At 47.7% G+C, this 57,671-nt stretch carries 38 protein-coding genes and 1 tRNA gene (1 of these 39 running past the window's edge); 17 read left to right on the plus strand and 22 right to left on the minus strand.

Translation table 11 applies throughout. The annotated features are described in order from the left end of the window. On the plus strand, positions 1 to 854 hold an 854-nt coding region (locus tag JT717_RS24630), incomplete at its 5' end, for an ISAon1 family transposase (protein ID WP_205513710.1). 133 nt (positions 855 to 987) lie between these two features. Here the strand turns inward: JT717_RS24630 and JT717_RS24635 are convergent. Beyond that, positions 988 to 1,072: transfer RNA gene (locus JT717_RS24635), tRNA-Ser, on the minus strand. Between the two features lie 291 nt (positions 1,073 to 1,363). Between JT717_RS24635 and JT717_RS24640 the strand changes: the two genes are divergently transcribed. Then, the gene (locus JT717_RS24640; RefSeq protein ID WP_205513711.1) at positions 1,364 to 1,936 is read left to right on the plus strand and encodes an AAA family ATPase; all 573 of its coding nucleotides are present in this window, start codon (positions 1,364 to 1,366) and stop codon (positions 1,934 to 1,936) included. A 12-nt stretch (positions 1,937 to 1,948) separates the two neighbouring features. Here JT717_RS24640 and JT717_RS24645 read toward each other — a convergent pair whose 3' ends face one another. Continuing rightward, positions 1,949 to 3,379 (minus strand): alpha/beta fold hydrolase, encoded by a 1,431-nt coding sequence (locus JT717_RS24645; protein WP_205513712.1) that lies wholly within the window; start codon positions 3,377 to 3,379, stop codon positions 1,949 to 1,951. A 310-nt stretch (positions 3,380 to 3,689) separates the two neighbouring features. On the opposite strand from JT717_RS24645, the gene JT717_RS24650 reads away from it, so the two are divergent. Continuing rightward, positions 3,690 to 6,329, plus strand: coding sequence for a S8 family serine peptidase (locus JT717_RS24650; protein ID WP_205513713.1), 2,640 nt, complete (start codon positions 3,690 to 3,692; stop codon positions 6,327 to 6,329). 10 nt (positions 6,330 to 6,339) lie between these two features. Beyond that, positions 6,340 to 7,350: a hypothetical protein gene (locus JT717_RS24655; RefSeq protein WP_205513714.1), complete on the plus strand. Its 1,011-nt coding sequence runs from the start codon at positions 6,340 to 6,342 to the stop codon at positions 7,348 to 7,350. A gap of 6 nt (positions 7,351 to 7,356) precedes the next feature. Here the strand turns inward: JT717_RS24655 and JT717_RS24660 are convergent, their stop codons facing one another. Next, positions 7,357 to 8,307: a nitrilase family protein gene (locus JT717_RS24660; protein ID WP_205513715.1), complete on the minus strand. Its 951-nt coding sequence runs from the start codon at positions 8,305 to 8,307 to the stop codon at positions 7,357 to 7,359. Positions 8,308 to 8,563: 256 nt separating this feature from the next. Between JT717_RS24660 and JT717_RS24665 the strand changes: the two genes are divergently transcribed. The 6 genes from JT717_RS24665 to JT717_RS24690 all read left to right on the plus strand — a co-directional run bounded on the left by JT717_RS24665 (position 8,564) and on the right by JT717_RS24690 (position 12,855). After that, complete coding sequence (locus JT717_RS24665) at positions 8,564 to 9,043, plus strand: GNAT family N-acetyltransferase (protein WP_205513716.1); 480 nt, start codon at positions 8,564 to 8,566, stop codon at positions 9,041 to 9,043. A gap of 74 nt (positions 9,044 to 9,117) precedes the next feature. Next, entirely contained in the window at positions 9,118 to 9,333 is a 216-nt protein-coding gene (locus JT717_RS24670; protein WP_205513717.1) for a hypothetical protein, read from the plus strand. Positions 9,334 to 9,520: 187 nt separating this feature from the next. Then, complete coding sequence (locus JT717_RS24675; RefSeq protein WP_205513718.1) at positions 9,521 to 9,997, plus strand: carboxymuconolactone decarboxylase family protein; 477 nt, start codon at positions 9,521 to 9,523, stop codon at positions 9,995 to 9,997. Between the two features lie 100 nt (positions 9,998 to 10,097). Beyond that, the gene (locus JT717_RS24680; RefSeq protein ID WP_205513719.1) at positions 10,098 to 10,436 is read left to right on the plus strand and encodes a YciI family protein; all 339 of its coding nucleotides are present in this window, start codon (positions 10,098 to 10,100) and stop codon (positions 10,434 to 10,436) included. Positions 10,437 to 10,497: 61 nt separating this feature from the next. Then, the gene (locus JT717_RS24685) at positions 10,498 to 11,745 is read left to right on the plus strand and encodes an RNA polymerase sigma factor (RefSeq protein ID WP_205513720.1); all 1,248 of its coding nucleotides are present in this window, start codon (positions 10,498 to 10,500) and stop codon (positions 11,743 to 11,745) included. Between the two features lie 195 nt (positions 11,746 to 11,940). Continuing rightward, entirely contained in the window at positions 11,941 to 12,855 is a 915-nt protein-coding gene (locus tag JT717_RS24690; RefSeq protein ID WP_205513721.1) for a hypothetical protein, read from the plus strand. A gap of 95 nt (positions 12,856 to 12,950) precedes the next feature. Here JT717_RS24690 and JT717_RS24695 read toward each other — a convergent pair whose 3' ends face one another. Continuing rightward, positions 12,951 to 13,295: a DUF488 domain-containing protein gene (locus JT717_RS24695; protein ID WP_205513722.1), complete on the minus strand. Its 345-nt coding sequence runs from the start codon at positions 13,293 to 13,295 to the stop codon at positions 12,951 to 12,953. Positions 13,296 to 13,378: 83 nt separating this feature from the next. Beyond that, entirely contained in the window at positions 13,379 to 14,383 is a 1,005-nt protein-coding gene (locus JT717_RS24700; protein ID WP_205513723.1) for a helix-turn-helix transcriptional regulator, read from the minus strand. Positions 14,384 to 14,492: 109 nt separating this feature from the next. Here JT717_RS24700 and JT717_RS24705 point away from each other — a divergent pair, with 109 nt between their 5' ends. The 3 genes from JT717_RS24705 (at position 14,493) to JT717_RS24715 (ending at position 16,082) form a co-directional block, all read left to right on the plus strand. After that, entirely contained in the window at positions 14,493 to 14,966 is a 474-nt protein-coding gene (locus JT717_RS24705; protein ID WP_205513724.1) for a hypothetical protein, read from the plus strand. Positions 14,967 to 15,201: 235 nt separating this feature from the next. Continuing rightward, positions 15,202 to 15,501 carry a T9SS type A sorting domain-containing protein gene (locus tag JT717_RS24710; RefSeq protein ID WP_205513726.1) on the plus strand — a complete coding sequence of 100 codons (300 nt, stop codon included), beginning with the start codon at positions 15,202 to 15,204 and terminating at the stop codon, positions 15,499 to 15,501. Between the two features lie 137 nt (positions 15,502 to 15,638). Beyond that, positions 15,639 to 16,082, plus strand: a complete 444-nt coding sequence (locus JT717_RS24715) for a response regulator (RefSeq protein WP_205513727.1) — start codon at positions 15,639 to 15,641, stop codon at positions 16,080 to 16,082. A 201-nt stretch (positions 16,083 to 16,283) separates the two neighbouring features. On the opposite strand, the gene JT717_RS24720 is transcribed toward JT717_RS24715, so the two are convergent. The 15 genes from JT717_RS24720 to JT717_RS24790 all read right to left on the minus strand — a co-directional run bounded on the left by JT717_RS24720 (position 16,284) and on the right by JT717_RS24790 (position 50,537). Further along, positions 16,284 to 16,961 carry a hypothetical protein gene (locus JT717_RS24720; RefSeq protein WP_205513728.1) on the minus strand — a complete coding sequence of 226 codons (678 nt, stop codon included), beginning with the start codon at positions 16,959 to 16,961 and terminating at the stop codon, positions 16,284 to 16,286. A 5-nt stretch (positions 16,962 to 16,966) separates the two neighbouring features. Then, complete coding sequence (locus tag JT717_RS24725; RefSeq protein WP_205513729.1) at positions 16,967 to 17,539, minus strand: hypothetical protein; 573 nt, start codon at positions 17,537 to 17,539, stop codon at positions 16,967 to 16,969. Between the two features lie 376 nt (positions 17,540 to 17,915). After that, the gene (locus JT717_RS24730; protein ID WP_205513730.1) at positions 17,916 to 18,494 is read right to left on the minus strand and encodes a collagen-like triple helix repeat-containing protein; all 579 of its coding nucleotides are present in this window, start codon (positions 18,492 to 18,494) and stop codon (positions 17,916 to 17,918) included. Positions 18,495 to 18,552: 58 nt separating this feature from the next. Beyond that, positions 18,553 to 19,569: a PorP/SprF family type IX secretion system membrane protein gene (locus JT717_RS24735; protein WP_205513731.1), complete on the minus strand. Its 1,017-nt coding sequence runs from the start codon at positions 19,567 to 19,569 to the stop codon at positions 18,553 to 18,555. A gap of 28 nt (positions 19,570 to 19,597) precedes the next feature. Continuing rightward, positions 19,598 to 21,613 carry an OmpA family protein gene (locus tag JT717_RS24740; protein WP_205513732.1) on the minus strand — a complete coding sequence of 672 codons (2,016 nt, stop codon included), beginning with the start codon at positions 21,611 to 21,613 and terminating at the stop codon, positions 19,598 to 19,600. 155 nt (positions 21,614 to 21,768) lie between these two features. Beyond that, entirely contained in the window at positions 21,769 to 22,767 is a 999-nt protein-coding gene (locus JT717_RS24745; RefSeq protein WP_205513733.1) for a PorP/SprF family type IX secretion system membrane protein, read from the minus strand. A 63-nt stretch (positions 22,768 to 22,830) separates the two neighbouring features. Next, positions 22,831 to 27,081, minus strand: a complete 4,251-nt coding sequence (locus tag JT717_RS24750) for a PKD domain-containing protein (RefSeq protein ID WP_205513734.1) — start codon at positions 27,079 to 27,081, stop codon at positions 22,831 to 22,833. Between the two features lie 60 nt (positions 27,082 to 27,141). Next, positions 27,142 to 39,411 carry a DUF8696 domain-containing protein gene (locus tag JT717_RS24755; protein WP_205513735.1) on the minus strand — a complete coding sequence of 4,090 codons (12,270 nt, stop codon included), beginning with the start codon at positions 39,409 to 39,411 and terminating at the stop codon, positions 27,142 to 27,144. A 285-nt stretch (positions 39,412 to 39,696) separates the two neighbouring features. Then, positions 39,697 to 41,019, minus strand: a complete 1,323-nt coding sequence (locus JT717_RS24760; protein WP_205513736.1) for a DUF4302 domain-containing protein — start codon at positions 41,017 to 41,019, stop codon at positions 39,697 to 39,699. A gap of 108 nt (positions 41,020 to 41,127) precedes the next feature. Beyond that, on the minus strand, positions 41,128 to 42,027 hold the full coding sequence (locus tag JT717_RS24765; RefSeq protein ID WP_205513737.1) for a zinc-binding metallopeptidase: 900 nt from the start codon (positions 42,025 to 42,027) through the stop codon (positions 41,128 to 41,130). Between the two features lie 136 nt (positions 42,028 to 42,163). Beyond that, the gene (locus JT717_RS24770) at positions 42,164 to 43,618 is read right to left on the minus strand and encodes a RagB/SusD family nutrient uptake outer membrane protein (RefSeq protein WP_205513742.1); all 1,455 of its coding nucleotides are present in this window, start codon (positions 43,616 to 43,618) and stop codon (positions 42,164 to 42,166) included. Between the two features lie 95 nt (positions 43,619 to 43,713). Next, a complete protein-coding gene (locus tag JT717_RS24775) occupies positions 43,714 to 47,391 on the minus strand; it encodes a SusC/RagA family TonB-linked outer membrane protein (RefSeq protein ID WP_205513743.1) in 3,678 nt (1,225 codons plus the stop codon). 295 nt (positions 47,392 to 47,686) lie between these two features. Further along, the gene (locus JT717_RS24780; RefSeq protein WP_205513745.1) at positions 47,687 to 48,811 is read right to left on the minus strand and encodes a FecR family protein; all 1,125 of its coding nucleotides are present in this window, start codon (positions 48,809 to 48,811) and stop codon (positions 47,687 to 47,689) included. Positions 48,812 to 48,865: 54 nt separating this feature from the next. Then, positions 48,866 to 49,447 carry an RNA polymerase sigma factor gene (locus JT717_RS24785; RefSeq protein WP_205513746.1) on the minus strand — a complete coding sequence of 194 codons (582 nt, stop codon included), beginning with the start codon at positions 49,445 to 49,447 and terminating at the stop codon, positions 48,866 to 48,868. Positions 49,448 to 49,904: 457 nt separating this feature from the next. Continuing rightward, positions 49,905 to 50,537 carry an RNA polymerase sigma factor gene (locus JT717_RS24790; RefSeq protein WP_205513748.1) on the minus strand — a complete coding sequence of 211 codons (633 nt, stop codon included), beginning with the start codon at positions 50,535 to 50,537 and terminating at the stop codon, positions 49,905 to 49,907. Positions 50,538 to 50,905: 368 nt separating this feature from the next. On the opposite strand from JT717_RS24790, the gene JT717_RS24795 reads away from it, so the two are divergent. Further along, positions 50,906 to 51,331, plus strand: coding sequence for a tellurite resistance TerB family protein (locus JT717_RS24795; RefSeq protein WP_205513750.1), 426 nt, complete (start codon positions 50,906 to 50,908; stop codon positions 51,329 to 51,331). Positions 51,332 to 51,606: 275 nt separating this feature from the next. On the opposite strand, the gene JT717_RS24800 is transcribed toward JT717_RS24795, so the two are convergent. Continuing rightward, a complete protein-coding gene (locus JT717_RS24800) occupies positions 51,607 to 53,445 on the minus strand; it encodes a gamma-glutamyltransferase family protein (protein ID WP_205513752.1) in 1,839 nt (612 codons plus the stop codon). A 203-nt stretch (positions 53,446 to 53,648) separates the two neighbouring features. Between JT717_RS24800 and JT717_RS24805 the strand changes: the two genes are divergently transcribed. The 3 genes from JT717_RS24805 (at position 53,649) to JT717_RS24815 (ending at position 56,386) form a co-directional block, all read left to right on the plus strand. Next, positions 53,649 to 55,289, plus strand: a complete 1,641-nt coding sequence (locus tag JT717_RS24805; protein ID WP_205513754.1) for a L,D-transpeptidase family protein — start codon at positions 53,649 to 53,651, stop codon at positions 55,287 to 55,289. A 252-nt stretch (positions 55,290 to 55,541) separates the two neighbouring features. Beyond that, the gene (locus JT717_RS24810; RefSeq protein ID WP_205513755.1) at positions 55,542 to 55,811 is read left to right on the plus strand and encodes a hypothetical protein; all 270 of its coding nucleotides are present in this window, start codon (positions 55,542 to 55,544) and stop codon (positions 55,809 to 55,811) included. Between the two features lie 428 nt (positions 55,812 to 56,239). Next, complete coding sequence (locus tag JT717_RS24815) at positions 56,240 to 56,386, plus strand: hypothetical protein (protein WP_205513757.1); 147 nt, start codon at positions 56,240 to 56,242, stop codon at positions 56,384 to 56,386. 615 nt (positions 56,387 to 57,001) lie between these two features. Here JT717_RS24815 and JT717_RS24820 read toward each other — a convergent pair. Beyond that, positions 57,002 to 57,671, minus strand: partial view of a flavin monoamine oxidase family protein gene (locus tag JT717_RS24820; RefSeq protein ID WP_205513759.1) — the 3' portion only. It continues 599 nt past the right edge of the window; the window shows 670 of its 1,269 coding nt (coding positions 600-1,269); its start codon lies off the right edge, out of view — the gene reads right to left on this strand; the stop codon is at positions 57,002 to 57,004.

Here is a 57,671-nt window from a genome sequence, read left to right on the forward strand (position 1 = left end):
AATGGATGCTTTTTGAGAAGAATATGGGCACTCATTTAAGTATTGATGAGACTGCATTGTCCAATGATGAACTCTACACCGTGGTCACCAATAAAGAAGCCAAAGGTCGTAAAGGCGCCATTGTTGCCATGATCAAAAGCACCCAGGCAGACAAGGTGATCGAAGTATTACAACGCATAAACAAGCGATTGAGACAACGGGTGCAAGAGGTGACTTTGGATATGGCAGCTGGTATGCATCTGATTGTAAAACGTTGTTTCCCTTATACACACCGGGTCGTAGACCGTTTCCATGTACAACAACTGGCTACAGAGGCTGTTCAGGAAATCCGTATCAAACACCGCTGGCAGGCTATAGATGAAGAAAATGAGCAAATTGCCCGGGCCAAAAAACAAGGCATTCCTTACATACCTCACTTATTGCCCAATGGCGATTCTCCCAAACAATTACTGGCACGCAGCCGCTACCTGTTATTCAAGCATAAAGATTGTTGGACGCCTTCTCAGAAGCAGCGGGCAACCCTGATGTTTGATCGTTATCCAGCAATAAAGAATGCCTATGATATGTATATGAAGCTCGCCGACATCTTCCGTTACTGCACCTGTAAAGAGCAGGCGTTTAAACGATTGGCCTTATGGTTCAATGAGGTTGAAGATGCAGGAATTGAATCTTTTAGAACCGTGTACCGCTCCATTGAAACTCACTACGAAAGTATATTGAATTACTTTAATAACAGAAGTACCAACGCTTCTGCCGAATCCTTCAATGCAAAAATTAAAGCCTTTAGATCTTCTGCACGGGGAGTTCGGGACATTAATTTCTTCCTATTCAGACTCCAGAAAATCTATGCTTAACTACCTCATCCCCCAAAAATTTGACTTGATCCCCGTTTGATTCGATTTGAATCGATTTGTGGTGAAAAATTGAAAAGGGTCCACAAAACCAGCGTTTTATGAACCCTTTAATACGATTTGATATGGTATCCAGCGGAGAGAGAGGGATTCGAACCCCCGGACCTGTTACAGTCAACGGTTTTCAAGACCGCCGCATTCGACCGCTCTGCCATCTCTCCGGGGCAAAAATAGGGGTAGCAATTAAACTGACAAAAAAATCAGAAAAATTTAGTTCGAATATTTTTTCTACATAACCATTTTTAATTCAATATTTTGAAGTAATATCCGCGCGGGAGATCGTGCGTTCTTTCTGGTGTTTTTTCATACCTTTGATCCTACCCATCACTCCCCCTCCTGCCTGCACTTCTCCCATTCTTTCTACCTAAAAACAGCTCCTCCTTCGTTTAGCTTTTATCCAGAAACTATAGTCCAGAACCTGCCGGCTGCCAACAGCCGCCAAAAACTTTTATATGCCTGATAATCATAACTTGTATATCGTCTCCGGTGGCCCCGGCTCCGGTAAAACATCCCTTTTGGCTGCACTTGCCAAACAAGGCATCGCCTGCATGCCGGAAGCCGGCCGCTCCATCATCCAGGATCAACTGGCCATCGGCGGTTCTGCCCTGCCCTGGAGCAATCCTGCCGCCTTTGCGGACCTCATGTTATGCTGGGATCTGCGTTCTTACCGTGAAGCGCAGCTACTGCAGCATCCCGTTCTCTTCGACCGCGGCATTCCCGACGTCATGGGCTTCCTGCTCCTGAATAAATTACCGGTACCGCCCCATATCGAAAATGCGGCTCATACATTCCGTTATAACCACCGGGTCTTCCTGGCGCCGCCTTGGCCCGACATCTATACCCAGGACGCGGAAAGAAAACAATCGCCTGAGGAAGCGATGGCTACTTTCAATACCATGCAGGCATTGTATACTAAACTTAATTATGAGACCATTCTGCTTCCCCTGGCGCCCGTTGCCGACCGGGTTCAATTTCTGCTGCATAGTATTCGAACAGGTGACGACAAATGCGCAAAAACAACCTGATCAACCCGCCGTTCATTCAATTGTTACACCTTTCGAGGCAACCATTTTCTTAAAGGGGTCGCGCATAAACTGCTGCAGGTAATCTACTCCATTTACATAAAACGAAGGCAGATGCCCCTGATCATGCACGATCAGGATCTGGCTATTGGGCATGTAGCGTTTAATTAACCGGTTATAGAAGGGCCTGCACCAGGGATCTACATCACCTGCTGCAATAATTGCGGGAATGTTTGAATAAACAGGTGTTTTCGCGATCGCAGGTTCGGGCTTCACCTTCCAGCAATCACAGATCGCATGATCTACATTGTTAAAGGCAGCCCCTGCAAGCCAGGGCAGGATCGCTTCCTGGCGTTTTACCAGCTCCTTACGCGCATAAGCGATCTGCTCCGTACAATAAATGGAATACCGCATCCCATGCGACAATGCCTGATCGCCTTTAAACACGCCATCCAGGATCTCTTTTACATACACTTCATGCCGGCCATTGATCATTTCATTCATTACAAAAGGTACCGTGCTTAGCTGCCACCGGTTCAACCGGTTCCGAATAGCATCCAATAGCTCTTTCTTGGTATAATTGATTGTCAGGTCCTGTAAACTGTCCTTTTCTCTGTACCTGATCGTAAAGGTTTTGCCGGTAATTCCGCTAAAGTAGCGGAGAAACCGCTCGCGCAGCTTACCGTATACATTTTTATCTGTTGAATCGGCTTCGCAATTTTCAAAGACCTTGTCAAGGGCTTCATTGGTATTGAACAATGCCTCTTCTTCATAATTGGTATAACCCGGTAAAGGAGAATTCAGAATAAGCGTTTTCACAGTCTCCGGATGGTTTCGGGCAACGGTAAGCATCAGCCCGCCACTGTACGACATGCCGAATAAATGTAGTGCGGGTAGTTGTAAAGCCCGGCGCAGGTCATTGATATCTGCTGCACTCTCGATCGTATTATAGGCGGAAAGATCGATCCCCTTTGCTGCCAGCCTTTCCCTGCATTGCCGAACAGCCGCTAATTGCACACTGTCTTTCCGCAGGTTTTGTTTATAGGCCCTGATATTGGCAGCGATGACTTCCGGACAGTCGAGGCAGGGAATTGATTTCTTTGAACCTCGCTGATCAAAGATGATGAAACCGCCAAATTGAAAGAAGTCTGATCTTGCCGTGATCTCCGTAAAATTAGCAATGGTGCTATACCCGGGTCCGCCCGTAGTATAGAGTATTATATTTGAGTCGGAAACATTCTTTCGCAAATAAACAAATGGCAGCTTTACGGTTCTGCCCGCCGGTTGCTGCCGGTTCTCAGGAACTACTAAATAACCGCATTGGGAGATCAGTGCTGTATCCACTTTTATAAAACACTGGCAGGGTTCTATTTTCGGCAGATATCCCTGGGCCATTAACATCTCGAAGCGCAGGAGTAATAAAAAAAAAATTAAGCTATACTTCATATGAGCAATTTGAGCAACTGAATGCTACAATATCGCTTAATTCAGCATCTACGCCATACCGCTTATCATTGTTCCTGAAAACCCTGTACATTTTCGTGGATATTCTTTTTATCGTGAACCGTCGATTAAACATTCTCAATCCCGAACCAGCCCGTGGTATCCTGTTAGGTACAAACAACGAAAAATACGTGAAAAACACCTGTTTTTATCCCCTGAAATCTTTGTAATCTCGATAGTTAAAATCCCGCTGTTCGCAAGCAAGCCTACCCTGATTTTCAATCATTGATTTACCCATTTAATACAATACCATATGCCTAACGCCTGCTCCCTTCATATTGGCCTCAACAAAGTAGATCCCAATCACTATTCAGGCTGGAACGGCCAACTCTACTGCTGCGAAAATGATGCGCTTTTTTATAGTGAAATGGCAGAAAAAGCCGGCATCACCGATCGTAAACTATTATTATCCTCCGGTAGTCCCAATTCAGAAATGCCCAGCTCGGCCAACCTCAAAAAATACCTTGTACACTACCAGGAAACTTTAAAAAGCGGCGATTTCCTGCTGATCACCTATTCCGGGCATGGCGGACAGATCAGGGATCTGAACCTGGACGAACCGGATGAGGTAGATGAAACCTGGTGCCTCTATGACCGGCAGTTCGTTGATGATGAATTATGGGAACATTTCAGCCAATTTGCAAAAGGGGTTCGCATCCTGGTAATTGCGGATAGCTGCCATAGCGAATCTGCCGTGAAGGTCATCGACTCACAAAAAGACGCCGAAGTGGAAGGGTTAATGGCTGAGATCTATAATAAAATGAAACTGGTTCAGCGTTTCGCGCCTAAAGAGATCACTTTTCCCACTGCACAAAAACATAAAGAAGAATATTATGCAGCCACCCACCGGCCGCGGGTCGTAAAAGAAGATATACCTGCCAGTATCCTCTTAATGGCTGCCTGCCGCGACGAAGAAAAAGCCTGCGAATGGGATGGCTTTGGTTTGTTCACGAGCACCCTGAGAAAGGTACTTATGACGAATAAAGAGATCGCCAGTTATGAAGACTGGCATGAAAAGATCCTGCAACTCATCCCGAAAATACAACACCCCACCATCAAAGCCTACGGTTCGGGCGCCAACCTCTTCCTCAAAGAAAGGATATTACAGACCGGCAAAACGAATAGCCAGTTCAGCTTTTTTGACCCCGCGCACCATACGGCTGAGCCCATCGCCGCAGAAAATATCATCGTTGACTTCGGCAATAGCCAGGCCACCGTTAAAGCAGGTTACGAACCTGCCTCGAACATCAAACGCGATGAAGCGGCGGCAGCTCCCATCTATCTGACAAAAGCCCGCGATGGATCATCGCCTGCCTGGGATAGTGCCTATAAAGAATATTTTGAACTGAAAGCAGCGCACCCGGCAGTCTTTGTAGAGCCGGATATAAAAAGCAAATACCTCAAAGAAACACCGCTGTCAAAATCTTTTGGGGAAAATAGTTATATGCCGGGCTGGCCCAAACCGCCTAATAACCTGGGCATCGATGAATTTATCTGGCACCTCGATGATCAGCACTCGCAACTTCGCCAGGCAGCAGAGCGGGTAAAGAAGGAACTCAAATTATCACACGATCTCGACAATGTACCTGACAACATGATCCGGATAGCCCATATTGATACAGGTTATATTCCCTCCCACCCCGCTACGCCAAAATTCATTTTGGCCGATGCAGGAACGAGCTTTGTGAACGGAGAAGCGGGTAATAAAGGAACGGATCTTCTGCGCAACCGGATAAAACCATTGGAACAGGATGGACATGGTTCAGCCACACTGGCCATACTGGCAGGTAATTATATCCGGAAAACAGATTCCTATGCCGGGTATGAAGGATTTTTCGGCGGCATCCCTTTTGCCAAAATAGTTCCCATTCGCATATGCGATACAGTGTACAATGCCTTCAATGCAAATGATGTGGCACGAGGCATTGAATACGCCGTGGAAATGGGCTGTGAAGTGATCACCATGTCCATGGCTGGTTACCCTACCCGGCGCGTAGCCCAGGCAGTGAACAAAGCCTATGAAGCAGGGGTAGTGATGGTTACCGCGGCTGGTAATAACTGGACAAGAGGCATCAGCAAGCTAACGCCCAAAGCCGTCATGTATCCTGCGCGGTTCGACCGGGTCATTGCTGCCTGCGGTGTATGTTACAATGAAAAGCCCTACGATTTTGCCGCCAATGAAGAAGAAATGAAACTGCGTTCTGAAGGCGGTGATACCATGCAGGGCAACTGGGGACCGGAACGGGCGATGCAAACAGCGCTGGCCGCTTATACGCCCAACCTGGCATGGGCTAATAACAATCCTGATCATAAATACCGTTTCTCGCGAACCGGCGGCGGCACTTCATCAGCAACCCCGCAAATTGCAGCGGCAGCAGCCTTGTGGATCTTATATAACCGTCAGCAACTGATCGATAAAAAATACAGGGGCACCTGGAAGCAGGCTGAAGCGGTACGACAGGCATTGTTCCGCAGCGGCGGCATCGAGTATCCGGGTTATAAAAAGTATTACGGCAATGGTTCCCTGAAAGCCAGTGCGGCCCTCGACATCTCCGACGAGATCTTTGCGCTTGCGCTGGAACCCGCCGAAGAAGCATCGGTAAGTTTCCTGGGCATCGGCAAATTTGTTTCGCAATGGTTCCGCACAATGCCTACCAAAGATGGTATGGCTTCGGAAGTGCAGGCTGATGACGAACGACTGCAGGAAATGATGTCGGTAGAGATCATGCAGGTGATGTATAAAGACCCGGCCTTGTTTGATTATCTCGACACGCTCGACCTCGATGGCGCCGACCAGGATTATTTCGGCAGGCCGGCGGCCATGGCTAAATTCAAAAATGCGATCAAAGTTTCGCCCTATGCTTCCGCTACCCTCAAAGCATTACTTCAATAAATTAACCACCATGGCAAAGCCAACTTTTTATACCGCTTTTTGCAATAGCATGGAGAATACAATTCCAAATTTGTCTGAAGAAGCCATGAAGATCTCTGATCTTTTGCAGGAGCTGGTATTCAGCGACAAACTTTATTACATCAAGGATGAGATCTTCGATATACAGCGCCTTGTTCTGAATTTTCAAAAGTATGGCCGGCGCATCGACATCTTTTATTTTTCCGGACATGGGAAGAATGGATGCCTGCAGCTTACAGACAATCACAAGCTGGAGTCAAAGCAAATGGCTGACCTGGTAAATATTAATCTCAAAAACGCCAAACTGGTCTTCTTCAATGCCTGCGAAACCTTTACGCTCGCCCGCGAGATCATTGCAGGAAGGCAAAACACAGCAGCGCCTATTGTCCTGATCTCCTGCAAAAAAGAGATAAACTGTTTTGTGGCCGAACGGTTTGCTACTTTGTTATTCAGCCAGATCGGTCAACCCGGCACCTACCGGGATGCTTATGACAATGCAAAAGTCTTAGTGCAGGCTATCAACCAAGAACTAATTTTTAAAGAGTTCGACACCCTTGAATCTATAAAGGAAGCAGATGATCAAAATTTCGACATTGCCTATATAGAAATAGAAGCGCCGGCCGACAAAAAGAAAAAATCGTCCATCATCGGCCAGCATCCGCTTACCCGCGATGCGTTAACCTCTAACTACGTGCATGAAGTGGTAGAATATATAGCCAGGAATGCCGATAAAATCGAGCACGATAAATTGCAATTATTGAAGACGGCCCTGCTTACGGCGGAACAAATTGCCAATGGCGGGAAAAAGGATAAAGAGGCCGCCCAATTGTTTGACCAGGCGGCTGAAGCCCTGCCCGGATTTAGTTCAGGCAGTGTATTCGATGCGCTGATCAATACCGAAAAGAATTTAAACGACAATGCAGTAAAGAGCCTGATCAAAAGCAGGGAATCGGGCATTACCATCGGCGAGATGTTACAGCAGGTGAATAACATCACCGCCTGAAAAAGATCACTGCTCCTTCAGCCAGGCTACTTTTTGAACAGAACTATGTGCTGCAGCGATAATATCGCCGTATAATTCCGGACGCCGCGCATTTTTATACCGGTATGCACCGGCCTGTTTCAATTTCTCCGGGGTGAGCGTAGCGATACCAAGATCGTTGCCCAAAGCCCGGCATTCAGCGATCACATCGCCAAAAGGATCCAGGATCATGGAACAGCCATTTTTCAATTGATCGTCATCCATCCCGATCGGATTTGAAAAAACGACATATACGCCATTGTCGTAAGCACGCGCGGGCAACCATTTCATCAACCAGCTCCGGCCTTTCAGTCCATCGAATTCAGCGCGCAGCGAAGTAGGATCTTCTTCCCTTTTAAACCACAGCGCCGGGTCAACAAAACCTGCGCCCGGCCGGGGCGAAGGCGTGCACATGGTAACATGGGGCATGAATATGATATCGGCGCCCAATAAAGTGGTAGCCCTTACATTTTCAATAATATTATTATCGTAGCAGATCAGGATGCCGCACTTCCAGCCGAAGAGATCGAACACCACATAGGAATCACCAGGCGTAAGGTGGGGATTAATGAAAGGATGCAATTTCCGGTATTTAGCCACCAATCCGGATGCATCGACACATACATATGCCTTGTACAATTTGCCGTCAGCTGTTTTTTCAAACAGGCCGGCGAGGATCACCATATCGAGTTCGGCGGCTATCTGAGTAAGCGCCTGGATACTTTCTCCTTCAGGGATTAATTCCGCAACTGCCGTCAATTCCGCTTTGTTCAAATGCCGGGCAAAGGTATATCCCGTTATGGAACATTCATGAAAGGCGATCACCTTGGCGCCCTGTGATCTTGCCTGGGCGGCCAATTCACGGATTATACGAAGGTTATACGCTTTATCATTACTGTGGTGTTCGAACTGGGCGGTAGCGATCTTTATAGGTTGCATATCAGTTTATATTTAACGCACTAACTTGTCTTACGTCAAAGCAATATAATTAATTCTGTATTAACGGTTGTTGCAGCACTGCTGATTTGATATAATGGAAACATAAAATCAGATACCAGCTGTGACATTGTATTTATTCACTATGCATTCACCATTCAATGATGGGGTCCTTTCATCTGATCCACTCTATTCTTCGCAGTCTGCTCCTGTTCCTGCTTCCCTGTTCATTATATCTTTGCATTAGAAAACATAAACGATGACCAGGAGCCAGGAACTTATTCTGAAGAAAGCAGCTACCATCCGGGATTTTGAAAATGGAAAACAATTATTCCTGCAATATGTTCAGTCGCTCGATTTTGAACTCAACTTCCAGGACCTTGACCGGGAACTGGCAGAGATCGCCACAGAATACAATGACCCTAAGGGTGTGCTGTTGCTGGTGTATGATGGCGACAAAGCCATTGCCTGTGCCGGGGTGCGCAAAATTGATGCAACCGTCGCTGAACTGAAAAGAATGTTTGTGGATCCGCGTTACCGGGGACGCCAGCTCGGTCAGCAATTATTACAGCAGGCAGTAAGCGCTGCCAAAGCATTAGGCTATCGTTCCATTCGCCTCGATACGGTTCCTTCCATGCAGGCAGCTATTAAATTATATCGATCAGCCGGTTTTTATGAAATTGAAGCCTACCGGTTCAACCCCGTCCCCGGCGCTATTTTTATGGAGAAGACCTTGTAGGCCCTTACCGGTTACAGCTAAAAGAAATATAGCAGTACGGGCACGCGTGGCACTATATTTATGGTACATTAGATATGGACAATCAAAATAAACCAGGCGGCGATGAAAACCGGGAAGTAACCCTTACAATTAATGTGGACGTGCCCGGCTATGTTCCTGAGTGGTTGATCGTTCGCCACCAGATAACGGAATCAACTTTTACGGCGGCTGTAAAAAAGGCAGATTTTGCCCGGCTGGAAGCCGACCAAATGGTGGTCTCCTTTTCCATCAACGAGGAACTGGACAGATAAAGATCATTAAATACTACAATGACCGGCTGCACGGAAAACAGGCAGCCGGTCATTTGCATTCTACAAAAGGCTGAAAGATAAGGGCCAGGAAAAAATTTAAAAAAAACTGCAGGTACTTGTCCAATCCCGTTCGTCCCGGTCATTATTAAAGTATAAACAAACATTAATAATGATAAAATCGAACGAAATGAAACAGCCGATCAATGTAATGGAGAAAGGACAACGGGCATTGAAAGCATTGAACAGCCTTGGTGCTTACCTGGGCAAATCACCGGTAGAACAATCCTTATTACACCTGCTTTATTTCCGCGTATCACAGATCAATGGTTGCGCATTCTGTCTCGATATGCACTCGAAAGACCTGCTGGCCGAAGGAGAGAATCCCCAACGGCTTTTTGTACTCGATGCATGGCGGGAAGCGCCTTTTTACAGTGAACGGGAACGCGCCGCCCTGGCCTGGGCAGAAGCATTGACCCGTTTAAATGGCAGCCATATAGACGAAGCCATTTATGAGCAAACGCTTCAACAATTCTCGGAAGAAGAATTGATCGACCTCACCTTTGCGGTGATCGCCATCAACAGTTACAACCGGGTAAACATTGCCTTCCCCAACCCGGCCGCTGTAGGCATGTATACACCGGGCATGTTTGCGAATCACCAATGACCATTCACCATTGACCATTCACCATTCACCATTGACCATTCACCATTCACCATTTTACACTAACTTGTCGCGCTTACAGCGTGCTATAAAAACAAATGTTATGAAAGAATTCATGTTCATCTTTCGTCAGCCCAGTTACGATTACAGCAATGTTTCGCCCAAAGAAATGCAGGCGCTTACCAAAAAATGGCAGGACTGGGTAGGCGGTATTGCCGCACAGGGAAAATTAGGCGCTACCGGCTTACGGCTTGCAACCGAAGGGAAAGTGTTGAAACCAGGCGGTGTAATAACCGATGGTCCCTTCGTAGAGATCAGGGAACGCCTGGGCAGCTTCATGACCGTTAAGGCAGAGAATATGGAAGAAGCACTCACGCTGGCGCATGGTTGTCCGGCCCTCGATGCCGATGGCAGTGTTGAAGTGCGCCCAATATATCAATAAGACATTAGGCCGTAACCGTGCCCGGTGTTGAACCGTGGCACGGTTGAATTATTAATCTTCTATGGAAAAAGAACAGGAATCATTAAAGCATTTGTTCCAGCAGGAGTTTGCCAAAATGGTGGCGGTAATCAGTAAACAGTTTGGTCTGGAACATATCGAGCTGGCAGAAGATATCGTGAGTGAAACCTTCCTGGTGGCCTCGGAAACCTGGGGCATGAATGGCCTGCCTCCCAATCCCGCTGCCTGGTTATATGCCGTTGCCAAACAGAAAACTTTGTATCATTTCAGGCGGCATAAGATCTACGAACAAAAAGTAGTTCCTGAAATAAAAGCGCAGCAACCCATAAATGCAGAACCAGATCCGGTGAATTTTTCCCAACAGAATATTAAAGACAGTCAGCTGCAAATGCTCTTCGCCATTTGCAATCCCGCCATTGCCAGTGAAGCGCAGATCGGCCTGGCCTTACGCATCCTTTGCGGTTTTGGCATCGATGAGATCGCCGAAGCATTTTTAACCAATAAAGAAACCATCAATAAACGGCTTTTCAGGGCCAAGGAAAAACTGCGCCATGAAAAAGTACAGTTAATTCCGATCGACAATACACTCAGCGACCGGGAACTGGACAACCGGCTCGACAATGTACTGCACATCATTTACCTGCTTTTCAGCGAAGGCTATTATTCCCAAACCGAAAACACTATTCTGCGCAAAGACCTCTGCCTGGAAGCCATGCGCCTGGGCGGTATGCTGATAGAATATGAACGCACCAACCGGCCCAGGACAAATGCCCTGCTGGCCCTCATGAGTTTTCATGCTTCACGCTTTAACGCCCGCGAAAGCAACGACGATACGCTGATCTTATACGAACAGCAAGACACCGACCTGTGGGATACCGCCCTGATCAACCAGGGCATTCAGTTCCTCAATAGCTCCGCCCAGGGCGATGAAATAAGCTCTTACCACCTGGAAGCTGGCATCGCTTACTGGCATTGTATAAAGGAAGACAGTGCCGAAAAATGGCAAAACATCCTGCACCTGTACGATCAGCTGCTGCTGATCAATTACTCACCTGTAGTAGCCCTGAACCGCATCTTCGCATTGTATAAAGCCCGGGGCAAAGAACTGGCCCTGCAGGAAGCCCTGCAACTGCCCGCCAATAAGAATCATTTTTATTATCTGCTCCTGGGTGAATTGTACCGCGACCTCGACAACAAGCAGGCTATATCGAACTATCAGGAGGCGTATGCCCTGGCCAAAACACAAAAGGAGAAACAGGGTATCCGGGCGAAGATCGATAGCCTTTTATAAAAATACCTGCAGTAATGCGATTGCACAACGGTTGCAGGTTATTAATTTCGCGGGGCTGTTTCCAACTATAAATTGTAAATGGCCGGCCAGTGAATGGTTTCATGTAGCAGTTAAAAAAATTATAGCCGGAGCTGCATGAATCCTGCTGCCAGCAGCGTTATAGGATTGCTATACCTGCCAAACCCAAATAACCTTATGAAATTACAAACACTGGTTTTGTTGCCTGTTATAGTAGCTGTTCTTTCCGGCGCCATCTGGTCGCCCGGAAACAGCCCTGGCAATATAAAGCCGGCCTCCCCCATAAAAGATCCAAACCGAAGAACGCCTTTATTTTCTGCAGAAGACGTTGAACGCATCAAACAATTCTTTATCGCCAATGCTTCCTTAAAAGAGCAACCCAAAGATTCGAACTGGCGGCCCGGCTTTCGCCATAAATGTATCAATACCGTGCGGGCGGGGTTAGACTATCTCCTCTTTGGTGAATCGAGCATACCTGATAGTTTATACAGCCGCAGGGCCGTATTAAATGGTAATTTTCATAACAATGATATTACTGCGCTGGCCAAAAGGCTTCGGGATAGTTACTATATCCGCAGTTATGATACCGTACGCTTTTTGGCCATCCGCAAAGGTGAATGGGTTCCTATTACCAAGGCCGACCCTGTTTCGCGTGGACTGCAGCCTGTAGCCATGGAAAAAAGTTTATGGAATACCCTGCTTGCACGGGTAGGCAAAGAACGCGGCTTCAGCGTTTTCCTGGTCTCGGTATGCGATGGCTATCATGCAGCGCTTTTGACGCTCGATCACCGCAATACCGCTGAATTAAGGGCTTATTGGGCCGATCAAACGCACAAACATCCCTGGCGCTTTTTTGTAAACAATAAGCTGGAGGAAGTCCCCGGCAAATATGGTTGGGAGGTCATGCAGGCGAATGGACCGGTGAAGATCGTTAAAGGAATGGCAAGGGGGCTCGACAATTACATGCTGATGGCCAACCAGCAATTCTGGTGCGATTGTGGCCGGGTGAACCAAAAACCAGGTGATTGCTGTGCCGGCAATTGCTTTCCGTATATTCAGATCTGGAGGTTACAAAAGTTATTGAGTTCTTAAGTTATTCAGTTCCTAAATTATTGAGTTCTTAAGTTCCTTAATTATTGAGTTCATGAGTTTGTAAGTTATTAACTGAACAACTGAATAATTAAATTTCAAGAACCTAATAATTCAGCCAGGATCTGCGCATGGTTCTGCTCTTCATCTTTGGCCGCATAGAGCAAGGTCAGTTTTTTATGTTCTTTATACAATGATCTTAAGTCTTGCAGGGCGGGATTTTGCTTCAATTCAGCCAGGTATTTCTTTTTAAATTCAGCAAAGCTGCCTTCTCCGTTATGAAACCATTTCCGCAGTTCGGTAGACGGCGCCACCTCTTTTAACCAGGTATCTACATGGGCTTCCTCTTTGCTGATACCCCGTGGCCATAAACGATCCACAAGGACGCGGTAACCATCTTTAGCTCCTACCGGTTCGTATATTCTTTTTATAGTGATGGACATGCTGGACAGTTAAAATTTAACCAGTTGACGTGAATTTCATTATCACATTATCAAATTATCACATTATCACATTATCACATTGCTTATTTCTTCCTCACCTTTCCCGGCGGCATACCAAACTTTTTACGGAAGGCGCTGTTGAAATGTTGTACGGAAGAATAACCCAGCCTGTCAGCCACCTCTTTAATAGGAATATCACCCACGATCAGTTCCCTGGCCTGGTTGAGTTTATAATCGGTAAGATACCCAAACACGGTATTATTGAACAAGGCTTTAAATCCCTGCTTCAGTTTGAATTCATTGATCCCGGCAATTTTAGCCAGCTCGCTTAAGGAAGGAGGCTGCGCAGCATGCTGCATCAGGTATTCCCGGGCAAAATAGATACTATCGGTATCATGCCCCGGTTTTATGATACAGGAAGCGGCCGGTGCCGACCGGATGGCATCTTCATACATCTGCGATTGCAGGGTGAGCAGCTCAATACATTTCGATTGCAGGTACAGCAACTTTAACCTTCCGGTAAAGTTGGCATTCATAATATCATTTATACATTGGTGCATGGCAAAGGAAATAGGCATGTTCTCCCGGCTGAGATCAATTTCCTCACCACTGGCGATCATTTCGGCAAAATGCATCAGCGAGGGGCAGCTTTCTTTTGCCAGTTCAAAGAAAAAACGTTTGGTAAAATGCACCTCGAAGAATTTATACTTATTGAGAACGCCGCCGTATTGGCCGATCCCGCTGAACAAAGGGGTATAATGAAGATTGTGTTGATTGGCTTTAAAGTGATGCTCTTTTCCGGATGCCAGGTTCATCATCTGGCCATTGCCCTGCAGGGTAAAATGCATTTCCACCATATCTATTTCGCCGGTTATTTCATACCGCAACCGCTGGGTCTTGTTCAGCAGCATATCTCCATACACGATGTATATACCAGAGAAAGCCAGCTGTACCATCTCCGCATTGCCGATAGGAAAGGTATACACCTCACGTCTTTCTGTGACCAGCGGCTGTTCTACCATTTCATTCGAAAACACATCGCCTACATAATATTCTCGCCCCAATTCGTCAAATACATGTACACCCATAAAATCCGTTTGATGTAAATATTTATCCGTATCGTATAAAAAAGCGCAGGAATCCCCTTTCTACTTTTGTAAAGGTAAATTATCTGTTCCGTAAACAAAATAGAATAGCATGTTTGATATTTCCAGGCCAATCAATAATGCCGAGCCGGAAGCAGCCATGAACAGCGATGTGCCGGTTACAGAAGAAAATGAGCTACTACATTACATAACGTCAAAACAGTTGTATAACAAACAGGCAACACACCATTTCTTTGTAGGCGATGAAAGCAGTGTGGAACTTTTCAATGCATTAAAAACAATTGCCCTGCAGAACGATCATGAATACTTCGGTATTTTGGAATTACATCCCGAGTATGAAGCTGTGCTGTCGATGTTAAAACTGCTGGTAGACAGTGTTCCGGAAATGCCGCAGGAACCTGCATTGAATGCGATCCAATGGATGGAAGATATGCATCCCAATTGCTGGCTGGCCTGGCAAAATGCCACTTTCTATTTATCAGGTGGCACAACATTGATCTCGCGTTTCCAGCAATACCTGGCAAAGAAAAACATTGCCGGCTGGCAGGTTCGTATTATAAAATAATTAATAGATCGGCCCTGACCAGTGAATTATGCAATGGCTTCAGTAAATAAACCATATTGTATGGTAAATACCGGCGTTTCGCCGCCAACAACTAATAACATTCTAATTTTTATTTAATATAACAGGCAGGCAGGTTCGTTATTTGTGCAAAAACAGCGTATGTATACGCTTGTTACCAATCTGGATAAGTATTAACTTCATCGCGCACAACAAATAGCATTATCCTAAATCTCCTATGAGCACCTTGCCTACAACCGATGACCGTTTGAAAAAACGCGTACCACGCATTACTGTCTACCCTAACCTGGTCACCCAGAAAAAATTCTGGCTACAACTCTACAACATAGACGAATGCGTTTTCACCGTTCACCTGTATTCCCTCAATGGCGAGCAGGTTTATAAACACTTCCTCAACCATACCGATTTCCACTCCACCCATACGGTGCAGCTTCCCTGGTATATTCCCAGAGGCATCTATAAAGTAGCCATCCGTTATGGCGACAATCACTATGTACAACCGATCGTCATTGATTGACCGGAAGTCCGGTTAGGGCCGGTAAGCACAAACCCCTATCAGCCGGCGGGTACAAGTATTAGTTTTGTTTTTCCACTTGCATAAACGGCAATACGCCCGTCCCTACCGCGTTTTGTCATATATCAAATATTATAACCATGGCCAATTATCCTGACATGAAGATCTATATAGTGGATGATGATATTTTTTGCCTGTCCCTGTATGAACAGTTCCTGCGTAACCTGGGGTATACCAACATTACTTCATATAACGCCGGCGACGAATGTCTGGGTGAGATCAAAGAACAGCCTGCGCTTATATTTATGGATTATAATATGGAAGGCAAAAACGGCATTGAAGTGCTAAAACAGATCAAGGCATTCGACTCCCATATCATGGTGTACATTATTTCCGGACAGGAAAACAGCCAGGTGGCCCGGGAAGCCCTGCAATATGGCGCGCTGGACTATGTGGTTAAAACCTCTTTCAGCCCCGATAAAATGGCCAGCATCATGAAACGGGTTGAACAATACTATAACCCCCGCCAGAAACAAGGCAAAAAGTCGCTTTTCGAAAAAGTGAAGGCAGGTTTGGGAATATAAACGTTACTCACGAACCAATACTATATGCTCATGTAAACGCCCCTCTAAGGGGCGTTTTTTTTGTATATAGTTACGTCCTTCTCAATCACTGCATCCCATAAAAATGCCACCCCGCAAAAGCGGGGTGGCCCTCCTGTCCTATAGTTACCTGTCCTATAATATATTTAACATATCAGCTTTCGGTTAATTATACCACTATCATTACCGCTTGTTCAAGCCAGTGCTGTTTAGCGCCGCTGCATCGCTTTTTACAACGGGATAAGCTTGTTTCTTTTTATGGTGCTTCCAGGTCATGGTTACACCAACAATAAAATTCCTGTTACTGGTAAACGGCTCGAAAGTATATACGGGAATGGTAAAACGTTTGAAGCTGAATCCCATCATCATGCCCGGCTGCCATACATTCCCTGCAGCACGGTCATGGGTATGTTGAACCGATACGCCGGCATATAACCATCGTAAACCCTGGTACCCCAGCTCAGACCAACTGTACAGGAAATATTGCTCGTATCCATCGGTTGGTACAGAGTACTGTGATTGGGAAGAAAAAAAGAACTTGTCGTATTCCATATCGATGTTCAAACCGGTTGACAGGCCTTTGAACCGTCCCAGCGACCCACCGAACATGGGTATGAAAGAATAGTTCAGCGCATTGCCCCCGGTAAACGCTTTACCCAGGTAAAGCGAGAAGGTTTCTGCATCTTCATAGTTATACCGCGCTTCGGCATACCAGTTCCTCGCATGCTGATATTGCATTAGCGGCATATACAGGCCGGGTTGTCCCGGACTAACCACATGATATTGCTCAAGGTTTATTTCTGATTGACCAAAAGCCGAAACCTTCATCAGCAGCAATCCGAGGAATGATATAAAAGCCATTTTTATCATGCTACATTTCCAACCGGTTTCCACTCATCCTGCCCGCTTACGATTATAATTGGTGCAGTGATCAGTTTATCAAAAATGGAGATCTCTTTGAGAAAGGGATTCCAGTAAAAAATGAGTTTTTCAATAGGCTTCCAAAGTATTACCCAGCTGAACACATCGAGCGCATTGCTGAAGGCAGAATGGATGCGATGCTCCACATTAAAGATCAGCGGCATTAAGCCCTGGAACAACATGACCACGATCAAACTGAGCACCAGCAGCATCCAGTTACGCCGCTTGAACTTTTTAAACTCGGCTTCGCGAATAGATTTCTTCAGCGAAAAATGGCGTCGAATGGCATGCACGAGGGGCTCGGTAAAAACTTTATCTGATTCGTTTACGCAGGTTAATTTATAAGTAACAGATGAATATCTCTTGATACTGGGCGCATGGTTCATGAGGTATTCCTCGAACTCCAGGCTGAGCTGGCGTTTGTACACCGGCGCCGGATCATTGGCATTAAAGTAAGTATCAATGGTTTTTTCATTAACCTTCAGGAAGATATTGATCCTTTTAAAAAGAGAGTTCATAAACAGGTATTTTCAGATAAACAGACCGCACACATCATATGCCCAGACCGGTATCCAAAATGGATATTGTCACCGCAACAACCTGACTATATGCTACGGTTATTTTATTTGTAAGCAGCCAGGTTGTCCGGTTACATCAATAACGAGCAGGAGTAGCGGCTACAGATAAAAGCCATAAAGGTTGTAGCAACTTTAAATATAAATACCTATACCCTGCCCGGATATCCCGTTAAAAGGAAAACCCCGGCGATATCGCCGGGGCCCAAACGTAACGCACGAGAAAAAGCACTGCCCATACCAGCTTAAATGCCGTTACGTGTTACCTTAGTTTTTCATACCGTGCCAGGGTCCAGGACCCTGACACCGTTCAATATCTTTAATCTTTCAGGCCTAAATGAGCTTTCACTTCTTCGTAATTATTCCAGTCGATCTGTTTGTTCATGCGAACATGTGTACCGCCGGGAACAAGGATATACCGGTATTGCAGGAACTTATTGCCATTTGCCGGATCAGTAAATGTAGACGCATTACCATTCGCATTCAGTTCAATAATACCTGTGGCGAAAAAAGGCGTGATCACGGCATTGCCTGAGCGGTATGGCAATGCGGTTATTACTTTATTAGCCGGCGTACCCAGGTTTACATATACTTTTATTTCACCGTTCGACAACAGCTCATCGGTGACTTTCGGTTCATTGATCTGCGTAAAATACACATTGCTGCCCTGGTCAAGGGTAAAAGCCAGGTCGAGCCAGGCAGAGTACTGTACATTGGCGGTTCCGGGATCCCCTTTACTACCTGGCTGGCCGGTTTGGCCGGTGTCACCTTTATCGCCTTTGTCGCCTTTTTCACCCTGCGGCCCCGTATCTCCTTTTTTACAGGCGCTAATCGTTAAGGCTACAGCCAGCATGTAATAAAAGAAATGGTGCAGGCTCCATTGGTTTGTGCGTTTCATGTTCTTGTTTTTATTTTGATGTTTGTGATGAAAAAAACTGCGGATCAAAGTTTTGCGTTCACCATACGTTACGCGGACAGCCATCGTCGTATTTATTACCGAGCAGGAAACCCACCATGATCTCATGGGATCCTTTGCTTACGATATTCAACCCCGATGTGGTATAGTCATAAGAATAGCCGATGTTGAATCTGTGGCCAATGTTCACCCCCAGCATCCCGGCAAAGCCGTCATCTTGCCGGTAACCTGCGCCAAACCAGGCCACATCTCTATATTGAAGCTTGGCGTTGATATCGAGCTGCGTGGGCAGGGGGTTTACATATTTCACCATTACTGAGGGGATCAGGTTAAATTCTTCGCCCAGCAGAAACCGGTAGCCTGCTGTAGCAAACAAATGAGGGATCGTTTTTCCATTACTGGTTGTAACCGCATTATCGGCAAAGCTTAGTTTCTGTGGAATGATCTGCTGGGCAGAGAAGCCGATAAAATAATCAGCCGAATAGAGGTACAAACCTGCCATAAAATCGGGCTTCAGGGTATTGATCATGCCATTATTGTAAACCGCCGGATCTACCTGCACCGTTCCAAAATCGAGTTTATTGGTATTTAAGCCGACACTGGTAATTCCCGCGCCAAAACCTGCGGCCAGGCTCGTTCGGGCGCTTATGCCTAAATGATACGCATAAGTGCCATAAGCAGAAAAATAATTCAGGGGGCCGGTGCGGTCATTGATCACCTGCAACCCCACGCCATGATGCGGCGCTGCAGCAGTATATTCTTCCCAGTACCGTTGTCCGCGCGGGTTTTCGCCCGGCATATCAAAAGAGGTAGGCGTAGTGCGGTAATCCGTTTTATTGATAGGCGTATGTAATGTTACATACGAGGTTACAGGCGCATCCTGCAGCCCCGCCCATTGATGCCGGTGACTGACCTTTATATCGGTATAGTTCTCAATGCCCGTCAGCGCCGGGTTAACGATATATTGGTTGAGAATATATTGCGTGTAATGCGGTTTCTGTTGTGACTGGGCGTGCAGGCAGGCAATCACCCAACAGCATGTTATAAGCTTTTTCATGTGTTACGTTTTTTTGATCAGCTACTTACTACTCGCCACCAGCCCTTTCCACGACCTTAAACTCCGTCCTTCTATTCAACTGCCTTCCTTCCGGATTATCGCTGCCATCTTCATTCGCATTCGGCGCAATGGGCCGGGCAGAACCATATCCTTTTGCCCGCAGACGGTTCTTATCAATGCCTTTGCTGATGAGGTAAGCCACACAGGCGCGGGCCCGGGCCTCTGACAGGCGTTGGTTATACGCTTCACTACCTTTATTATCGGTATGCGCGCTGAGCTCGATGGTAATTTCAGGGTGGGCATGTAACAGGGCGGCCAGTTTATCCAGCGATGTTTGCGCACCTGCTTTGAGGCTTGCTTTGTCAAAATCATAATACACATTGTCAAGGACCACCGCTTTTTCCATCGGCGGCACATCTTTGACCAGGCAAATGGCAGGGTTGATCAGTAATTGCGCTTCTTCATCGCCTGGTGTATAAAAGGGCAAAGAACCATTGCTGTACCCGCTCACAGAAGCCTCTGCTTTTAAAGGTTGAAACTCGTCGAGCGTAAAGGAATAGCTACCATCGCCGGCGGTTGTTTGCGTATGCACTGTTTTGTGCTGGATAGTATCTATAATCCTGACTGTGACCCCGGCCAGCGGCATTTTATCTTCACAGGATACCACCGTGCCGCTCACCAGTTTTTTCGGCTGGATCTTTTTTAAATAAAAGAGTTCCAGGCAGCAGGCAGCTTCGCGGTCAGAGCTTAACCATACATCTTCCAGTATATTCCGCGCACCGCCCCTGCTTACCAGATAGATATCGTCCCTGACTGAATTGACCGGGTAGCCGAAGTTGACAGGTGTTTGCCATTTATCTATTGCCCCTTTGCTGTAAAAGAAATCGAATCCTCCCATGCCAATGCGGCCGTTGCCCGAGAAGACAAGCGTAGCTGAAGGCAGATGATAATAAGGCGCCTGTTCATCGGCTGCAGAGTTGATCTGCTCACCCAGATTGACGGTTTTAACGGGTTTACCGTTTTCATCCAGTTCCGCCAACCAGAGATCAAAGCCACCGGCGCCGCCGGGTTTATCGCTGGCATACAACAAGTGTTTGCCATCGGGCATTACAAATGGTTGTTGCGCACTATAACCAGGGGTATTGATGATGCTGTCGAGCAATACCGGTTCGCTCCAGCCATTGCCGGTTTTGCGGCTGCTGTAGATGCCCGAAACTTTTTTTCCGCCCGTGATCATCCACCGGGTCAGGAAGAGGGTATTACCATCGGGTGTTACACTCACCACCCCCTGGTGCATGCTGCCAGCCTGGGGCAAAGGCAGGGCTTTTATGTCGCCGGCAATTCCTTCCGTCACAGCTGCTGTGTATACCCGGTTTACATGTGATTGGTGCTTACCCGCCAAACTATCTGCCCGGGTAGAAGTGAACAATAAAGTATTTTTGTTCAACCATACCGGTGCATAATTAGCGCCTTCCGTATTGAGGGGCGTACCGGCTTTCTGCACCTGGTAGAGTTTCAGGTCTTTCTTTTTTAACTGGGTTTGAATGAAGCGCAGGCTCATCAGTTCTTTCTTCGCTGATTCCGTGTATTGATCTTCGGCTGTATGTTCATCAAGAAAAAGGTTCAATTCCTTTTCCGCCTGCTCATAACTCGCCAGCGCCCGCAGCTCCACGGCATAGTAATACCGGGCCAGCGGAAATTCGCCGCCGCCGGCTTCCAGTGTTTTTCCATAATAGGTGGCTGCTTTCGCATGATCGTGCAACAGGCGGTAACTTTCTGCTATGCGATACAGCGCCTGCTGGCGGCTGCTCAGCGGCGTTTTGTTCTTTTTAACGGCGGAGGAGGGCACGGTATACGGACTATATTCTTCCTTTTTTAATTTATGGTCGGCTACACCCAGGTATTTCTCATAATAGCGGGCTGCGGAAAAATAATCGGCTTTTTTATAATAATTATCTGCAGCCCGCAAGTAATCATATGTAAACTGGGCTTTGGCTGCCAACATACAGCAACCGATAATGCCGGTGGCAAAGATCTTCTTCATGTGTTAAGTTTAATGTTCACAAAACCATGGTTTTTCATAGGCAGCAATCGTGTGTGTGTGTGTGTGTGTGTATTTATTATCAGGGCATTGTTTTTTTAAGGAAGCGGTTGGTAGACACCAACCGCCAGGTTTCCAGGACATTGGTGTACCTATGACTATAAGCGCGGACAGACGAACTCTACTTCTGGTGTTTTAACTGATCTTCTTCCAATAAAGGATAATGAGATCTCAAAGCTGTTCGACCCATTGGCCATTTTCCCCAGGTCGGAGGTATTCACATCATAACTCACTCCCAGCACTATATTTTTATGGGCAAACCCTACATAAGGTGATAAAGCATCTTTAAAGCGGTAGTTCGCACCCAGCATCAGATCCGTTCCGGGCGCTGCAATCAAGCGGGCATATGCCCCCGCCATTTTTTCGGTAGCCGTGCCCTGCTTCAGGTATAAAATATTCGGGGTTAAACTAAGTACATCAGATAAGGTTATACGTACGCCAGCATGTGCGGTAAACCGCATCGGCAGGCGGGCATTACCCCCAGCACTGAAATGATCATCCGGACGCGTGAGGTGCGCTGCGGAAAAACCGCCAAACAGATTCAGTTTCTTTCCCGGCTCTGCGTCGTAATAAAGGATGCCGGCAGCTGCATCAAAAGAGGTGGATGATGTTCTGCTGAACGATTCGGCTGAAGTAGCGCCCGGGTTGTAACCGGTGATCGGGTTCCACTGGTCGCCAAAGGAAAGTTTAGACCGGTTGAACCGCCGCTGTATAACGCCGATCTGCAAACCCATTACCACGCGATGATATTCCTGTGGGCCGAAACGTACGCCATTATAGGCGTAGCTGCCATAAGCGGTGAGATAATTGTACCCTCCGTCACCGGCAGTTTGGTTCAATACATTGGCGCCGAAATTGGAATTTTTATTAGTCGTGAAATCAACTGCAATACCGGGCGTTGTGAACGGACTGCTGATATTTCCCCATTGCGACCGGTAGATACCGGAAATGCGGTAATCGCCGTCAAAAGCGCCGGTAAGCGCCGGATTGAGCCAGGCGGGATAAACGTAATATTGCGAAAAATGCGGATCCACCTGTGCTTTCACGAAGTGCGCGCCTAAACAAACCGCGATTAACAGAATAATACTTTTTCTCATTGCATACAGTTTTGTTTATGATCAATATTATCTTTTACGAATGGAGCACCGGCCAACGCCCCCTTACTTCACGATCGTCACAGAACCGGTACGGGGAACAAACCCGCTCTTCAAATGGATCACATAGTAGTAAGTAGCCATGGGCAACAACTTGCCACCCACCGTACCATCCCATGGCTTTCCATATCCGGCCGAATAAAATACGCGTTGTCCATAACGATTGAAAACCTCCACAGTGGCGCCCGGATAATCGCTCAGGTTCGTGATATTCCAGGTATCATGAATGCCGTCACCATTTGGCGAAAACACGTTCGGGATCTTTACCGGCTTCAATATTTTAACTGTCAGCTGATCGGATGCGGTGCACTGCCCTTCACCCAGCGCAGTGAGCGTATAGGTGGCATCGGCCATCGCCTGTAGCAGGGGGCGTAATACATTGGCATTATTCAGTCCCGTCCCGGGCGACCAGTTAAATGTGAGCACCGTTGAATCATTGGCGGTGGGATTGAACTGCACCACCGTTCCCTGCGGCACCGTGAAGGATGGACCGGCATCGATCACCGGCTGCAGATACACCACCACGTTTTTAGTAACAGGTTGCGACATGCAACCAACGCTGGTGGTCACCTGCAGCTGCACCGTATAGGTACCCGGTAGCTTATATCGTTTCACCGGGTCCTGTACAGTGGAAGAACTGCCGTCACCAAAATCCCAACGCCATTGCTGAATGGGACTGTTACTGGTAATACTTTCATCGTTGAAGACATTATCGGCGCCCTGGCACAGGGTATCAGGCGCTACGGTAAAGGCTGCGACTGGTTTATCGAAGAATGCGTTTAATATTTTCGATGCCTGGCTGCTACAGCCCCAGGCGGAAGTAGCTGTAAGCTGAACCGTATATGATCCGCCAGTGGCATATACATGACTGGCATTCACAGCATGCGATACCGCACTGTTATCGCCAAAATCCCAGGTATAGGCAAGTGCCGACTGATCGGCTACTGTAGAAGCGTTTGTAAGATCAGCCGCACCACCCGGCATACATACCGCTGCTGGTAAACTGAATGCAGCTACCGGCAGCGGATGTACCGTCACCATGCGGGTGGCTGTATCACTGGTGCACCCCTGATCACTTACTGCTACCAGCTTTACAGAATACGTGTTGTATGCTGACCAAGTATGGGTAAAAGCATTGCCATTGGTGCGGGTAACCCAGTTGCCGTCACCGAAATTCCAACGCCATGCACTAATGGCGCCTGATGCTATGGTCGACTGGTCGGTGATCGTGGCTGCCTGGTTCAAACAGATATCGCCATCGGCCGTAAATGCCGCTACCGGCTTTGGATAAACGGTAATGACACTGCTTATCGATTCCGTACATCCGCCAGTGGTGGTAAATGTGTATGTGATCGTATGTGTACCCGGGCCTGCTACGGATGGCTGAAAGCTGCCGTTTGCTGCGGTACCAGGACCGCTGTATACGCCTGTTCCCGGAACGCCATTGGTAACCGTAGCGGTGGCCACCGAGATCGAAGAAGCGATACTGCCGCAAACGGCGCGCAGTGATGAATAGCTTAATTTGGGCCGTAAGCTGAAGGTCGCCGGCACCGTAATATCTTTTGTACAGCCATTCGCAGTGGTTACGCTGAGCTGTATATTATAATTACCAAAACCATAGGTGTGCGACGGATCCTTCAGCGTGGAAATATTTGGGTTCGCCGCTGTTGCATTGGGATCGCCGAAATGCCAGTTCCAACTGCTCAGTGTTTGTCCATCCGGAACTTTAGTAGTATCGGTAAATTGAACAAGGCCATTATCGGGTAAACAACCAGCCGGGTAACTGAACCCCGGCCGCGGTTTGGCATATACCGTGACCGGCAGCATTGCCGTATCACTCACACAGGCATTGCTCACTTTCACTACATGTTTAACCGTGTAAGTTCCATAAACAGGATACACGGCGGTTTGCGGATCACCTGTAGTGGCAGTGACCGTTGTATTATTGCCAAGATCCCAATACCAGGTATTCACCGGCGCAGGCCCGCCATAGGATGAAGTTTCAGTAAAGGTGATACTGCCATCCTCACAAATGGCCGGCGGTATCGCGCTCAGGGTGGTTACCGGAGGCGCATAAACGGTGATCGGTTTGCTTACATCGGCCACACAACCATCACCGGTAACTACTTCCAGGTGTACGTTCTGTGTTCCGGCAGCAGCTAATAATCTGGAAGGGTTCTGGGCGCCGTCCTTACTGCCATCGGCAAAGGTCCAGCGCCATTGTGCGATCGTATAAGCGCCGGTAGCAGCCGGCCCGCTGAATGCAACCGCATCTTTTATACAGCCGGTAGGATGCGAGAAGCTAAAATCGGCCGTAGGCCTTGGCTTCACTTCAACAGAGATCTTTAACTCTTCGGTGTTATTACAATTATCGAGCGAAAGGCTGGTTGACCGGATAGGTATGGTATAGGTGCCAGGTGTATTGAAGTTATACTCGCCTGGCAGCGTGTATTTATAGTAAGTGATGCCATTGATGGTTTCGGTGCCATTATAGGCAGTTGAAGCCGGATCCAGGGTCACATCGGCATTGGGGCTAACAATAGCGCCCAAGCTGCTGAGATTCCATACCAGCTTCAATGGCTGATAACGGATGAGGGCCGACAATTTTACCGGCGTATTTACACAGGTAAATGGATGGCTGTTCTTTCCACCATTGGCGGTATCGGGCTGGTTATGCACACTGCCCACCGCATTCAGGTTATTCAGGTAAGTACCCACGTTATAGGCATAGCTTTCCACACTTCCCAGTCCATACGTAATACCCGTAAATGCCGAATCGCAGGTGACCATACATTGCCCTAATGGCGCTGCCGGCGGTAATGGGCAATCCCATCGCCTGATGGCGACTGAATAGCCAGGCATATTGGGATGCGCATAGGAAGTGAAGGCAGCGCTGTTATCGATGCGCAAGGAAGTTAATCCCGCCGTAGGCACTACCACGGTCACATAATTCACCTGGATAGATTCTTTATTATTCCGGAAGAAACCCACGCGTTTGATGGCCTGCTCCACCGGGCTCAGCACGACCATTTCCGGGTCGCCCAGGCCGCCGTTGCCCAGGCAGCCGCCACCGGTCATGAACTGCATTACTTCAATAGGTTTATCGGCTTCAATAAGATCGGCTGTTGCACTTTCATATACATAGTAATTCCCGTTCACCAGGGTGGCATTGAGTGGCGGCGCCGTGATCAGTTGGTTATTCACGCGTACTATGGTAGCAGGGTCACTCACGGCCACTTTATACAAACTTCTGGCAAAGGACAAAGGCGTACCGGATCCTGAGAAAGGCGCCGTGAGATAGCGCTTGCCCCAGGCATGCCGCGGAAAGAGCTGCTGGTTATCATTATCGCCCCCACCGGTGCCACAGGAAGCCGGATTAGCGGTGCGGCTGCTGCCTGCAAAGACAGCGATGGGATTGCAATCGTTCGCGCCATTGGCCATGGATCGAACGATGGTGCCCGTTAGCTCTTTGCCGGTTCCGGCATTTCCGCCATTTCCATTTGCATCAGCCCCGTCATTGGCGCCTACCACCTGGTAGATCTGTCCCTTCATTAAGGTAATGGTAGTGGTAACACCAGGCTGCAGCCCAGTTTTATCCTGCGCCCGGGTTTGCACCGAAGGGGTAACCTGTATCACCGTATTATCTTTACTGGCTATCACATACATCCAGTTGTAACAATTGCTGGCATAACTCTGGCGGCTGTTCAATGACACGTAGGAATATCCCCAGGCAGTGACCGGCAGCAGCATGGTAGCGCCGGAAGAAGTGGAACCATAAATATGGGCGTAGGCAACGATCGGTACATTGCTTTCAATATGTATCCCTTTTTTCCGGAACACGCCTGCCCCACCGCTTCCCGCTGGCGGCGGATCGGAAAACAGCCGTGCATCATAGTTAGGATCGCTCAATGGATCACCGCTTGCCGCCGGCACATTCACCGGACCTTTCGGGATAATGTCGGAAGCAATGACGCTAAAAGCGGGTATGGTATATGTTTTCCGCCACCAGGTATTGAAAAAAGGCCCGCTGCTGTCGAGCGTTACCGTAACGGTAGCAGGTTGATCTTCGGCACTCAGGTACAATACCATATTCATATCGTTCGATCCCTGTTCCATGAACTGGTGATGCCCATAACCTACCCAGAACTCGGTGCCCCGGTTCGATACTGCCTGCGCTGATCCCCATACGCTGCTCAACAGTAACACCAGTCCCAATAGCAGTCGCCTTCCCAGTATATGTTCAAAATTGCTCACCATATGCTAATGCATTTTAATTAACAGAATTCCCCTTGCCTCTTTGCCTCTATGCCTTTCTGCCTATCTTATAAGATTGATCGAACCCTTCTTATCCATCACCGTTCCATCTGTGAGTATCATGCGGCACACGTACATATATACGCCACTTGGCTGCAGCTTGCCTTTATAGGTTCCATCCCAGCCCCTGCTTTGATCAGCCGATTCAAATAATTTCTCGCCCCACTGGTTAAATACCATCAGCTTCAGTTCCCTGATCTTGTACCCGTACACCTTCAACACATCGTTCAATCCATCGCCATTCGGGGTAAAGCTGTTCGGGATGAACACACCATCCGGTAACACCTGTTGCGAAACGGGGGCAGATATACTTTCCACACAAGCGCTCAACGCTTTCACCATGATGGTCACCGTTTGCAGGGCTTGTAGTCCGCCTACCGTATGCGTTAATCCGGTAGCGCCTGAACTTGGTGCTGACCAGTTATTGCCGTTGTCGAGCGAGACCTGGTAAGCGGTAGCGCCTGGCACGGCATTCCATTTGAAACGCACCAGGTTCGATGCCACAGAATCAACCGTCGCTACCGGCCGCAGAATGGCGCTTTGCACGCTGACAGATACTTTTGTCATTTCCGAACTGCAGCCGCTGGCAGCCGTTTGCTGCACATAGTAATCGGCGCCGCTTGTTATATTGGTCAATGATAAGGAGGGTCCGGTTCCTATAGCGGTTCCGCCGTTGGGCGAAGCATACCAGGTGTAGGTAGCGCCTGCTGCGGGATTTTCTACTGTCAGCGTGGTATCGGCACCGCTGCATACGGTCACCGAATGAACGGTAAGGAGCGGGATCGGATTCACGACGATCTCTTTGGTTGTATCGCCTACGCAGCCATCGGCCGTAATGGATTGTAATTTTTCGGTGTAAGTACCTGCTGTGTTATAGCGGAAGGTCACCTGCTGGCCATTGGCCTTGCTGCCATCATGGAATTCCCATTTCCACTGGTTTACGGCAATGCCGTTCTGCGCTATTGATTCACCGGTGAATTCAGCCAGTTCTTTTACGCAACCAGGGAAGTTTACCGCAAAATCCGCCTTAGGCGCCGGCACCACCTGTACATAGATCAGATCGCGGCCGGTATGGTCACAGCTTTCGATATCCGGATGATCATACACGATCTCGATGGTATATACACCCGGATTGGCAAACCTGTAATCCTGGTTCAGCGGGAACACATAGTTCTTCACTCCGTTGATCATGATGCTATCGCTGGGCACCGGTGTATTCACTGTTACATCTGCATTCGGCGAGAGACCCGGTACACGGCTGAATCTCCAGGTGAGTGTGTTGGGTATGAACGGCAGGTAACCGGTAAAGCGGAATGGGGTTCCGGCGCAGGTGTAATCTGCTTTGTTGCCATTGTTCAATGTATTGGCAATGGTGCCCAAACCCTGCAGGGTCTTCACCATGGTACCCACGTTGTAACCATAACTTTCAACACTGCCCAATCCATACACCAGTCCCAGGTAGGCAGAATCAGATTCCACGGAGCTTTGTCCGGCCCCGGCCGGCCATCGCTTAATAGCCACCGTATAACCAGGCTGCGAGTGCGCATAACTGTATTTGTCAGCAGCAGGTATCGCAGACCAGGGAATACCGTCGATCTTCAGGGAGTTCATACCGCCATCCGGAAGGATCAGTGTTAAATAATTCAGGGTGATGGCATCGCGGTTGTTTCGATAGAATCCTGAGAAGCCATTGATGGCCTGTTCCAATGGACTTAATATATTGCTTTCCGGATCACCGTTGCCGCTGGTATTGGGACAACTGCCCGAGGAGGCCATATACTGTACCACGGTAACCGGCTTATCAGCGGTAATAATGTCTGCTGTATTACTTTCATATTGATAGTATCTGTTATTGATCAATTGGGTTGGCAGGAAAGGAATATTATTCCGTTTAACTACCGTGGCCGGATCTTTTACAAGGATCCTGTAGATATTCGTCATCAGCGTACTGATATTACCACTGGTAGAAGCAGGCGCTGTGAGGTAGGTCTTACCCCAGGCCGAATAAGGGAAAGTTTGTTGCAGGAAGAGGTCACCCGAAGAGCCGGTGTTATTGCCGCAAGCCATCCCTGTACGCGAGCTGCCTGTGAACACGCCTATGGCATGGCATTCGTTATTGGCATTGGGCACTGATTTTATAATGGAACCGGTGAGATCGTAGCCTTCACTGCCGCTTTGCATGGCGCCCAGCACCTGGTACACTTCCCCGGCATTTAATGTGATGCGGAAGGGTACATTGGCAGGTCTGCCGCCCAGGGTGGGCACCGAAGGCGTGATCTCTACCACTGTATTATTCTTGTCGGCCAGCACCATAATGGTCGTGTAAGCGCCGGTGGTGCTGTAGTTCTGCCGGTTGTTCAGCGAATAATATTCATAACCCCAAACACCAACCGGGAATAACATGGTAGCGCCGGAATTGGCACTGGCGAAAATATGTGCATAGGCCGTGATCGGCACATCGCTCACAATGCTGATACCACGGTTGTACAATCCTTCATCAATCAGGCGCGCATCATCCAAACCGGTCTTCGGCATAAAGTCTGACGCTCTTGTCGTAAACGGCGCAATGGTATAATTGCGCACCCAATTGGTTCCATTGATGCGGATCTGCACATTGGCCGGCTGATCGGTCGTGCTCATATAGATCACCATTTCCTGTGAATTGGTGCCCGGGTTGAAATCATAACTGCGCTGATAACCTACCCAGAAGCGTTTGCCGCGGTTTGAACTGTCTTTTTCCGGCAATACCGGCGGTGCATATGGATTTATCAATCCGGTGAAGCGGTCGAGGTAGTTCACGGAGTTTTGGGTGATCTTCCGTTTCAATACATCCACGCGGCTGCTGAAACCGACTACCCAGGCGTTCGACACCGTTGTTTTTCCCAATCCCAGCTGGTACTGGTCTGGTATGGAGCCCTGCCATGGATCCAGGTAGAACAGTTCCATATTGTAGTCGTAATTACCACCGCCGGGAATATCTAATTTGGTATAGAAGAACATGGAATCCGGGCGGGGTTGCAAGCCTGCAGGCACTACGCCCGAGAAGCGGCGTGCTTCCAGGGAAACCGGTGCAGTGGGTCCCCAGGTGATCTTCATCACCGTATCGGTTCCATACATAAATGTTTGTTGTTGATTGGCTGCAGGTGTAGCCGGTATAGCGGTCAACACCGTTGGCAAAGCCGTTGGGAAGAATTCCCAGGCGCCTAAGTCGGGCACACCTGCTGTAAGTGTTACAGGCCGGGGATTATTATCAATATCCCGGTCATTACCGGTAATCTGCACCCCACGGCCATGCATGGCCCAAACATCAGGATTGGTAAGATCGGGCCGCAGATCAGCATCGCTTATAAAGGCAGGGGCATGACTGATAGACCAGGTATCCCAATAGGAACCGGTTTTCCAGTCGGGCAGTGTAGCAAATGTTCCCGCTGGATTGGCCCTTTGCACCAGGGTGGTCCCGGTAGTATACAACATATTGTATTCACTGGTGAGTGACTGACTGCTATTGTTAACAAAGAGCGCCACGCCACCACCTTTTGCCGAGAAGATATTATTACGCAACTGAATGCGGGTAGCCGTGGTATTCAACAGGTACATTGCATGGTTATTGGTTGTTGTGGCTGATGTACTGTGAACGCTGTTATTGAAATAATCGGCCAGGCTGAAATTGTTATGGTAGATCCCATAAGAGCCCGGACTTGTTGTATTGATAGCTACCACATTGTTCTTTACAGATACGCCGGGTGATGCCGACAGATACAAACCATACAAGGTTCCGGCGTTATTGGTTACAGCGGTCACTATATTATTTGCCAGCTTACCATAAGCGCTGGTGGAGGTATCGCAATTGATAAGCGCCAAACCATATACAATGGTAGTTGCATCTTTGATATTGATATGGTTACCGGTTACCGTATAAGCAGAATCGCAATCTGTTGCATAGATGCCATAGGCAGAAGCATTCACCGGTCCGTTTACATTGACGGTATTTTTATTGAGCTGCACACGTTTGATATTGGCAGCGTAGATCCCGTACTGCCAGGCGCCGCTGACAGTATTACTATCGATTACATGATCGGGTGTAAGACCAGCGCCGGTACCCGTTCCTGTAAAGTGAATCCCGGTGGAGCCATTGCTGATCGTATTGCCCCTGATCACATTATTTGTTCCCTTCAATTGATGGGCATAAATACCTGATAAATTATTGGAAGCTACGGTAGCCACCGGCGCTGTTATGATACAGTTCACAATGCTATTGTAGGAAGCTGTGTTGGCGAGTTCCACTACCCTGCCGTTTGTTACATTGGTACCTGAGAAACTCAGGTTTTTGAAAATGAAATGCCGGGCGCTGTCAAGCTTCAGGGTGTAATTAGCTGTAGCCGTTGCATCAAAACTCAGGTTCACTGAGCTGGCTACGCCATTCGCGCTCTGGAAGGTCACCGTATTCACGGCCGAGGTATTGGGGATATAAGGGATGCGGATCTGTTCATTGTAGGTTCCAGCCGCTACATTGAACACAACCGGTCCGGTAATACCACATAATAACGCATCTACCGCTGCCTGGAAGGAAGTGAAATTATTCGGTACAGGCCCTGCCGCCGGATCGATGGTATAGGTGCCGGTGAGCAGAATATTGTTCAGGGTAACCTGTACCGGTGCTGTATACACGGTATTGTTAATACAGGTAACTGCTGCGCGATACCAGGTGCTTAAACCGGCTTTTGTCTTAAATTCCGGGAAGTATTGTACCGGGCTGATGTCCGTCCAGCTGGTACCATCGGGTGATGACTGCCATTGGAAAGTGATCGCACCCAGGGGTGAATGGCCGGTCACGGTTAATTCGATCGGCATTTCGAGGCACAAGCCGGTGGATGGTGTTACCAGGGCGGTGCCTGCCACCGGTGGGGTTTGACAAGGCAGCGGTGCAAATTCATAGGCGCCGATATCAGGCGTAGTGCCTGAACGCACCACATCCACTATATCTGTGGTTATGTTTACTGCTGTTCCCTTATTATCCAAAGCCGCTAACATTGGTTTATAATCCCCGGCATTCATATCGGTATACAGCGGGTTAGCGCTTAATGAATTTGCGTCCTGACCGGAGGCAGTGACCCAGTCGGCCAGACTCGTACGGTTGGCTGTATAAAAGCCCACATGGGCATTGGCGCCGCTCACATACAGGTTATTGTTGTTGGATAATACTTCACTGTTGGCCGCATTCAGATAAATGGCGTGTTTGGCACCATTACCGCCGCGGCTGATGGTAACGATATTATCAACAAACTGGATACCGGTGGCCGTAGTGGTTTGATAGAATCCCACACTGACGCCGCTGGCGGTACTGGCGGTATTGTCAATAGAAATGGTATTATGGTAATACCAGACATTATTCGACCCGGTATTGTACAGCGCATAAATGGGGCCGTTGCCTTCCAGCGCATAAAAGAGGTTATTGCTGACCGTATCTGCATTGGCAGCATCTTCGCCATTATGATAAATACCATAGAAAGCAGCGGTATTGGCAGCAATGCCCCCAAAGAATTTCGTAAACCGGTTCTTTGAAATATGTAAGCGGTTGCTGGGGGCTGCCGTTACATAAATACCATACACGCTGGTAGCGGTATTGGTTCTGGCCGCCCGGGTAAAGGTATTCTTTGCAATGGTCGTAAAGTTGGTGCCCGTTATATACAATCCATAATTATAGAAATCCTGTATAGTATTATTGGTAAAGCTATTGTTGTTCAGGAACCCGGCCGTAGCGGTATTGCCCACGAGGGTAATTCCATAGTAACCACCGGTAATGGTGTTGCGGTCAAACAGGTTGCCATCGCAGAGCGTAGCACCGGTTGAAACGGCGCCGGTATGGGATGCATTTATTACAATACCTGCATAGCTGCTACTGGTTGCTGTTAGAGCCGTATTGATGGAACACTTGCGGAAAGTATTTGAATCGGCATTATTGATCAGCTGTACACCATACCCGTAGGTACCGCCACCGGCTTCAATCACCAGGCTGTCGAAAATGATATGGTCGGCGCCGTTGAGTTTGATCACGGCCCGCTGACCGTTGGCCGTAGCATTGAAAGTGAGTGTATTGCCATTGCCATTAAACGTAATCGTATTGATGGCCGAAGTACCTGGTATACTGTCGAGGATCAATTGCTCGGTATAGGGTCCTGATGCTGGTTCTACATTGAAGACGATCGCACCGCCGATACCACAGCCCATGGCCGCCTTTGCATCAGCAAATGAGAGGAAATTACCACCTGGTTTACCAGGCACGTAGCTGCTTTGTCCGTTTTTATTGATCGTGTAGGTTCCGCTGGGCAGCACGGGATTCACAACCAGCTGCACCGTGTCAGTATATACGGTATTGGCGCCACAGGATATTTGTACACGGAAGTAACTGGTCGTATCGGCCATGATCGTGGTATCCGGTGTGAGCATCGGCGTACCTAGGTTGAGATAAGGCCCGGTCAACAATTTTGCCTGCTGCCACTGGAATGTTTGTCCGGCCCCAAATGCCCCGATATTCACATGCAGGTATACGGGATTGTACTGGCAAATGGTATCCGGCGTAATAGTCACCGTACCATTTACCAGCGGAACAGAACAGGGGGATGGCGTAAATTCATAAGCGCCGATATCCGGCGTAGTGGTGCTGCGCGGCTGATCGTTGATATCATCGTTTATGCCAATACCGGTTCCTTTATTATCGATGCCGGCATTGCCCGGTGTAAAGTTGCCGGCAGCCGGATCAACGAAAGCGGGCGTGATGGCCAGTGAATGGGCGTCTAAACCAGTGGCTGTTCTCCAGTTATTGATCTGCGCCTGCGCTGCATTATAAAAGCCCAATGCGTTGGTACCTGCCGCAGCATTGATGTAATAGTTATTGTTATCGGCGCCCGCAGGCAGGTTCGCTCCCAGGTAAATACAATACTTAGTACCGGTACCGCCGCGTGTAATGGAAATATTGTTATTGTAGAAGAAGATGCCACCGGCTGTAGTGGTTTGATAGAATCCCCTGGTGGCAGCCGTAGCAGTAGCCGTTATATTATCCAGGGAAATGGTGTTATGGAAATACCAGGCATAACCCGATCCGGTATTCATGATACCATAGGCCAGTCCATTCCCATTCACATCGTAGACCAGGTTATTGCTGACAATATTTTCATTGTTCGTACCACCGGTTGAACCGCTGGAATTATTGAAGTTGATACCATAAAAAGCAGCCGTACTGTTAGGCGCGCCGCCAAAGGGATTAAAAATGCGGTTCTTGGAAACGGTACAACCGGCATTTTTTTCTGTTGTAAAATAGATACCATAGAAATCTGTGACACTGGTACGCGCAGGCCGGCTGATAACATTCTTCTCAATGATGGTTGCATAACTGCCGGCAACATAAATGCCAATGGAATAGAAATCTTTGATGGTATTCTTAATGATCTTATTATTCCCATTGGCGCCATTATTAAAAGTGGCCGCCAGCGTAATGCCATAATAACCGCCGGTGATGGTGTTGCCATTGAACTCATTGTAATCGCTCAAAACAGCGCCAGTAGCCACGGGACCTGCATCGGACCCATTGACTACGATACCGGCAAAATTTTGCGTGGTGGAAGTAGCAGACAACACGATATTACAGTTCTTCACCACGTTGGAGTCGGTGTTGGACATCAGTTGCACTCCGTACCCATAGGTACCCAGACTGGCATTTATATTCAGGCTATCGATAATGATATAGCGGGTGCCTTTCAGTTTAATGACCGCGCGTTCGTTGGTATTGGTGGAAGCAAAGCCAAGCACGGCGCTGCCCATCCCTTTAAAGGTAACGGTATTAACGGCCGATGCTCCAGGCACTGCTGTCATGATCAACTGCTCATTGTAGGTACCCGTACCTGTTTTTACATTAAACAAGACAGGTCCATTGATCCCGCATTTAATATGATTATAGGCCTCGTTGAAGGAATTGAAGTTGATGCCGCCTGTTGGTAAAGTATTATCAATAGTAAACACGCCTGATACGGGTGTGGGTGAAATCACTTTAACCGGTTGTGCATTCGACGACGTGCTGCTCAATGCACAGGTAGAAACCAGGCGGTACCAATGGGTGCCTACCTGCGATGTTGTATGTGAAAGGTTGGTTGCACCAGGTATGGGCGTCCAGTTCAAACTATCGGTTGATCGTTCCCATTGGTAACTGATGCCATTACCGGTGCTGATACCTGTTGCATTCAGGGTAAATGGTTCTATACAAACCGTAGTGGCAGATGCAGTAGCAGTACCGGCATTGGGTGCGCCTGCGCAATCGGGCCATTCCGCCACCAGAATATCATCCACGCCAATATCGGTAGCGCCAAAGTCGGATGTAGCCTGGAAGCGGATAATGGTATTCGCCGAACTGCTATTAAAGAACAGCACTTTTTGCGTCCATGCAGAACGGCGGGTGATGGAATCGAGCCGGGTAAAGCTGGTACCGCCGTTCAGCGACACCAATACAGTTAAACTGTCATCACCGCTTGTATTGATATAACTAAAGGTCAGTCGTTTGTTGGGCGCGCCGGTGCTGGCATTGATATGCAGGTCGAACTTGCCCTGATCACCATCATCGGCATTAAAACTGTGGAAGCGGGCAGAAAAAGTGCCCTGTGCAGCTACGGGCGTATACCCCCCATTGGTAGAGGTCCAGTTAGCGGAGGCGCCATCGTCCTGCCGCCGCCACGAAGCGTCGCCCGTGGCCGGGTTGTTCACCCAGAAATCATTGGGTATATCGCGGGTATCGCAACCATTGCCCCAGGTATTTTCAAAACTTTCTGCATATGGCAATGGCGCATATACCGGCGCACGCATGGGCACCAGCACAGGTACTGAAGGGGCTGACTGGTTGCCATTGACACAGCTCACCATCATCCGGTACCAGGTATTGGCTGTTTGCGAAGTATTCAGGGTTTCACCGGTGGCATTGGATACGTTTGTCCAGCTAACGTTATCCGGTGATGATTGCCACTGGTAGCTTAGCCCATTCTGTAATGGCAGCCCGTTCACGCTCAGGCTGAACGGCGTACCCGCACATACCATCGTATGGCTCGACACGGTAGTGCCCGGCACCGGTGTGCCTGAACAATCTTCCAGGTTGTACATCGAGAGGTTATCGATACCGATATCCGAACCGCCAAAATCGGCTGTTGAGCGAAAGCGGATGACCGTTGTAGCCGAAGAAGCGGTAAAGGTGAGCACTTTCCTGTCCCAGCTGCCATTGATCTTATAGCCGCCCAGGTAAGTAAAGGTCAGGCCGCCGTCGGTCGATAGCAATACTTCCATACTGTCGCTGCCGGATGTATTGATATAATCGAAGCGCAAACGTTTGGTAGGAACTCCGGTATTACAGTTCACATAGAAATCGAGGGAGCCTTGTGCACCCTGCGGGGCGTTGAAGCTATGGAAGCGGGCTGAGTAAAGCCCATGGGTAGCCGCCGGGTTGTAAGCACCCGCATTCGGACCGGCCCATGCAGCAGATGCCCCATCATCGTACCGGCGCCAGGAATTATTGCCCGTGCCGGGTTTGCTTCGCCAGAAATTATTTGGAATATCCCGCGTATCGCAACCATTTATCCAGGGCCCTTCAAAGCTTTCCGTAAACGGCAGGGTTGCATAGGAAACTGCAGTTGTATTTACCTGCAGGGGCGCCGATAATACCGTGTTGCCACCGCAGCTAACGGCTACGCGGTACCAGGTACTGCTGGTTTGCGAAGTGGCGTAAACGGCGTTTATGGCGCCGGTAATATTTGTATAGGTCACATTGTCGGTAGAAAATTGCCATTGGTAGCTTTGGCCTGCACCTGCCGTACCGCCGGTAAGGCTTAAAGAAAATCCGGTGCCCGCACAAACCGGGTTGGCAGTGCTGGTGATCGTACCGGGCACTGGTGGCGTGGTACAGGCAGTCGAACTGAATTCAATGGCGCCAATATCCGGTGAAGTGGCACTGCGGGCAGCATTGAAGATATCGCTCATGATGCCGGCTGCAGCCCCCATATTGTCGAGGAATACATTGGTAGGCCGGTAATTGCCGACGCCCGCATTTACAAACAGAGGATCAACCGACACACTGTTGATATCAAAGCCGGTGCCCTGCCAGCCCGCCATGGTTGACCAGGCAGTCGTGTAATAACCGAAATTATTGGTACCACCGGGTGCATTTATATACAGATCATTGTTGGCAGAACTTGTTACCCCTGCGTCACCGAAGTACATACCATATTTTGTTCCCGTTCCTGCCCGCGTAATATACACCAGGTTATTCTTCACATACACTTCGGTACCATAGGCATAACAGCCATAGGTGCTGCCAGCGGTTGCTGCCGCATCATCCAGCACAATGGTATTGTGATAAAAATTCCAATTATTATAACCGGGTGAATAAATGCCATAGATAGTTCCCGACCCGTTGTTGATATTATAGATGAGGTTATTTGCAGCCAGGTTAGGTTCTGCGGCGGATGAACCTGAACCGGCTATATAAATACAATAGGCCGTTGATCCGCTGCCGGTAGCCCCATCGAACAGATTATGGATCCTGTTCTTTTCGATTTTAGTTCTTATTGTAGAACTTGCATAGATCCCATAAGCGGTGGTAACTGATGAACGCGAAGGCCGCGACACATCATTACCTGATATCAGTAAATTGGTATTGCCAAAACTGTAAATGAAATAGCTGTACTGATCACGCAGGATATTCTTTTCTATAATATTCCCTGTATTAAAGGCACTGGTGCTGCCATAAGCCACTATTCCGTAATAACCGCCTGTAACCGTATTGCCAATGATCAGGTTGCCATTACCATTATTACCCGAAACGGAGCTGGCTGTTGCCGACCCGTTAATCAGGATGCCGGCATAATTCGTCGTGGATGCCGAGCTGTTGGTATTCACCACGCATCTTCGAATGATATTGCTGTCGGCTTTATTGGTGAGTAAAATACCCCAGCCATAAGTACCACCGGATACGTCTACCTGCACACTGTCTAAAATAATATGTTTGGCGCCGTTGAGAATTATACCGGTGCGGTTGTTGGCATCCGATGTATTGTATAAAAGTGTAGTTCCATTTCCGTTGAAGGTAATGGTATTCACCGCCGAGGAACCGCCAATAAACGGAATGGTCAGCTGTTCGGCGTAAGGACCGCTATTCGAAACTACATTGAACACCACCGGTCCACTGATACCACACTTGATGAAATTCACTGCATCATTGAAGCTTTGAAAATTGGTGCCACCGGTCACCTGGGCGCTATTGATGGTAAAGACGCCCTGCACCAGAGCCGGCGATATCACCTGCACAGCTGTTGAGGTGTCTGACTGGCCGCCACTGGCGCAGGTCACAATGGCCCGGTACCAATGGGTTGTACTTTGACCGGTTGTATGTGTTGATAGCGTGGCGCCCGGAATATCGGTCCAGTTTGCATTATTGGTTGATGACTGCCATTTGTAAGAGATGCCTGAAGCGATGGTTTGGCCGCTTAGATGTAAAGTGAAATTTTGCCCCAGGCATACATTGGTTAAGGAACTGCCGGCTGTGCCTGCATTGGGTTTACCCGTACAGGCATTCGCTGGCGTCCAGGAAAAAATAATATCCGGTCGCGATGTCTGATTTCCTTCATCATCAGTTTCGGTAGTGCCACACATGGAGCCGAGGTTATCGGCGATGACGCTATGGGAACCGTTAAAAGAAAGACCGGTGGTCCAGGCAATGGCAGGATTTGCTGTATACCAGATGCCTGTAGCATTACCGGGATCACCATTACATATTTCGATTAGGATATTATCGGTACCATTCCAGAAAAACGGCGTTGGGAAACTGAACACATTGGAACCTGCTACCGCCTGGTAATCTACCGGTGATGTTTCAACGGGCGTAGTCGTGAAATTGTCCCAGCTATCCGTTGACAAGGTAGCTACCGTAGTTCCGCCGATCTTTATGACCAGGTTTTCGGTTACACCGGCGGCGTTCAGGCTGAGCACATTGAATTTAATGGATTGGATGGTTCCGGGTCCCATACCTGCTGCCGATAGTTCAGAAGCCAGGTAGAGATATTGGGAGCGTGCGCCTTCAAACCAGTCTTGGATCGGACAGGGATATTCATCGTCTGCATTACCGGTGGTTCCGGTGCCAATGGAAATATCCATTTGTGCTTTTGGTTCCTGTAAAGCTGTAAACAGGATCAGCAACAAACAGCCTATGTGTCGTATAACCCGGTATGAGTAGCCATTTCTCATGGAGCAGTTATTTTGTATTTACAGAGATCATTTTATTTATACCGTTCAGTCGAAGCAATAGATGGCCAGTAACAGTTTACCAGTCACCTTTTACCGGTCACCAGTCAGCTGTTTCCAGTTTCATACTGAGTAGTTAGCTCAGCATGGCCATTCTTGAATGATTGAATTCCTGTTGCCTTTGTACCTCGTTGCCTTTATGCCTTCTCTATATTCGTTTTCACAGGGCCGAATCACCGGCAGGTTTTAAATAGGAAACACAATGTTTTAAGTTTTGTGCCTCGGGCCTTAGCGTTGCCAGCTGATCCAGGCTTTGGCATCTTTCGCACTCACCATGTCATAACTGTTCTCACCGGTTTGAACGAACCAGTATCCACTCGTGCTATAAAATTGTTCTTTCGTTTTAAAAGCGGGTCCGGTAACCGGATAGGGCCCAACAGTGAGATCTCCATTGTAAGTGAACATGACCCGGCCGTCTGACTGAAAACTGACCCTGGGCGAAGTGCCGTAGATATAATCCAGGTCATCGATTGCCGGAACATAATAAAATGGGATCAGCGCATCAAATGCTGCTCCTGTGGGAGGTTGAACGCCCGGCCAATAGGTAAAGTAGTAATACTCCGAGCTGTCTGTCTGCAGCGACTTCACATTAAAGGCATCATCTACTCCATCTGCATGAAAGCCATCTCTCGAATACCAGTAACTCTGGGCATTGGCGCCCCAGAGCCACCAACGCCTTCCGGCCTGTACATCTGGTTTTACCGGCCTGGTGGCTCCGGTTATATGGGCATCTGTATTATTAATTTTTATTTGTAAGCTGTTTGTGGCAGCATTAAATCCGGTAATGGAAAAACCATTGATCGTTTTATCGGCGTTGACCAGGGAGTTATTGAATTGAATGCCGCCGGCTGAAAAATAATAGGGCGTGGTAACGGTATGTATTGTTCCGGAGGCATCTTTCCAGGTGATGACCGCCGTTTTGAATACTGTATTTATTTGTATCTCATATTCAATCCCATTATAATTAAAGCGTTTGAAATAATGCAGGATCTTCTTCAGGTTTGCCAGTGCGGTCATGCTTTTGCGCACCTCTTTGTTTTCCCAGGCGGCACGGTCCTGCGGTGATGCTTTGCGAAAGACCGCCTTACTGCCATTAAAGCGGCCGGTGAGCCGGATGCTGTCTGCCGTGCAGGTATCGAGCGAAAATTCAAAATCAGATAACAAGCCACCGCCGAAATATCCACCATTCACGCGGGCATCGGGATCAGCCAGCATGTGGATATAGGAATAGGTATCAAACAGTAGGCAGGGCTGTTGCAATGACTTCAGGCGGTAGCTGCTTTCTTTTAATACAGCTGCCGTAGTGGTGTCAAGATCACAATACATAAATACCCGGTTGTTTTCATTGAACCTTATATAAAAACTATAGGTATTGCCCAGCCTGGTGATCAGCGTGGCCGTCCACCCATCTGCAGCACTGGTAATGATAGATTGGTATTGCGACAACTGCTCATTGATGCGGTCGTCTACATCTTTGTCAAAGGCGGCCCTTTCTTTGCTACAGGAAGCAATGATGGATAGTACAGTTATTATGTATAGTATCTTTTTCATAATCATGCTGTGAATGGTCAATGGTGAATGGTGAATGGTCAATGGTGAAGAGTTCGCGAATGTTATACCTCATCTAGCCGAAAGGCTAATATTCTTTTAACTCTATTACTACTTGATCAAACTATCCACCGCTCCGCGCACCCGCTTCTGCAATGAATAAAAGTCGATGCCCCACACATCCTTGAAATACGCCACCACCATTGCTTCCTTCTTGCGAAGTTTGGCCCTGGCATCTGCCTGGGTAATGCCGTTCTGGCTGGTACCGGCCGGAATGGAGTGTACGATCTTATCGAATCCAGCGCGCCCTTCTATAAGCATCATCGAGATCATTTCTACAAAGTCTTCGTCAGGCGCACTCATTGCATAAGCTGTAACAAATCCATCCCGCCGGGCAGCGTTGTCAGACACATTGTTCCAGTTGGCTGTGTAAAAACCGGGTGTGATCCGTTTGAAATCGTCGGCGTACAACACATTCTGATGAAGGATATGACCAAACTCGTGTTCTATTGTATGAAACATTTGCTTTACGTTGGCTGAATCGGAAGGCACATAACCCGGCATGCCTTTGGTCCTGAAATCGTTCAATACATACAGCACGATCTTGCGGCCGCCCTCTGCGGTGCCCAGGGTGATGGTACCATCGGTATTCCAGCTGGCGCTGCCGCACAACACAAAGAATTTTGGACAATAGGTTTTCACAAACACTTCCCCCGCTTCGGCGATATAGGTATCGATCCAGACCTTCTTTACCGCTTCCATGACCGGGATTATCTTTTCTTCCCGCGGTGGGATCAGGTTCTTATTTAACTCCAGTTCAAACTGATCCCACTTATACTTCACTGATATGTTAAAGGGTTTTGTCAGATAGTCGTAGATCCAGTGGTCGATGGGACCTTTTACCCAGGTATCGCCCCCTAAACCAGGAATATCATCCACCGTACCTAGGTCCTCTGATTTCTTGCATCCGAGCACCAGGAGGATCAAAAAAAATATAATGAGTTTTTTCATATCATGCGTAAGTTTTAAACGTATAGTTGTCGATCATCGATTGCCCATTGCTTATTGCCTATTGCCCATTGCCTATTGCCTGTTGCTCCTTGCCCATTGCCTATTGCCTGTTGCACCTTGCCTATTGCCCATTGGTTCATCTGGGATTTTGCGCAATACCCGCCCGCTTTGCCACGTCGGGGATCTGAAATACCCGCATCGGATCATCCGCTTTCAGCATAAGCGTTTCGCCTTCCGCCGTTGGATGTACCACCGGCACTTTGTAGCGAAGCAGATCGAACCATCGCATGCCTTCCTGCACAAACTCAGCCCGTTTAAATTCCATCACGGCAGTGAGCGCAGCCTGCTGCAGATCATTGGTTCTGTAAAAGGACCGGAGCCTGTTCGCCGTGATCGTATGGGTGGCTGCATTGTAATTGTAAATACGCGTGCTGGCATAGTCGTTCATATCCTTTATTACATCATTGATATTATTCAGCAGCACATTGGCCTCGGCCCGATTGAACAGCACTTCCTCGGCGGTTAACAAAGGCACCATCACATAGGGGTAGCCGATCTCGGCATTGACTGACTCACGAACAAAGTATTCGTTCACCTTGGGTAAGAAATAATTGTTGGTGCCTATTGTATACAACTGGTACCGGAAGACCCGCGTGCCACCGGTTACATTGGCGGCCAGCAGGATCTCGTTTGACTTCTGCGCATCCAGTCCATAGCGAATGCCAATGTAATTGCGGCCCCAGAGCGACCGGGTTTCTGCGATCAACAGGTTGGCGGCTTCTGTGGCTTTGGCGTAACGCGCCCACAATTCATTATAGGTAAGGATGCGGTATTCGGTGTTCCAGGGCCGCAGCATGGCTATTACATTGTTGTTGGGAAAAACCTTTGCTGCATGCTCCAGCACTTTATTGTATTGGCGTTTGAATAAATAAAAACGGGTGGCAAATGCATGCGCCGCCGCCTTGTTAAAATGGTACCGGGGCACACTGTAAAACTTATCATCGATCAATGGCAATCCTTCTGTGAGGTCTTTTTCGATCATCTCATACACATACTGCACCGTTTTTCTTTCATATTGTTCAAAAACCACTTTCTCCGGCTTAAGTACATAGGGAATACCCGGATCAGCGCCCGCAGTTGCCGGATCATATACTTTGGAGAAAAAGGTCACCAGCATAAAATGCGCGTATGCGCGGCAAAGCAGGGCTTCTCCTTTCTGGGCAGAATAATTCTGCGCATCTTTTGCATTTACACATACTTCCAGCGCCTGATTCGCTGCAGCGATCGCTTTATAACAGGCATTCCAGTAAAACTCGGGCGAGTCTTCTTCGTTATTGGCTACATCTTTAAAATTATAGGGATCGATATTGGTACGATCGAGCGTGCCAATTCCTTTATCGGCCACATTATCTGAAATGGATTCACTGAATGCCATGTAATTGGCCTGCGGGTAAGCCGTTCCCAGTAATTGCGCTACTTTCTCCGGTGAGTTCAATACCGCCCGGTTATCCGGTGGCTGTTCCAGGAATTTTTTACAACTGGCAACTCCCATTAGTAGTATGACTGATGCGTATAGTAATGTCTTTTCCATGATTCAATCTGTTACAAGTTTCAGGTTTCAGGTTACAGGGTTATAGTGATTGCATTTCCTTGCAATTTGTAACCTGTAATCTGCACCTCCGTCAATTAAATACCAACCTTCAACGATAGCGTTACCTGTTTTTGAATGGGCTGCGCCACACCACCCGCATTAAAGAACTCAGGGTCCTGCCCCTTCAGTTTATCGTCAGCATAGATCAGCCAGGGATTGGTAGCGGCTGCTGTCAGTAACAGGTTGTTCACCCCTGTTTTCTTTACCCAGTTCGATTGCACCTGCCAGCTCAGCGATACAGTCTTCAGGCGAATGAAATCCCCCTTGGCCACCCGCTGCGTTGAATAGTTATAATTGTTGTATGGATAGGCGCCTCCCAGTTGCGATAAGGAAAATGCATCCAGGATGGAAGGCACATCGGTGTATAGTTCATCCCCCGGCGCGATCCAGCGATCGGTAAATTCCTTTGGCATGGCATCCATATCGGAGTAACGCGTTTGAAAAGCCGGGTATAAGCGGATCCTGTTGCCCGCCTGGTAGGTAACAAATACGTTCAGCGAAAAACCCTTGTAATGAAAGGTATTTGATACGCCACCGGTAATGGTAGGATCTACCGGACCTTCATGAACGAGGTAATCGATCTTATCATCCTGCAGGTAAACATCAGAACTGATCTTCCCCGTTTGATCGGTAAAAGTGGGTTTACCGGTCCTGTGATCAAGTCCTTTATAGTTCAGGGAAAATAGACTTCTTACGGGGTAACCTTCCCGGTTGCCCCCTTCTGCCAGCACCAGGTCGAAGATGAGCGGGTTGTTTTGCGCATTCGTGATCTTTGTCGTGTTATAACCAAAGGTGCAGTTCAACCGCCAGCCCCAGTGCTTCTGTTTGATCAGCTCACCGCCCAGCAGCAGTTCCAGTCCTTTCGACTCCATATCGGCATAATTCGCGGCCTTGGGTGTTTCTCCTCCTATACCAGATGTTTTTATGCGGCTGATAAGGTCGAAGCTTCGGCGCCGGTAAACATCCAGGCTCATGGTCAGCCGGCGTTTGAATAAACCGGCATCCAGTCCCAGGTTCGTTGTATATAATTTCTCCCAGGTAAGATCAGCATTCTCCAGGTTGGCCAGTTGAATGACCGACTCAACTTCTGTAAGAAAAGGGCGGCGGGTATTGATATTCTTGAGTACAATACTGGAATTGGTAGCAGGTCCCATACTGGCCGTTAAGCCATAACTGGCGCGCAGCGTCAGGTAATCGGTCCAGGGAAACGCCTCCATAAATGCTTCCTGATCCACATTCCACGACCCGGCCACGCTCCAGGTAGGCAGCCAGCGGGCCCGCTTCGATTGTCCCAACCTGTTGGAACCATCATAGCGAATAGTGCTGGTAAGGTTGTACTTCAGATCATACGAGTAATTACCCGATGCATAAAATGCCACGAAGCGATCGTAATCCCGGCTCATACCGTAATACGGAAAATTATTTTCTATGTTCTGTTTCAGAATGCGGAAATCTGTAAATGGGGTTCCGCCATTTTCATATTGATATCCGTAGCCGGTATTAGAGAAATTCTGGCGGTCGGCATATTTCACCTGTTGACCGGCCAGGATATTGATGGTATGTTTTTCTTTAAAGATCTTTGAATAGGTTAAACTATTGCGGAAATCATAGTTCTGCAGCATATCTTCTGTACGGTTATAAAAACCACCATAAGGCAAGACCACCTCTGGTTGCGCTTCGGGATCATCTGGGTTGCGATACAGGAATTTATTATTACGCCTGATGGTTGATGTACTGGCCGACCGGTATGCTTCGGCCATATTCGCGTGTTCCGTGATCATATGTTCGCGGGTAGATCTAACATAGCGAACAGCGCCTACAAATTCATATTTCAGGTCTTTGAGTATCCTGTACGACAGATCGCCCTGCAGGCGCAGATCGATCAGGTTCAGGTCGAGGTAATTGTTCTCCAGCTCACTGATAATATTAAAGGGTGCAAAATTCATTCTGAAATATTCCCGGTTACCCGCTTCGTCATAGGGGGTAATGGTACGGCTGGTATTCAATGCATAACTGAAGGGATTGATATCAAAATCACGGTCAAATTTTCCTTCTACCGGGTTGCTGTTCCTGGCCAGTGCACCGGGCGCGCGCTGCTGACGCACAGATCCCACAGTGGCAAATCCGGCCGACAGGCGATCGTTGAATTTATAGTTGTTCCGATAATTCAGCGTATAGCGGTTCACGCGATCGGCGATCGTCCAGCCATCATCGCCGTAAAAACTGGTTGAAAAATAGGATTGCGATTTCTCGGTACCGGAAGAGATACTGAGCGAATGTTCCTGCACAAAATTGTTGCGGAAGAGCACATCGAACCAGTCGGTATTCGCCATCGCATACCGGGTCAAAAATGCCTTGCGCGCTTCAACAGTGTTCTCCAAGGGAAACTGGCCGTTTTCCCCATTCATCAGGTCATACATTTTTCCATATACACCATAGTCAGCACCATCCAGGATATTAGGACTTAAGATCCCTTTCCGTTCCAGCTCAGCCAGCACCGACATTTGCTGTGCCGAGTTCATAATATTGAAGTTGTTATATACCGGCTTAAGCTGGGTGCTGTAATTGCCGGTATAATTCACCGCCACCTTGCCTGCCCTGCCTCGTTTGGTCGTGATCACTACAACCCCGTTCATAGCGCGGGCGCCATACAATGCAGTAGCTGAAGCATCTTTCAGGATATCAAAGCTTTCAATATCGTTGGCATTTAAACCGGCTACTGCCGATCCCAGCAAGGTGGTGGGATCACCGCTCGATAATTGATCATTGGAGATGTTCACGATATCTTCCAGCACTACCCCATCAACGACCCACAGCGGTTTGTTATCACCGTTAATAGAGGTAGCGCCGCGTACCCTTATTTTGGGCGCGGTGCCAAAGGTGCCCGAAACGTTTTGAATGGAAACGCCGGCGGCACGACCTTCCAGCATCCTGCTCACATCAGCAACGCCCTGCAATTTGATCTCATCGGCTTTCAAGCGTGCAGCAGCGCCTGCAAATTTGTTTTTGTCGATATTCTGAAATCCCGTAACGATCACTTCAGAAAGCACGCGCTCTTCTTCGTTGGTAAGTTCTATACTTAAAAAGGATTGTCCTTTGAACAAGACCACCCGGGGCGCTTTACCCACGTACGAAAACCGGATGCTGTCACCCGGTTGCGCATGGAGCGTAAATTCACCTTTGCCATTGGTGAATACGCCTTTGTGATCGCCCAGGTTCTCTACTGATACCTGGCCCAGGGGTGCATCCTCCTCTTTGCCGCTTACTTTTCCTTTTAATATGCGGGATGGCAATGAATCGCTTTCAGCGCGTAAAGCAGGATTCACCACCGTAGCTTTACTTTCTTTCTTCTTGTCAATGGACCTGATGATGATAATGAAATTATCGGTGATCCTGTATCCCAGGGACCGGCCGCGCAAGAGGCTCCGCATCACTTCATCGAGCCCGGCTTCAACAAAATTCACACTGATCTTTTCTTTATCATTAAAGAGGTCGTTGCTATAAAAAACCACAAAGCCGGTTTGCCGGCGGATCTCACTGAAGACTTCACCCAATGCAGTACGTTTAGACCGGAACGTTATTTTAAATTCCTGCGCAGGATCGGCCAGTACGGAAAGGGGTAATGTTGAAAGAATAACCACAACAGTGATGGATATCCAAAACAATCTCATTACCCGGATATTGCGGGGACAATGTCCGGAGGGAAATCTCATACTACAATTAGTTTTTTGATAACGGTTATACTATTTAGACAAGCATTCGTTTGAAACGGGTGACAACTATTATCTTATTTTTATTTTTTTCATTCATCACCACTCATACAAACAATCGAAAAGTAACCGCTTACCAGTCGCCGCTTGCCGGCGCTGCAGGCTACTGATGTGAGTTATGGTTTATTGCTCACAGGCATGTGTTACAGGTTACAGGTTGCAGGAATGATTGCAAAGCATACAGGATTGCATCTGTTACCTGAAAGCAGTAACAGCATTGTTAAAAAAAACCAGGAGATTATTTACGGGAAATTATAACCCTGCCATCCGCTAATTCATAACGGATATCGCCGGAAGAGGCCAGCATACTGAAGAAAGCGTTCACTGGTTTATTGCGGTCCATAGCACCGGAGAAGTGCAAACCGGCCAGGGAAGGATCATCTAACTGAACATCTATATCGAACCATCTTTCTGCTACAGCGGCAATCTGCTGCAGTTTTTCATTATTGAAATAATACAGGCCCTGCATCCAGCCCAGGACCGTGGCTTCATCGAATGATATTTTCTGCAATTGGCCATTACGGTCTTCCACTACCACCCCTTCACCGGGTGATAAAATGATACGTTCGCCGGAAGCATTCTCAACAGCAACCGATCCGGTCACCAGCGAAATAGCGGTATACTCTTTATTATATGACCTGATATTAAAGGCTGTTCCCAGGGCTTTTACCGTTAAGCCATTTACCTGCACGGTAAAAGGCTGACTGGCATTGTGCGCCACCTTAAAATATGCTTCCCCTTTTAATTCAACCAGGCGTTCTGCGCGGGTGAACAACAGGGGGAACCGGAGTTCAGATACCGCATTCAGCCAAACTTTGCTGCCATCGGCCAATTGAAAAGCATAGCTCTTACCGGCAGGCACCGTAAGTAGATTCCAGGCACCGGGATCAATGTTCGCATTCCGGGCCTGCTGCATCCATCGACTGAGTGAATCCTGTGCATGGGTATGTACAATATTACCGTTGGCCAGTTTGATCTGAATATTTTTACCGGCCATTCCCTGCGATCGATCAAGGCTTGCTATAAAGTAGAGCGATACGATGATAATGCCTGCGATAACAGCGGCAACACTGTAACGCAACCATAAAGGTTGTGGGCGGCGTACTGGAATTGCAACGGTATCAGTAACCGGTTCTGCTGCCACTTCAGGAAGATTCACCCTTTGTTGTATAGCCTGCCAGGCATTGTCGACATTAAATTTGTCAAAGCTTACTGCCTTGCGCATAGCATACACCTGTTGCATTTGCTGCCATAATTGCTCAACCTCCTGGTGCCGGGCGATCAGCGCCGAAAGACGTTGATCATCCTCCTCACCGATCTGGCCCGTCAGTTTATCTATTATGAGTTGCTCGACATCATTCATATCAATATAATTGTTCATGGCAAGTATAAATCAAACATCAGGGGGTGTAATACATTAAGACAATAAAATATATAAAACGGGTGACAAACCGGTAAAATAATAATAGTCGCGCAGACTTTCACGGAGTTTTGCAAATGCCCGCCGCAGCTGGGTTTTAACCGTATTAACGGTTACACCGGTAATAAAAGCTGCTTCCTGGTACTTTTTGCCTTCCACGCAAACCAGCTCAAAGATACGTTTGCATTGCTCCGGTAACTGGGCAATAACATTCTGCACCATTTGGGCCGTTTCCTGGATCTCCATGACATGGGTATTTTCAATGATGTCTATACGCTCCTGGTAAGTTCTCTCTTTGCGGTTGATCCTGCTCTTATGCTTTAATACATTTAAAGCAGCGTGTTTCACCATGGTAGTGAGGTAAGATCCCAACGACTGTTGTATAATTTCAAATTTTCGTTCCTGCCAAAATTTTACAAAAACATCCTGCACCAGGTCTTCCGCTTCTCCTTCATCCTGTAATAACAGGTACGCCTGTATACAAAGCGTTTTGTAATACCTTTGAAATAACGCTTTAAACCCTTGTGGGTCAGAGGTTCTTAGCAATTGTAGCAGGACATGGTCTGTTTCAGCACCCATTTTAGTTTAAGGTTTATGCCGTTAAAATATAAGTTTTACGTACCAGTCTCTCAACCAGGTACATAAACGTAAGCCGCGTTCGCCAAAAGCGGACACACTGTACGATGACGGGCGCGGAAATGAGTTGCTATGATTCGTGCATTCCGTTTGTAATGTTCACAAGCAATGGTAGAAGACTTTTTAACAGGTACGTTCTTACTATTATAGCGTTCGCTCCCTACTGCCTTTCAACGGCATTCATTCAGGTCTTTCTTCATGTACAGGATTATTTAACAGCAGATTGAATTCCTAATGTACTGAAAAAGTTTTGAAACTTACAAACGTTTATGCTAAAAAGTAAGTAAAGACATGTATTGTAAGGGAAACATTTATTAAAGAGGAGTTTTATATTTATTGAATCCCAGTTTATTAGTTCCTAAGTTATTAAGTTCATTCCTTCGTATACGTCCTGAATAACTCACCAACTTGTATGCCTGCAATAAACGGCAACAAAATAAATAAAGAGAGGGATGGCAAATAGTTCGGCCGCTGCCAGTCTTTCACGCAATAACCGGATGGCGTTAATGCGATGCTGCGACACCATCATCGGTGAAAGCCCCAGCTGTTCGGCTGCAGCAGGCATTGTAAGGCGATCGCAAAAGATAGCCCTGAATACAGTTTGCTCCGGTCCAGGCAGCTCCATTACCTGTTGTTGCAACTGGCAAAGCGCAGCCAGACGAACGGCTTCATCATCGAACCGCGCATTTGTATGTAGCGCTTGTTCTAACCAGCTGGCTTCCGCCGCCGTTGCTTCCATTTGTTCCGCCCTGGTATAAGCGAAACAGGTGTTGCGTACCGTTATATACAGAAAAGCCTTGATGTCAGCCATTGTATTGAAGCGGTCGCGCATAAGGAATAATTTTATCAACGTTTCCTGAACAATAAAATGCGCTTCCGTTTCCTGAACGATCAACTGCCGGGCAAAATCGGTTAACAGGAAATAGTGTTCGTCATACAATGCGCTAACGGCGAAGTAGCTGCCTTGCTTAAACTCGGTAAGGACATCCTGGTTACGGGGCGACAGGGTCATGGGCATAATTAAAATTGACATGAAATGTTAAAGGGGGATAAAGCTTTGCGGAGATGAGCTCGCAGGATTACATGTTGGGCGATAAGGTTTGGGGGAAAAGCTATAGCAAAATGAACCTGGTCTTGCAGTGCATCGTATCAGATCTGAACGCTATACCTGGTGTACCGCCAGGAAGTAAATATAATAAATTGATGCATTCGCAACGGCATTTGCTGCTAAAATCGTAAATTTCTTTATCAACAGCTGCGTTAGCGGTTGCAGCCGGAAACCGGTTAAACATTTTGATTCACGTTCATCGTTTTTCATTGTACGGTAAAAATTGCGCGTCTTAAATGAATGAGTACTGGCATTATAGTTGAATAATTTTGCTCACACAAAAACAAGAAGCTATGTACACTGGTTTGCTGAAAGCCCCCGAAGAGGGCATTTGTCATTTGTTCTATTATTGTTGTATGAAAGATGGTGCATTCAAGGAATCTGAGCTGGATATTATCTCTGATAAAATGGTAAGCCTGGATATCCACAAAAAACTCAATTTCCGGGATGAAATGCAAAAGTATAAATCGTATAAAGACCAGATCACCGATGAAGAAGGTTATCTGAAATATCTGATCAGCATTATCAAGCCAACCCACACGCTTGCTTTGTTTTCCTGGTGTCTTGAATTGTGTACCGGTGATAACAATATCAGTTTTGAAGAAGAACAACTGCTATCACGCATCGCCCGCTTGTTGAATATAGGGGATACCGAAAAAGAATTGCTGCAACGAGCCATGATCCAACGCAGTGCAGTGTTAAAAGAAAAAGAGTTTTAACCTGCGGCCCGTATAGGGGGTATTTTAAGTCCCCTTCTGGGGGTGGGGGCATAAAAAAAGCCGGATGCCTACCCGGCACCCGGCGTGCTACCACATCTCTATTCTTCCATGCGTTATTTTTGATTGAATTCCTTCAGCATCCAGATTTCTTACTCACTTTTCAATACCTCAATAATTACTTTGTATATATATCAACAACAAAATTGTGCCACTGCCGCGCCTGCCTGAGCAACATATTAAAACTTATGATATGTAGTTTATTTTCTACGATTTACCTACCACCCTACCCCATAATCTTCACCATGATTACTTGATCCGCCCCATAAACTGCCATGTTTGCGATCGAAGTAAATGGCATTCACTGGACCGGATGTACGATCTTCAAAACTCAGTTTATAACCCATCTTTATCAATTCACGGCGGATCCAATCGGGTGTGTTGCTGTTCAACAGGATAGAGCCGGGTTTAGGTTTACGGTCTTCCCCACCCAGCGACAGGTACAATTGATAGGTATTCACATTGGCTGCTTCCACCGCTTCCTGAACAGTCATGCCAAATTCAGTTACATTCAGAAAGAACTGCAGCAGGTTCTGATCCTGGGTATCGCCACCCTGCACGGCGAATGACAGGTAGGGTTTCCCATCTTTCAGCGCCAGTGTAGGGGTAAGCGTTACCCGCGGCCTTTTGCCCGGCTCAAGCACATTAAAAGGGTTCAACACCGAATCCAGTACAAAACTTTGCATCCGCTGACTCATACCAATACCGGTACGGCCGGCAATACAGGCGGGCAGCCAGCCGCCACTGGGGGTAACCGAAACCACCCAGCCAGCCGAGTCGGCCGCTTCCACTGAAGTGGTGCCCCGCCATACCTGCTCAAGGTATTTTTCATCAATGGGCGCTGCCGCCAGCGGTTTATCGCTTTTCCACCGTTGCAAATAATGGCTGAAAGGGTTTGAACCGCCTTCAAATGGGTATGGGTCGCCCGGCATTGCGGGTGTGAGATTTTTGGCAGGATCGATCAGCTTCGCCCGCTCCTTTGCATATTCCTTCGAAAGCAATCCTTTCATCGGTTCCCTGGGACCAACATATGGATCGCCATAATAAAAATCGCGGTCGGCAAAAGCCAGTTGCATGGCCTGGGTTACCGTATGAATATAACGGGCCGAATTATAGCCCATGCTTTTCAGATCAAAATTCTCCAGGATGTTCAGGGCCTGCAACATGGCCGGCCCTTGCGTCCATTGCTGTAATTTATACACCTCAATGCCTTTATAATTGATGCTCACCGGTTCTTCAATCTGCACTTTCCAGCGGGCCAGATCTTCTTCCGTTATTAAACCGCCCTGCTCTTTACAGCCCCGCACAAATTCTTTGGCAATATCACCGGTATAGAAGCGCGCATTGGCGGCGTAGATCGCTTCTTTCCGGCTCTTTCCTTTTTTCAGCGCCTGCTGTTCTGCTTCTACCATTTTGCGCAGCGTTTCATACAGATCGCTTTGTTTAAAGATCTCGCCGGCTTCGGGCGCTTCCCGCTCCTGGCCGGCATGGGGCAGAAAGACTGCTTTTGAATAGGGCCATTGTTTGATGCGGTCCTTGCCGCGTTCGATGCTGTTCGCGGTTTGCGCTTCAATAGGATAACCAGCCGCCAATTGCATCGCTGGCGCCAGTACTTCTTTTAAACTCATGGTTCCGTATTCGGCCAGCATGGTGCAGATGCCGCCGGGTGTGCCAGGTGTTACCGCCGAAAGCGGTCCATATTCCGGCGGATAATGCAAACCTTTCTCTTTAAAGAATGCAGTGGTGGCTCCCGTGGGCGCAACCCCCAACGCATTTATGCCGATCACTTTGCCGGTCTTAGGATTATAGATCAGGGCCTGGGTTTCCCCACCCCAGCTGAGTACATCCCACATGGTGCAGGTGGCTGCAATCATGGCGCATGCTGCATCCACTGCATTGCCGCCTTTTTGAAAGATGGCAGCGCCGGCTGTGGCAGCCAGTGGTTTACCGGTGATGGCCATCCAGTTTTTAGCATGCAGGGGCGGTTTTTGTGTTTGTTGTGCCTCGAGGGAAAGGAGCTGGCAGAGGGAAATACCAAGGACCAGAAGTTTTCTCATATGATGTGTTTTGTATCCTAAAGATACGCTTCCAAAGCAGCCATTTCGGTAGCTGTAGAACTTTTTCTACAGCACATGCCATTTAAGTCAGGTGGTAAAAAATTGAAAGTGATCTTCTTAGTTGTTAACCGCTTGTGGGGGAAGGGTTAAACGAAGAACAATTGAACAACCATTGATGGTACAAAATTTCATTAGCATGACACATGAAATACATCTTTTATATACCGCTGGTGGCCATACTTTTGGCTGCCTGCGGCAATACTGCCGAGAACGAGAATGAAGCTGATGGCAACGGCGGCGCAAAAGGCGGATCAAAGAACATTTCCTCCCGCGATTATAGCATCACCAAGGAGAATTCTTATAGCGACCTGTTTTTAGACAGCACCGCCCTGGTTGACTATATTGTTCGCGACTCGGTGCCCGACTCGGTTTCCCGGCGCATGATCAGTTTTTACAACGCCCGCAATTACCAGTTCGCCTGGTTCACCAGCGAAGGGTTTACTGAAGAAGCGCAGGCTTTCTGGAACCTTTTCGATCATTATGTCACTTATTCCGGTGATACCACTATGCACAACAGGCCGCTGGAAAAACAGATGAACCGCTTGCTGGGCGACACGCTTGTGGTAAGCGCCAGTAACAAGACCTTCCTGCGAACCGAATTGCAACTGACAGAAAGTTTAATGAAATACGCCCTGAAGAATTTTGAAAAAGGTTATGTAAAGCGCAAAGAGCTGGAAAGGTTCGTGCCCTTTAAAAAGGCAGATCCTATTCAACTGGCTGACTCCCTGTTGTCTAAAAAGCATAAAGACAATAAATATTTCGAAGACATTAATGCCAATTATAAGGCATTGAAAGACCAGTTACAGAAATATGTCGATATTCATAAAAAAGGCGGCTGGCCGGCCATTGCGCCCGCTGATAAACCCCTGAAAAGAGGCGATTCCAGTCCCAATGTCATCCTTATCAAAAAATACCTGGCCATCACCGGCGATCTGCCTACTCACGATACCTCGGCCATATTCAATGACACGCTTGCCCAGGGCATTACCAATTACCAGGAACGGTTCGGCCTGAAGCCCACTGGTACCTTAACTAAAGATCTCATTAAGGAAATGAATGTGTCTGTGCGTGACCGCATTGAGCAGTTACTGATCAACCTGGGCCGTATGCGCTGGATGCCGAATCAATCGAATGGTACCCTTATCCTGGTCAATATCCCCGAATTCAATTTACATGTCATGGAAAATGGCCGCAAGGTCTTTGATATGAATGTGGTGGTAGGTAAAGAAGGGCACAGCACCATGCAATTTACCGGCACCATGAACCAGATCGTATTTGCGCCCTACTGGAATATTCCGCCGCGTATTGTAGTTAATGAAATATTACCCGAGATCGAAAAAGACCCGGAATACCTCGCAAAAAATGAAATGGAAGACCAGGGCGATAAAGACGGCGACGGCATCCCCGATATCAGGCAGTTGCCGGGCGAGAAAAATTCATTGGGTAAGGTGAAATTCCTGTTCCCAAACAGCTTCGATATTTACCTGCACGACACCCCGGCCAAAAGTTTATTCAGCAGGAACAAAAGGGCGTTCAGCCATGGCTGTATCCGGCTGGCCGATGCCCAAAAAATGGCAGAGTATCTCTTACGCAATGATCCCGACTGGGACAGTGGCAAAATAGCAGCAGCTATGAGCGGTACAGAACAAAAGGTCGTAAAGCTGAAAAATAAGGCGGAAGTGTTCATTACGTATTATACCGCCTGGGTAGACGAAACCGGCCGTTTGAACTTCAGAGACGACGTGTACGGGCACGACAAAAAGATAAAAGCAAAGATGTTTTAAACAGCTGTGCGCAGCATGGCCACGCAGTTTCTAACTGGGTGGTACACGCTCTAATGCTATTTGGGTAAAAATTTTTACAACTATGGTAATACCGTTTTCAGCTTGTCCGCGATCAAAAAACAGGGACTGCTATTTAAAACGCAGCTGTGGAGCGATCTTGGGCGGATAAATTTCATTAATTAGGATTTTTTTCTAATTATAGCATGAGAATTGCTTTTACCTTTGTGTTTCACTTGTTACATTTTTTGGACTATGCGAATTGAAGTAAAGAAAAATATACACTTCACCAAGTTGGTGAAAGTGAATGGAAGGTTGAAGGAATTTAACTTCAGGAAATTAGGTGGCCACAACGAAGGGCAATTTACGGTGGATGTAAGCGACGACAGGGGCAACCGCATCCTGTTCCGCATGCAAAAAGAACAAGAAGCCTGGAAAATACTGCCGCAACAGCTACCAAATTGGGTAATCGAGAAAGAGACCACTTTTCATGACCTGATAGAGGAAGAGCTGCGCAGCATGTAACGTATCACCGCTACCTCCTGATAGCTATGGGATCCTTTCCCCCCTCGAAACCTGGTCCCGTTTGGCGGGAGCACCAGGTCTATATTGCCAGTTAACAGTCGGTTCGATGGTTTAGGTGTAAACCTCGGCTTTAAACAGGATTTTTTCCGGTGTTTAATGAAGGGTAAGGTATGCACCTGCTTCTCCCCTTATAACAATACTTTCAGGCTACCTGCATGCAGGCGTATCGCCGGCTTTATCAGTATTGCCTGGCTAAATAGCCTTTTGTTTTGCGCTCACTTTACCCGGGACCATAATATCATCACATTGGCGTTAAATTTCTACGGAACCAGTACTCCTTTTCCCCACTTCTTTAGGCTAAGTTATTGAAGATCAATATTACCCTGACGAGGCATCCTTTTTAATTATAATAGTCTAAACTTAGGACTATGAAACCGGCAAACAGATACAGTGGAAATAAGGATGTATATAAACATTATGAAGAAATAGCATTGATCACGTTTGTACTGTTCTTAATTACCACTTTTGTGGCTTCCTGCATCTATATCGGTATTGATGGATTTTTAAGCAAATAAACACTGAGCATATATTTTTACTCTAATCGCAGCAGCGCACAGCTCAACAAAAAAACGCAGAGAGTTTATCTCCCTGCGTTTTGCATGTTAGTAGCTAAAGGGTATTATGAGTACAAATGCGCCGCTTACGTGTAAATGATACAGTTAACTAAATGGGCGTAGCAAGCCAGTATGCCGACAATCAAGGCCGCTACGCCCGAGGAAAGGAGTATGGATTAAACAAAAGACTTGAACAGATACGCTGTAATACGACTATGCCATATCAATGGAATACCTGTTGAACATTTTAAAGGGGGAAAAGCGAAAAAGGCATGACTAAAGAAGACCCTATTCCCGGAATAGCGCTTCCTTAAAGAAGATTGTTCTTCATGTACGATAGATGATCTGCTACAGAAAAAAAATAAAGAACGGATGGAAAAATGAACATAACGAAAAACATCCGCTACTATCAGATAGGTTGCCTCACCAATCTTCTTCATAGGTTACAATTAGTCGACCACTCTATAACAAAAATGCTGCCACTTGTAATAATCTGTTAAAGTTAAATTGTAGATAGTAAATCTACGATGCCCTTAGTCCGCTAATTAAGCGAGTTTCGGCTAGCGGTTTTAACCATCAGCTGATTAACTTACCCACCTCGTCTGCCGAACGCAATGCCGCTTCAACGGTACCTCCATTGATACCATCATAAATAGCTTCACCGGCAAAGAACAAGGTATTTTGTATGGGTTCGTTCAGTAATTTCCGGGCTTCGGTCGTAAATAACTTATTGTAGCTATAGGCGCCCAGGCTGTACTCATTCGTTTGCCATCGGGCAACATGGGAAGCGGTTAACAAAGACTTCAATTGATCGAAAGAAATAGAAAAGATCCTGGCCAGGGATTGCAATGCCTGTTCAATGATCGTTGCATTATCCAGATCTTTGAACCCGGTGGCTGGCGGTCCGCCCACCCAGCCCGTGAGGACCGGCTCGGCATCCGGCAGCTGGGTCCACCAGGTGGGGATCAATTCTTCGCTGAATAAAAAGCCGATCTCCTTGTCATATTCCAGCCAGAACGGATGGGCGAACTGCAGCATTACCTTTACCACTGTTCCAAACCCTATTTGCTGCAAGGCCTGCTTATATGCATCGATCTCAGGTTCAAAGGCAATAGCCGTTGCATGCGAAACGTCGGCCAGTAATACACCCAGGGGTACGGTGATGATCGCTTTTTGGGCAGAAAAGATCTTTCCATCGGCAGTAATGGCTTCCACCTGACCGGCCTGCCAGCGGATGGTTTTTACG

The organism is Longitalea arenae (assembly GCF_016924755.1).
GTDB classification, from domain to species: Bacteria; Bacteroidota; Bacteroidia; order Chitinophagales; family Chitinophagaceae; genus Niastella; species Niastella arenae.

Bases quoted from the DNA above. Each gene is read 5' to 3' on its own strand.
- JT717_RS24640 (WP_205513711.1), top strand. From the start codon at position 1,364: ATGCCTGATAATCATAACTTGTATATCGTCTCCGGTGGCCCCGGCTCC.
- JT717_RS24645 (WP_205513712.1), bottom strand. From the start codon at position 3,379: ATGAAGTATAGCTTAATTTTTTTTTTATTACTCCTGCGCTTCGAGATG.
- JT717_RS24650 (WP_205513713.1), top strand. From the start codon at position 3,690: ATGCCTAACGCCTGCTCCCTTCATATTGGCCTCAACAAAGTAGATCCC.
- JT717_RS24655 (WP_205513714.1), top strand. From the start codon at position 6,340: ATGGCAAAGCCAACTTTTTATACCGCTTTTTGCAATAGCATGGAGAAT.
- JT717_RS24660 (WP_205513715.1), bottom strand. From the start codon at position 8,307: ATGCAACCTATAAAGATCGCTACCGCCCAGTTCGAACACCACAGTAAT.
- JT717_RS24665 (WP_205513716.1), top strand. From the start codon at position 8,564: ATGACCAGGAGCCAGGAACTTATTCTGAAGAAAGCAGCTACCATCCGG.
- JT717_RS24670 (WP_205513717.1), top strand. From the start codon at position 9,118: ATGGACAATCAAAATAAACCAGGCGGCGATGAAAACCGGGAAGTAACC.
- JT717_RS24675 (WP_205513718.1), top strand. From the start codon at position 9,521: ATGAAACAGCCGATCAATGTAATGGAGAAAGGACAACGGGCATTGAAA.
- JT717_RS24680 (WP_205513719.1), top strand. From the start codon at position 10,098: ATGAAAGAATTCATGTTCATCTTTCGTCAGCCCAGTTACGATTACAGC.
- JT717_RS24685 (WP_205513720.1), top strand. From the start codon at position 10,498: ATGGAAAAAGAACAGGAATCATTAAAGCATTTGTTCCAGCAGGAGTTT.
- JT717_RS24690 (WP_205513721.1), top strand. From the start codon at position 11,941: ATGAAATTACAAACACTGGTTTTGTTGCCTGTTATAGTAGCTGTTCTT.
- JT717_RS24695 (WP_205513722.1), bottom strand. From the start codon at position 13,295: ATGTCCATCACTATAAAAAGAATATACGAACCGGTAGGAGCTAAAGAT.
- JT717_RS24700 (WP_205513723.1), bottom strand. From the start codon at position 14,383: ATGGGTGTACATGTATTTGACGAATTGGGGCGAGAATATTATGTAGGC.
- JT717_RS24705 (WP_205513724.1), top strand. From the start codon at position 14,493: ATGTTTGATATTTCCAGGCCAATCAATAATGCCGAGCCGGAAGCAGCC.
- JT717_RS24710 (WP_205513726.1), top strand. From the start codon at position 15,202: ATGAGCACCTTGCCTACAACCGATGACCGTTTGAAAAAACGCGTACCA.
- JT717_RS24715 (WP_205513727.1), top strand. From the start codon at position 15,639: ATGGCCAATTATCCTGACATGAAGATCTATATAGTGGATGATGATATT.
- JT717_RS24720 (WP_205513728.1), bottom strand. From the start codon at position 16,961: ATGGCTTTTATATCATTCCTCGGATTGCTGCTGATGAAGGTTTCGGCT.
- JT717_RS24725 (WP_205513729.1), bottom strand. From the start codon at position 17,539: ATGAACTCTCTTTTTAAAAGGATCAATATCTTCCTGAAGGTTAATGAA.
- JT717_RS24730 (WP_205513730.1), bottom strand. From the start codon at position 18,494: ATGAAACGCACAAACCAATGGAGCCTGCACCATTTCTTTTATTACATG.
- JT717_RS24735 (WP_205513731.1), bottom strand. From the start codon at position 19,569: ATGAAAAAGCTTATAACATGCTGTTGGGTGATTGCCTGCCTGCACGCC.
- JT717_RS24740 (WP_205513732.1), bottom strand. From the start codon at position 21,613: ATGAAGAAGATCTTTGCCACCGGCATTATCGGTTGCTGTATGTTGGCA.
- JT717_RS24745 (WP_205513733.1), bottom strand. From the start codon at position 22,767: ATGAGAAAAAGTATTATTCTGTTAATCGCGGTTTGTTTAGGCGCGCAC.
- JT717_RS24750 (WP_205513734.1), bottom strand. From the start codon at position 27,081: ATGGTGAGCAATTTTGAACATATACTGGGAAGGCGACTGCTATTGGGA.
- JT717_RS24755 (WP_205513735.1), bottom strand. From the start codon at position 39,411: ATGAGAAATGGCTACTCATACCGGGTTATACGACACATAGGCTGTTTG.
- JT717_RS24760 (WP_205513736.1), bottom strand. From the start codon at position 41,019: ATGAAAAAGATACTATACATAATAACTGTACTATCCATCATTGCTTCC.
- JT717_RS24765 (WP_205513737.1), bottom strand. From the start codon at position 42,027: ATGAAAAAACTCATTATATTTTTTTTGATCCTCCTGGTGCTCGGATGC.
- JT717_RS24770 (WP_205513742.1), bottom strand. From the start codon at position 43,618: ATGGAAAAGACATTACTATACGCATCAGTCATACTACTAATGGGAGTT.
- JT717_RS24775 (WP_205513743.1), bottom strand. From the start codon at position 47,391: ATGAGATTTCCCTCCGGACATTGTCCCCGCAATATCCGGGTAATGAGA.
- JT717_RS24780 (WP_205513745.1), bottom strand. From the start codon at position 48,811: ATGAATGATGTCGAGCAACTCATAATAGATAAACTGACGGGCCAGATC.
- JT717_RS24785 (WP_205513746.1), bottom strand. From the start codon at position 49,447: ATGGGTGCTGAAACAGACCATGTCCTGCTACAATTGCTAAGAACCTCT.
- JT717_RS24790 (WP_205513748.1), bottom strand. From the start codon at position 50,537: ATGTCAATTTTAATTATGCCCATGACCCTGTCGCCCCGTAACCAGGAT.
- JT717_RS24795 (WP_205513750.1), top strand. From the start codon at position 50,906: ATGTACACTGGTTTGCTGAAAGCCCCCGAAGAGGGCATTTGTCATTTG.
- JT717_RS24800 (WP_205513752.1), bottom strand. From the start codon at position 53,445: ATGAGAAAACTTCTGGTCCTTGGTATTTCCCTCTGCCAGCTCCTTTCC.
- JT717_RS24805 (WP_205513754.1), top strand. From the start codon at position 53,649: ATGAAATACATCTTTTATATACCGCTGGTGGCCATACTTTTGGCTGCC.
- JT717_RS24810 (WP_205513755.1), top strand. From the start codon at position 55,542: ATGCGAATTGAAGTAAAGAAAAATATACACTTCACCAAGTTGGTGAAA.
- JT717_RS24815 (WP_205513757.1), top strand. From the start codon at position 56,240: ATGAAACCGGCAAACAGATACAGTGGAAATAAGGATGTATATAAACAT.